50 protein-coding genes, 1 tRNA gene and 1 pseudogene (1 of these 52 running past the window's edge) are annotated in these 57,671 nt (G+C 40.2%); 24 read left to right on the top strand and 28 right to left on the bottom strand.

Annotation, left to right across the window (positions count from 1 at the left end; all coding sequences use genetic code 11):
* Positions 1 to 442: 442 nt before the first annotated feature.
* The 4 genes from V7L31_RS26115 (at position 443) to V7L31_RS26130 (ending at position 2,465) form a co-directional block, all read left to right on the top strand.
* A complete protein-coding gene (locus V7L31_RS26115; RefSeq protein ID WP_012410874.1) occupies positions 443 to 715 on the top strand; it encodes a hypothetical protein in 273 nt (90 codons plus the stop codon).
* A gap of 13 nt (positions 716 to 728) precedes the next feature.
* On the top strand, positions 729 to 1,406 hold the full coding sequence (locus V7L31_RS26120; RefSeq protein ID WP_334698960.1) for an energy-coupling factor ABC transporter ATP-binding protein: 678 nt from the start codon (positions 729 to 731) through the stop codon (positions 1,404 to 1,406).
* Positions 1,407 to 1,708: 302 nt separating this feature from the next.
* Positions 1,709 to 2,257: an NYN domain-containing protein gene (locus tag V7L31_RS26125; RefSeq protein ID WP_334698961.1), complete on the top strand. Its 549-nt coding sequence runs from the start codon at positions 1,709 to 1,711 to the stop codon at positions 2,255 to 2,257.
* A gap of 136 nt (positions 2,258 to 2,393) precedes the next feature.
* Positions 2,394 to 2,465 (top strand) — tRNA-Asn (locus V7L31_RS26130).
* A 675-nt stretch (positions 2,466 to 3,140) separates the two neighbouring features.
* Here the strand turns inward: V7L31_RS26130 and V7L31_RS26135 are convergent.
* Entirely contained in the window at positions 3,141 to 3,980 is an 840-nt protein-coding gene (locus V7L31_RS26135) for a M56 family metallopeptidase (protein WP_334699081.1), read from the bottom strand.
* Positions 3,980 to 4,399 carry a BlaI/MecI/CopY family transcriptional regulator gene (locus tag V7L31_RS26140; protein WP_099102645.1) on the bottom strand — a complete coding sequence of 140 codons (420 nt, stop codon included), beginning with the start codon at positions 4,397 to 4,399 and terminating at the stop codon, positions 3,980 to 3,982. Before V7L31_RS26140 ends, V7L31_RS26135 begins: the two co-directional genes overlap by 1 nt.
* Positions 4,400 to 4,882: 483 nt before the next feature.
* Here V7L31_RS26140 and V7L31_RS26145 point away from each other — a divergent pair, with 483 nt between their 5' ends.
* Complete coding sequence (locus tag V7L31_RS26145) at positions 4,883 to 5,617, top strand: 2-phosphosulfolactate phosphatase family protein (RefSeq protein WP_334698962.1); 735 nt, start codon at positions 4,883 to 4,885, stop codon at positions 5,615 to 5,617.
* Between the two features lie 63 nt (positions 5,618 to 5,680).
* On the opposite strand, the gene rfbD is transcribed toward V7L31_RS26145, so the two are convergent.
* The 14 genes from rfbD to V7L31_RS26215 form a co-directional block, all read right to left on the bottom strand.
* A complete protein-coding gene (rfbD, locus tag V7L31_RS26150) occupies positions 5,681 to 6,550 on the bottom strand; it encodes a dTDP-4-dehydrorhamnose reductase (protein WP_334698963.1) in 870 nt (289 codons plus the stop codon).
* Positions 6,551 to 6,706: 156 nt separating this feature from the next.
* Positions 6,707 to 7,252: a dTDP-4-dehydrorhamnose 3,5-epimerase gene (gene rfbC, locus V7L31_RS26155; protein WP_334698964.1), complete on the bottom strand. Its 546-nt coding sequence runs from the start codon at positions 7,250 to 7,252 to the stop codon at positions 6,707 to 6,709.
* A gap of 118 nt (positions 7,253 to 7,370) precedes the next feature.
* On the bottom strand, positions 7,371 to 8,447 hold the full coding sequence (locus tag V7L31_RS26160; protein ID WP_334698965.1) for a glucose-1-phosphate thymidylyltransferase: 1,077 nt from the start codon (positions 8,445 to 8,447) through the stop codon (positions 7,371 to 7,373).
* 92 nt (positions 8,448 to 8,539) lie between these two features.
* Complete coding sequence (locus V7L31_RS26165) at positions 8,540 to 9,634, bottom strand: glycosyltransferase family 4 protein (RefSeq protein ID WP_334698966.1); 1,095 nt, start codon at positions 9,632 to 9,634, stop codon at positions 8,540 to 8,542.
* Positions 9,634 to 10,794, bottom strand: coding sequence for a glycosyltransferase family 4 protein (locus V7L31_RS26170; protein ID WP_334698967.1), 1,161 nt, complete (start codon positions 10,792 to 10,794; stop codon positions 9,634 to 9,636). The genes V7L31_RS26165 and V7L31_RS26170 overlap by 1 nt, the downstream gene beginning before the upstream one ends.
* A complete protein-coding gene (locus tag V7L31_RS26175) occupies positions 10,794 to 11,774 on the bottom strand; it encodes a GDP-mannose 4,6-dehydratase (RefSeq protein ID WP_334698968.1) in 981 nt (326 codons plus the stop codon). The genes V7L31_RS26170 and V7L31_RS26175 overlap by 1 nt, the downstream gene beginning before the upstream one ends.
* 202 nt (positions 11,775 to 11,976) lie before the next feature.
* Complete coding sequence (locus V7L31_RS26180; RefSeq protein WP_334698969.1) at positions 11,977 to 13,440, bottom strand: glycosyltransferase family 4 protein; 1,464 nt, start codon at positions 13,438 to 13,440, stop codon at positions 11,977 to 11,979.
* 11 nt (positions 13,441 to 13,451) lie between these two features.
* Complete coding sequence (locus V7L31_RS26185) at positions 13,452 to 14,594, bottom strand: glycosyltransferase (RefSeq protein ID WP_334698970.1); 1,143 nt, start codon at positions 14,592 to 14,594, stop codon at positions 13,452 to 13,454.
* Positions 14,595 to 14,767: 173 nt separating this feature from the next.
* Complete coding sequence (locus V7L31_RS26190; RefSeq protein WP_334698971.1) at positions 14,768 to 16,243, bottom strand: class I SAM-dependent methyltransferase; 1,476 nt, start codon at positions 16,241 to 16,243, stop codon at positions 14,768 to 14,770.
* Positions 16,244 to 16,381: 138 nt separating this feature from the next.
* Positions 16,382 to 17,131, bottom strand: coding sequence for an ABC transporter ATP-binding protein (locus V7L31_RS26195; protein ID WP_334698972.1), 750 nt, complete (start codon positions 17,129 to 17,131; stop codon positions 16,382 to 16,384).
* Complete coding sequence (locus tag V7L31_RS26200; protein ID WP_334698973.1) at positions 17,132 to 17,938, bottom strand: ABC transporter permease; 807 nt, start codon at positions 17,936 to 17,938, stop codon at positions 17,132 to 17,134.
* Between the two features lie 218 nt (positions 17,939 to 18,156).
* The gene (locus V7L31_RS26205) at positions 18,157 to 18,852 is read right to left on the bottom strand and encodes a glycosyltransferase family 2 protein (protein ID WP_334698974.1); all 696 of its coding nucleotides are present in this window, start codon (positions 18,850 to 18,852) and stop codon (positions 18,157 to 18,159) included.
* 61 nt (positions 18,853 to 18,913) lie between these two features.
* Positions 18,914 to 20,620 carry a hypothetical protein gene (locus V7L31_RS26210; RefSeq protein ID WP_334698975.1) on the bottom strand — a complete coding sequence of 569 codons (1,707 nt, stop codon included), beginning with the start codon at positions 20,618 to 20,620 and terminating at the stop codon, positions 18,914 to 18,916.
* A gap of 162 nt (positions 20,621 to 20,782) precedes the next feature.
* Positions 20,783 to 21,559 carry a Uma2 family endonuclease gene (locus V7L31_RS26215; RefSeq protein WP_334698976.1) on the bottom strand — a complete coding sequence of 259 codons (777 nt, stop codon included), beginning with the start codon at positions 21,557 to 21,559 and terminating at the stop codon, positions 20,783 to 20,785.
* Positions 21,560 to 21,821: 262 nt separating this feature from the next.
* Here V7L31_RS26215 and petP point away from each other — a divergent pair, with 262 nt between their 5' ends.
* From petP to V7L31_RS26235, 4 genes are all read left to right on the top strand, one after another.
* A complete protein-coding gene (gene petP, locus V7L31_RS26220) occupies positions 21,822 to 22,013 on the top strand; it encodes a cytochrome b6f subunit PetP (protein WP_334698977.1) in 192 nt (63 codons plus the stop codon).
* A gap of 121 nt (positions 22,014 to 22,134) precedes the next feature.
* Positions 22,135 to 23,235 (top strand): Get3/ArsA fold putative tail anchor-mediating ATPase NosAFP, encoded by a 1,101-nt coding sequence (locus tag V7L31_RS26225; RefSeq protein ID WP_334698978.1) that lies wholly within the window; start codon positions 22,135 to 22,137, stop codon positions 23,233 to 23,235.
* A gap of 92 nt (positions 23,236 to 23,327) precedes the next feature.
* Positions 23,328 to 24,374: a chlorophyll synthase ChlG gene (chlG, locus tag V7L31_RS26230; RefSeq protein WP_334698979.1), complete on the top strand. Its 1,047-nt coding sequence runs from the start codon at positions 23,328 to 23,330 to the stop codon at positions 24,372 to 24,374.
* Positions 24,375 to 24,447: 73 nt separating this feature from the next.
* Positions 24,448 to 24,735, top strand: a complete 288-nt coding sequence (locus tag V7L31_RS26235; protein WP_334698980.1) for a hypothetical protein — start codon at positions 24,448 to 24,450, stop codon at positions 24,733 to 24,735.
* Positions 24,736 to 24,782: 47 nt separating this feature from the next.
* Here V7L31_RS26235 and V7L31_RS26240 read toward each other — a convergent pair whose 3' ends face one another.
* The 4 genes from V7L31_RS26240 to V7L31_RS26255 all read right to left on the bottom strand — a co-directional run bounded on the left by V7L31_RS26240 (position 24,783) and on the right by V7L31_RS26255 (position 28,868).
* A complete protein-coding gene (locus V7L31_RS26240) occupies positions 24,783 to 25,739 on the bottom strand; it encodes an MDR/zinc-dependent alcohol dehydrogenase-like family protein (RefSeq protein WP_334698981.1) in 957 nt (318 codons plus the stop codon).
* A 30-nt stretch (positions 25,740 to 25,769) separates the two neighbouring features.
* Positions 25,770 to 26,342, bottom strand: a complete 573-nt coding sequence (locus tag V7L31_RS26245) for a hypothetical protein (protein ID WP_334698982.1) — start codon at positions 26,340 to 26,342, stop codon at positions 25,770 to 25,772.
* Positions 26,343 to 26,571: 229 nt separating this feature from the next.
* Positions 26,572 to 27,378 carry an inositol monophosphatase family protein gene (locus V7L31_RS26250; protein ID WP_334698983.1) on the bottom strand — a complete coding sequence of 269 codons (807 nt, stop codon included), beginning with the start codon at positions 27,376 to 27,378 and terminating at the stop codon, positions 26,572 to 26,574.
* Between the two features lie 56 nt (positions 27,379 to 27,434).
* The gene (locus V7L31_RS26255) at positions 27,435 to 28,868 is read right to left on the bottom strand and encodes a BCD family MFS transporter (protein ID WP_334698984.1); all 1,434 of its coding nucleotides are present in this window, start codon (positions 28,866 to 28,868) and stop codon (positions 27,435 to 27,437) included.
* A 234-nt stretch (positions 28,869 to 29,102) separates the two neighbouring features.
* Between V7L31_RS26255 and V7L31_RS26260 the strand changes: the two genes are divergently transcribed.
* Both V7L31_RS26260 and V7L31_RS26265 read left to right on the top strand, forming a co-directional pair.
* Positions 29,103 to 29,960, top strand: coding sequence for an Rpn family recombination-promoting nuclease/putative transposase (locus V7L31_RS26260; RefSeq protein ID WP_334698985.1), 858 nt, complete (start codon positions 29,103 to 29,105; stop codon positions 29,958 to 29,960).
* A pseudogene (locus tag V7L31_RS26265) lies at positions 29,961 to 30,173 on the top strand (hypothetical protein); the annotation flags it as partial. It abuts the gene before it with no gap.
* Positions 30,174 to 30,389: 216 nt separating this feature from the next.
* On the opposite strand, the gene V7L31_RS26270 reads toward V7L31_RS26265, so the two are convergent.
* From V7L31_RS26270 to V7L31_RS26280, 3 genes are read right to left on the bottom strand one after another with little or no spacing between them, the layout of a single operon-like run.
* A complete protein-coding gene (locus V7L31_RS26270) occupies positions 30,390 to 31,007 on the bottom strand; it encodes a hypothetical protein (RefSeq protein ID WP_334698987.1) in 618 nt (205 codons plus the stop codon).
* A gap of 18 nt (positions 31,008 to 31,025) precedes the next feature.
* On the bottom strand, positions 31,026 to 31,880 hold the full coding sequence (locus V7L31_RS26275) for a hypothetical protein (RefSeq protein WP_334698988.1): 855 nt from the start codon (positions 31,878 to 31,880) through the stop codon (positions 31,026 to 31,028).
* Positions 31,828 to 32,571 (bottom strand): hypothetical protein, encoded by a 744-nt coding sequence (locus V7L31_RS26280; protein WP_334698989.1) that lies wholly within the window; start codon positions 32,569 to 32,571, stop codon positions 31,828 to 31,830. Before V7L31_RS26280 ends, V7L31_RS26275 begins: the two co-directional genes overlap by 53 nt.
* A gap of 352 nt (positions 32,572 to 32,923) precedes the next feature.
* Between V7L31_RS26280 and V7L31_RS26285 the strand changes: the two genes are divergently transcribed.
* Both V7L31_RS26285 and V7L31_RS26290 read left to right on the top strand, forming a co-directional pair.
* The gene (locus V7L31_RS26285; protein ID WP_292736759.1) at positions 32,924 to 33,148 is read left to right on the top strand and encodes a hypothetical protein; all 225 of its coding nucleotides are present in this window, start codon (positions 32,924 to 32,926) and stop codon (positions 33,146 to 33,148) included.
* 267 nt (positions 33,149 to 33,415) lie between these two features.
* Positions 33,416 to 34,363: an aldo/keto reductase gene (locus V7L31_RS26290; RefSeq protein ID WP_334698990.1), complete on the top strand. Its 948-nt coding sequence runs from the start codon at positions 33,416 to 33,418 to the stop codon at positions 34,361 to 34,363.
* 245 nt (positions 34,364 to 34,608) lie between these two features.
* Here the strand turns inward: V7L31_RS26290 and V7L31_RS26295 are convergent, their stop codons facing one another.
* Both V7L31_RS26295 and rimO read right to left on the bottom strand, forming a co-directional pair.
* Positions 34,609 to 36,141, bottom strand: a complete 1,533-nt coding sequence (locus V7L31_RS26295; protein WP_334698991.1) for a DEAD/DEAH box helicase — start codon at positions 36,139 to 36,141, stop codon at positions 34,609 to 34,611.
* A 281-nt stretch (positions 36,142 to 36,422) separates the two neighbouring features.
* Positions 36,423 to 37,742, bottom strand: a complete 1,320-nt coding sequence (gene rimO, locus V7L31_RS26300) for a 30S ribosomal protein S12 methylthiotransferase RimO (RefSeq protein WP_334698992.1) — start codon at positions 37,740 to 37,742, stop codon at positions 36,423 to 36,425.
* Between the two features lie 756 nt (positions 37,743 to 38,498).
* Between rimO and btpA the strand changes: the two genes are divergently transcribed.
* From btpA to V7L31_RS26320, 4 genes are all read left to right on the top strand, one after another.
* Positions 38,499 to 39,347, top strand: a complete 849-nt coding sequence (gene btpA / locus V7L31_RS26305; protein WP_334699082.1) for a photosystem I biogenesis protein BtpA — start codon at positions 38,499 to 38,501, stop codon at positions 39,345 to 39,347.
* Positions 39,348 to 39,439: 92 nt separating this feature from the next.
* Entirely contained in the window at positions 39,440 to 40,423 is a 984-nt protein-coding gene (locus V7L31_RS26310; protein ID WP_334698993.1) for a vitamin K epoxide reductase family protein, read from the top strand.
* Between the two features lie 599 nt (positions 40,424 to 41,022).
* A complete protein-coding gene (locus tag V7L31_RS26315) occupies positions 41,023 to 43,221 on the top strand; it encodes a CHASE2 domain-containing protein (protein ID WP_334698994.1) in 2,199 nt (732 codons plus the stop codon).
* A gap of 740 nt (positions 43,222 to 43,961) precedes the next feature.
* Positions 43,962 to 44,198 (top strand): hypothetical protein, encoded by a 237-nt coding sequence (locus V7L31_RS26320; RefSeq protein WP_334698995.1) that lies wholly within the window; start codon positions 43,962 to 43,964, stop codon positions 44,196 to 44,198.
* Between the two features lie 144 nt (positions 44,199 to 44,342).
* On the opposite strand, the gene nadB is transcribed toward V7L31_RS26320, so the two are convergent.
* The 3 genes from nadB to V7L31_RS26335 all read right to left on the bottom strand — a co-directional run bounded on the left by nadB (position 44,343) and on the right by V7L31_RS26335 (position 48,104).
* Positions 44,343 to 46,019: an L-aspartate oxidase gene (gene nadB, locus V7L31_RS26325; RefSeq protein ID WP_334698996.1), complete on the bottom strand. Its 1,677-nt coding sequence runs from the start codon at positions 46,017 to 46,019 to the stop codon at positions 44,343 to 44,345.
* Positions 46,020 to 46,165: 146 nt separating this feature from the next.
* A complete protein-coding gene (gene psbU, locus V7L31_RS26330; RefSeq protein WP_179066751.1) occupies positions 46,166 to 46,594 on the bottom strand; it encodes a photosystem II complex extrinsic protein PsbU in 429 nt (142 codons plus the stop codon).
* Between the two features lie 730 nt (positions 46,595 to 47,324).
* Positions 47,325 to 48,104, bottom strand: coding sequence for a DUF3120 domain-containing protein (locus tag V7L31_RS26335; RefSeq protein ID WP_334698997.1), 780 nt, complete (start codon positions 48,102 to 48,104; stop codon positions 47,325 to 47,327).
* 286 nt (positions 48,105 to 48,390) lie between these two features.
* Here V7L31_RS26335 and V7L31_RS26340 point away from each other — a divergent pair, with 286 nt between their 5' ends.
* The 7 genes from V7L31_RS26340 to V7L31_RS26370 form a co-directional block, all read left to right on the top strand.
* Positions 48,391 to 48,522, top strand: a complete 132-nt coding sequence (locus V7L31_RS26340; RefSeq protein ID WP_334698998.1) for a hypothetical protein — start codon at positions 48,391 to 48,393, stop codon at positions 48,520 to 48,522.
* A gap of 228 nt (positions 48,523 to 48,750) precedes the next feature.
* Positions 48,751 to 49,575 (top strand): undecaprenyl-diphosphate phosphatase, encoded by an 825-nt coding sequence (locus tag V7L31_RS26345; RefSeq protein WP_334698999.1) that lies wholly within the window; start codon positions 48,751 to 48,753, stop codon positions 49,573 to 49,575.
* 329 nt (positions 49,576 to 49,904) lie between these two features.
* A complete protein-coding gene (locus V7L31_RS26350; protein WP_442944499.1) occupies positions 49,905 to 51,260 on the top strand; it encodes a TIGR03279 family radical SAM protein in 1,356 nt (451 codons plus the stop codon).
* A gap of 97 nt (positions 51,261 to 51,357) precedes the next feature.
* The gene (locus V7L31_RS26355) at positions 51,358 to 54,183 is read left to right on the top strand and encodes a family 10 glycosylhydrolase (protein WP_334699000.1); all 2,826 of its coding nucleotides are present in this window, start codon (positions 51,358 to 51,360) and stop codon (positions 54,181 to 54,183) included.
* Between the two features lie 248 nt (positions 54,184 to 54,431).
* The gene (locus V7L31_RS26360; protein ID WP_334699001.1) at positions 54,432 to 55,487 is read left to right on the top strand and encodes a hypothetical protein; all 1,056 of its coding nucleotides are present in this window, start codon (positions 54,432 to 54,434) and stop codon (positions 55,485 to 55,487) included.
* Between the two features lie 84 nt (positions 55,488 to 55,571).
* The gene (locus tag V7L31_RS26365; RefSeq protein WP_334699002.1) at positions 55,572 to 56,783 is read left to right on the top strand and encodes an EAL domain-containing response regulator; all 1,212 of its coding nucleotides are present in this window, start codon (positions 55,572 to 55,574) and stop codon (positions 56,781 to 56,783) included.
* Between the two features lie 348 nt (positions 56,784 to 57,131).
* A protein-coding gene (locus V7L31_RS26370; RefSeq protein WP_334699003.1) for a PQQ-dependent sugar dehydrogenase crosses the window boundary here: on the top strand, positions 57,132 to 57,671 show its start. Its footprint extends 804 nt past the window's final position; 540 of the gene's 1,344 nt are visible here — the first part of the coding sequence; it begins with the start codon at positions 57,132 to 57,134; the stop codon falls past the right edge of the window.

Below are 57,671 nucleotides of genomic sequence, written 5' to 3' on the forward strand. Positions count from 1 at the left end.
GACCAACCTACGAATACGAAGCGATCGCGCTTGAGCCAGTCGTCGAGAACGTCAAACCACCCTCTACTGGGGGCACGTCCAACTGCGATGGTCATTAGAGCAAATCTCCAAATGTTTATAAGTACAGGTTGTATCTGTATTATAGATGGCTATACAAAAGCCCTCTATAAGCAGAAAGTTAACTGGGTTGTTAACCAAGTTTACAATTTTTTACACACCTTTAATCATATTAGGTGTAAATCGCTAATTTTTCTAGGGTATTTGTAATAAAAATTAATTTTTGATTCAGATGAGGTAGATAAAGCAGGGCAGCAAGAGGGGAAAAAGGTAATTTGAATTCTCCCCCTTGCACCCTGCCCCTCTGCCTCTTCCAACCCCCATTTCCCTAGAATCACTCAGCTGACGCTAAAATGAGTCCACAGTTAAATTTGATTATTGCTAAATGTTTACCATCGATTTAAGCATCAGAAACACTGCTTTCCCTATTTCGGTACAACGTAAGTCAGCAGAGGATGCTGAGGCTGTCTATCAGCTAATTTTGGCAGCAATCCGTTCTGGGAACCCTGACATTGTAGAACTCAAGTGCGAGGGCAAGACAGAGAAAAAAATTGCTGTCCGCGCTAGTGAAATTTCTGGGGTGCAGATTGTTCAGAAAGATGGTACAACCCCTGGTGGTGGCAGACCACCTGGCTTTTTTGCTGTAGCTGCTGAGTAACTAAGGTTGACAAATGTCTCAAGTTGGCATTGAAGTCAAGGATTTAAATTTCAGTTGGCCTAATGGAGAGAAAGTGATCAAATCTTGCTCTTTAGAAGTGCCCAAGGGTGAGTTTTGGATGCTCTTGGGTACAAATGGCAGCGGAAAATCAACGTTACTGAGACTACTGGCGGGGTTATTAGCTCCTGAATCTGGCGAAATTCGGGTTTTGCACCCCGTTGGTTTTGTCTTCCAAAATCCAGATCATCAACTGGTAATGCCAACGGTTGGTGCTGATGTGGCTTTTGGATTGGTGGAAGAAAAGTTGCCACCTGCTGCTACTAGAGCCAGGGTTGAGGAGGCGCTGGGGGCGGTTAATTTGCTTACCCTGCAACGACGCCCTATTTATGCACTCTCTGGGGGACAGAAACAGCGAGTCGCCATCGCTGGTGCAATCGCCCGTCGCTGTGAAGTTCTATTATTAGATGAACCCACTGCCTTACTAGATCCAGATAGCCAGTTAGATTTAGTTGCTGGTGTCCGCCGCCTTGTCAAAAGTCGAGGTATTACAGCCCTGTGGGTGACACATCGATTAGACGAGTTAAATTACTGTGACGGCGCTTTCTTGCTAGAAAAAGGCTCTCTGGTAGATAGGGGTGAACCCCAACGCCTCAAAGAACGTCTAATGGAGGTAGACAGCGAAGCCTCCTAATTGAGTGCTGAGTAATGAGTTAGGAGTAATGAGTAATGAGTGCTGAGTAAATAAGTAAAATTCATTGCACTGGCTCAACCCTCGCTATTCGTTAACTGCACTTCTGAATACTACTAAAAAAGAACTTTAACGCGCCTTTGTTTAAAAGGCGCGTTTTAAGTTGGTGCGTCTATCTTAGGCTTGAGTTTTGTGAGGCTGCCGTATTTTTTATTCTATGTAGCATAGTGTTACACACAATTGATCAATTATTATAAATCTTATGAATGAATTTTGTTAACTCTAGAAAATTGTGATTAAAAACCATGCCCCGTTCCTTACTCCAAGCCGTTTTGTTAGTGGACGGCTACAATATCATAGGTGCTTGGCCTTGCCTTAAAAAAACGCGTGATAGCGTTGGATTAGAGGCCGCACGGGGCGAACTTGTGGAAGCTATGACTGGTTATAGCGCGTTTCAAGGTTACACAACTCAGATAGTTTTTGATGCCCAATATCAGAATTGCTCTAGTAATAAAGAAATTATTACTGAGCTTTTGTCTGTTTATTACACTGATTTTGGGCAAACAGCAGATACTTATATTGAAAAATCCTGTGCTTCTTTTCGGCAGCAAATAGCTCAATCTTTGATTTCTCGTGTGATTGTTGCTACATCAGATCGGGCACAACAGCTGATGATTCAAGGGTATGGGGCTGAATGGTTGTCTGCACAACAACTTTGCGGGGAAGTGGAAACCACTGTTTGCCGGATGCGACAAAAGTATCACACGCGCAAGCAATCTAAGAGTAGGTTTTTAGCTAATGCCATTGATGCTAAGGCGCGGCAACGTCTGGCTGAATTACGAATGGGATTATAGTATCTAACACTCTCTGCTTAAGTTCCTGAATGGGTTTTGGCTGCAAAATTTCTATAAATTAAGCATATAAAAAAAATATTATCGAAAGTACTTGCTAAATTCTATTTTTAGCCCTAAGATTATAAATCGTGAGTGATCCTCAGTAGCTCAGTGGTAGAGCGATCGACTGTTAATCGATTGGTCGCTGGTTCGAATCCAGCCTGGGGAGTTTATGGATTTTGGATTTTAGATTATCAATCAGAGATTTATGGTCGCTTGACTCGGCTATGACGTTTCTGAATTAGGGGTCTTTTAGTGCTTGTCCTAAACAAGTGTTGGAATTTCAAGAAAGACTGCGATCGCATTAACGGTCTGTTTTGCACTTTTAACAGTATTGGCGTATTTGCCAAATAAATTCGCTTAAGGCAAGAGACGCGATAAATAGCCGTTTCTACAAACGTTTTTGCGAGCTACAAAGAGATAATGGGGCTAATGGTATTCCTTTAGGTGATTGCACTTAAAATGCTGAAACTAGGATAGGGCTTTACATGACTTCTGGAGCGCTGCCTGCCAATCCTTTTGTGGCTGCGGGGATGATTGAAGATCCCAGGCTGTTTGTCGGTCGTAAAGATGAATTACAGGCGATCACTCTCTTCTGCGCTGGATAATCTATGGGGAAACTCCCACACAGCAAGACAAAAGCGTTGTCCGCAAACTAACGCGAAAAGAAATTTTGACTCAAGAAGGCAATGCTTTTCAAGTGCCTTTGGTGCAAAAATATATAGAACAGTTGCTAGAAGAATAAGCCAGCACTGTACTAATGCATCGACTTACAAAAATTAAATAGAGACGTAGCACTGCTACGTCTCTACATTTTTTATTAAAATCGCTTTTTCAATTCAACTTAAGTGTGAAATATCACAGTCAGTAAAGGCAGGAATGCCAACAGAAAGCCATGCCAGGATTGCAATTGAGCTTCTGGGGTTGGTTCTGGTGGTGCTAATAAAGCTTCTACTCTTTGTTCTAAGCGATCTGCACCAGAGGAACCTAATGCAGCACAGCAAATTTCTGATAAGACTGGGCCGCTACTAACTACTAATAAAAGTGATTCCGCTAACACCAGAGGGTCTACCTGCAATGCTGCATAACCGTCAGCACGGAGTTCGCGCAAAGCTAACAATTCTTCCCACAAAGGCTCTGTATTCGGCAACCATGCAGTACAGGAACGCACCCAACCCAGCCAAAAAAACCAGAATGTATCCCTGTAATAGTGATGTCCTTGCTCATGGGCTAAGACGCTTTCTAAATGAGCAGGTGAGAGAGTTTGGACTAATCCTTGGCTAATTACTAGTTCTGGTTGCCAAAAACCGATTTGACCTGCAAACAACGCGCTCGTTTGCAGCAGTCTGGCTCGTCTATCGCCAACATTCACTAAGGGACAGTTACGGGCAGATTCTACAGACTGCCAACCCTGGAAGGCAAGTTTAATGCATGAAATAGCAAAAAATGCCAAATAAATTAATGCTAGTAAATAGCTAATTGAGCCTGTATACATTCCACCCATTTGCCCTTGAGGCCCCATGAACAGGACGGCGATCGCAGTCATGAAAATTAGCAAGGGCGGGAAGAGGAACAAAAATAGCGATCGCTGCCACCGCACACTCCAATTGCCTTGGGGTTGATTCCAAGCGGATCTTAACCACCAGGCAACTGCCAAAGCATTCAAAATCATTATCAGATGCATCATTGTTCCTCCCTGGCTTGGCGTGCAGATTGAATACGTTTGGCGATCGCTGCTATTTGCTCACTAGCTGCTTCATCTAAACTATCAGCAAAGGCAGCAACAACATCGGGGTTCCCCACCGCTAAAAATCGCTGTAACTGTTCGTGAGCTTTGATCACATCTGATTGCTGCTTACTCAGCATTGGCCGCCAATAGAATGCTCGCTCTTTCTTGTCGCAGGCTAGCCAACCTTTATCAGTAAGGCGACGTAAAACTGTGGTGACAGAAGTATACGCTAATTCGCGGTTGGGATCGGCGAGGATGCGATCGTGTACATCCTTGACTGTGGCTGAACCAAGTTCCCAAATGATATTTAAAATTTCCGCTTCCAACGGGCCTAAAGATAGTTGTTTAGGGCGGTAGTCGGGTAAAGGTGCCATAGCAATTTCAATGGAGAGTGGGGAGTGGGAGAGACGCGATTAATTGCGTCTGTACTGGGGAATGGGAAATGAATGGATATCTGTCTCTTTGGGTTGTAACCTTAAATCTGTAAATTTTCCCCTTTTAGAAGGTCTGTTCTTGTTTTAGATTACAAGATAGTGCAGCAGTCTGAAAGTCTAAAAGCATAAAAAGGGGCTTTTTGAATATTGATTAGGGATTGAAAAGAGGTAGGGGAGGCCGAGGAGGCAAGAGGTTATTAAGCAATTTCTCTTCCCCTGCTTCTCTTCTCCCCCTGCTCGCCTCAACAGATAACTTTGTTAACCGAACCGTATTGTCCCTGCTCCAATCTATGTATTGAATGAGATACATTTTGTATTTTGATGGTAAAAAATGTTTTGGGAACAGTTATGACTATAGTTAGTGACACCAACTAGGTAAAATGTTATTTGCGGCAGTAGTATTAAAACAGGTGTATCCAGCCCGTGAAGTTATTCGTATACCACACTCCTGAATTGACTCCAACGGATAAAGCGCCAGAATGTGCGATCGCAGTCGATGTCTTGCGAGCCACTAGCACAATAGCGACTGTCTTGGCATCTGGAGGCGAAGCTGTACAAGTATTCAGCGATTTAGATCGGTTAATTGAAGTTAGCGAAAAATGGCCCCCTGAAAAACGTCTGCGGGCTGGAGAACGCGGCGGCGCAAAAGTTGCTGGCTTTGAGTTGGGTAACTCTCCCCTCGACTGCACACCAGAATTGGTAGAAGGGCGGCGTTTGTTTATCAGTACCACAAATGGCACTCGTGCCTTACAACGGGTACAAGACTCCCCAAATGTTTTAGCAGCAGCCTTGATTAACCGGGCGGCGGTGGTGCAATTTCTCTTAGATAAGCAACCAGAAACAGTGTGGATTGTCGGTTCTGGTTGGGAAGGTAGTTTTTCTTTAGAGGATACAGTTTGTGCAGGTGCGATCGCTCATAGTATTTTGCAGCAAACCAAGTTGTCACCTGAAGAACTCGCTGGGAATGATGAAGTAATTAGTGCGATCGCTCTTTACTCTCAATGGCAAGATAACTTATTAGGATTACTTCACCAAGCTAGTCACGGTCAAAGATTGTTACGCCTTGACTGTCTAGATGATTTAAAATATTGTTCCCAAACTGATATTTTAGATGTTTTGCCCATACAACGAGAGACGGGAGTATTAAAAAGGGGATAGGGACTGGGGAGATGAGGGGGACAAGGGGGAGAAGGAAAATAACTATTCCCTATTCCCTATTCCCTATTCTGCAAGCATTTGTCGGAGTCTTTGCCGCCAATGAGGGGGATAAGTCCCTAGAAGTGCGGAAATTTTTCCACAAGCAAGGACGGAATAAGCAGGGCGACGGGCTGGTGTGGGATATTCGGCGGTTGTAATGGGGACAATGCTTTCAACTTTCAAAGGGAAGCCTAGCTGTTGGGCTTCTTCAAAAATGGCGACGGCAAAATCATACCAGCTAGCAACGCCGCTATTAGTGTAGTGATAAGTGCCGCTAATTTCTGGAGTTAACTGGGGAATTATCTGGGCGATAACTGCGGCTATATCTTGCGCCCAAGTCGGGCTACCAATTTGATCGGCCACAACACGGATTTCTTGACGTTCTGCACCTAGTCGCAGCATGGTTTTGACAAAGTTACTTTTGCCAAAGTTTCCATAAACCCAAGCAGTACGGAGGATAAGGTGATGGGTGCAAGTTTCCCGAATAGCTTCTTCTCCAGCGAGTTTGGTTTTACCGTAGATACTCAAAGGATTAGTCGCATCAGCTTCCTGATAAGGGCTACATCCATTACCATCAAAAACGTAATCAGTCGAAATATGAATTAGAAAAGCTCCTAATTTTTGGCTTTCTTCGGCAATAATTAGGGGTGCAATACCATTAATAGCGGTAGCAAGTTCGGTTTCACTTTCAGCTTTGTCTACAGCAGTATAAGCAGCGGCGTTAATGATGATTTGCGGCTGCTTTGATCTAATAACTTTGCGGAGAGTATCGGGTTGGGCAAGGTCTACTGTTGGGCGCGCTACTGAGATAACATTGCTGTGAGATGTGAGGATTTTTTGCAGTTCCTTACCCACTTGACCATTGCTACCAATCAACAGAATTGATTTACTCATAGTCATTAGTCCAAGAGAATCTACGACCACTCTTTAACGTGGTTTGAATTATTCCGATGAAAGACAAAGTTTTTCTGCTCACCATAAAAGTAAACTGAGGGCATTGCAAGAGGAGGAGTCTGTAACAAAATCCAATTACCAATGACCAATGACTACTTAATCAAATATTTCAGCAGTTCTTAAAGGTTTGCCGGCTTGGTCTTTAGCTGACAAAATCGGTGGCGCATTTAAGGGCCAATCTATCCCTAAATCTGGATCGTTCCATAGAATTGTGCGATCGCCTTGGGGCGCGTAATAATCTGTAGTTTTGTAGAGAACTTCAGCTACTTCTGAAAGCACAAGGAAGCCGTGAGCAAAACCTGGTGGTATCCACAATAGGCGCTTGTTCTCAGCACTGAGTTCAGAACCTACCCACTTACCAAAAGTACCCGAGCTTTTTCTAATGTCTACAGCTACGTCAAAAATAGTACCAGAAACAACCCGAATGAGTTTCCCTTGGGGTTGTTGGATTTGATAGTGCAATCCACGTAAGACGTTTTGTTTTGAGCAAGAGTGGTTATCTTGGACGAAGTTCGTAACAATCCCTATCTCTTGAGCAAATTTTTGGTGGTTGTAAGCTTCAAAAAATAAACCGCGATCGTCTGCAAATACTTGGGGTTCAATTTGCAGAACTTCAGGAATCTTGGTATGTACAATGCTCATTAATATTATTAATAGTATGTGCCGCAGTGTTCTGATTGTTAGATGAATTTTGCATTCATATTTTACAAGCACTGTGTTCCAATTTGGACGCTGGCTTGTCCTATTTGTAACAAGTAAATCAGGTTAGTTCAATTTGACAATCATCGCCAATCATAAATCGCAAGGCTTTGGGGCGACGGGGTGCAAGACTCAATTGTGCCCTTTGTCCAATGACACTATCAATAATACGCTGATGGATTCCGGCAATTTTAGCACCTTCTAAAATCACACTGTGTTCTAAATCGGTATCAATGAGGGTGACATTGTTAGCAATACTACTGTAAGGGCCAATAAAGCAGTTTTCTAAATGACAATTGCTGCCAACGACTACGGGCCCCCGAATTGTGCAATTAATTACTTTGGATTTTGCACCGATTTGCACTCGTCCAATAATCTGACTTTGGGTATCGACTTCGCCCGCAACTGATACTGTCAGATAAGTGTCGAGAATTAATCGGTTAGCTTCTAGTAAGTCATCTTTTTTACCAGTATCTAGCCACCAACCTTGCAGATTATAGGCTAAAACCTGCTTTTCCTGATTAATGAGGTATTGAATGGCATCAGTAATTTCTAGTTCGCCTCTGGTGGAAGGTTGGATATTGGCGATCGCATCAAAGATGAGATGAGAAAAGAAATAAACCCCTACCAATGCCAAATTTGAAGGAGGAACTTTGGGTTTTTCAATTAACTGTAGTACCCGTCCTGTTTCATCCACCTGAGCCACACCAAAGGCGCTAGGATTTTCAACCGAACGCAAGAGAATCAAAGCATCTGGCTGTTGTTGACTAAATTGTTGGAGAAAGTAACGTAACTCACCTAGTTGAATCAGGTTATCACCCAAGTACATGACAAAGGCAGAATTACCTAAAAAAGGACGGGCGACTTGGACGGCGTGAGCAAGTCCAAGTGGCTGGTCTTGTATAATGTAGGTGATGTTCGCTCCAAAGTTTTCTCCATTTCCGGTTTTCCCTTGGACTTCTGCCCCGGTTTCTGGACTGATGATGATGCCAATATCAGTAATACCAGCCGCGACCATTTCTTCAATGCCATACCATAAAACAGGTTTGTTAGCAACTGGTACAAGTTGTTTTGCCCCGCTGTAAGTGAGGGGACGTAAGCGTGTACCTTTACCGCCAGAAAGAATTAGTGCTTTCATCAGGATTTAGGATTAATTATCAAGTCATTAGTCAAGATAATCTAAAAACTTGACAGAATCCCAAATCCTTGCATTTAAATTCTGACGTTAGTTTATAGGTAACGGGATAAGACTTTGGCGGTTGCTTTTCCTGTTTTTTCCCAACTGAATTGTTGAGAGTGAGTGATACCTTGGTCAGAAAGGCGCGATCGCAGTACCGAATCAGTTGCAACAGCCTGCATCGCCTCTGTAATTTCTCCGGTGTTGTAGGGATCGATCAGAATCGCCGCATCGCCAGCCACTTCAGGTAATGAGGAGAGATTGGAGGTAATGACAGGAGTACCACAAGCCATTGCTTCGAGGACGGGTAAACCAAAACCCTCCCACAGACTGGGGAAAACCAAAGCGATCGCTTGATTGATGATTTTTGGTAATTCGCTGTAGGGAGCATAGTCAAGAAACTTTACCTGATTAGCTACACCCAATTCTGCAACTTGCGTTTCTAAAGTAGGAGTGTAGCGCAAATCAATTGGCCCTACTAACCATAGTTCGTAGTCTTTGCAGTTAGGTAATGCCGCAAAAGCACTAATGAGTCGCTGGATATTTTTGTATGGATCTTGGCGGCCAATGTAGAGAAAGTAATTGCTGGTGGGGAGGTTGAGAGGGCGGAAGTGAGTGCGATCGTAGGCAAGGGGAATGGGGGTAATTTTGTTAGCCGAAATTCCGTAAAAGTTGGTGATATCCTGAGCCGTAGTTTGCGAGATGCAAATGATGTGTTGTGCTTGCTTAAGGACTTGAGGAGTGTAATAGTAGTGGTAGGGTGTAAGTGGTGAAAAGCGTTTGGGAAAACGCAACGGAATCATATCAAAAGATGTGATAACAAAGCGACAGTCGCTATAAAGGGGTGCTTCTGGGATAGGGGAGAATAAAAGGCTAGATTTAAGATTTTTATAGATTTGTGGTAGTTGAAATTGTGTCCAGAGTAAACGGTTAAAATGACCTTTTGTACCGTGTTCTGGGGTTAAGCTTGAGGGAATTGGATAGCAGTCAAAATCGGGATATTTTCGCGCTACTAATAGAGTGGGTTGAAAAGATTGTAGATAAGGAATAAGATTTTGAATATAATTTCCTATACCAGTTGGTTGAGATAAGAGAATAGATAAATTAATGATTAATTGATTCGTGGAAGCATTATTTTCTATTTTCATTAAATAATAGTTTCATAAGCGTTTAATGTTTCTCGTGCCGTTCTTTCCCAGGAAAATAATTTGGCTTTTGCTTTCCCCTTATTAATTAATTCTTGGCGTAATTGGGAATCACTGATGACTTTCAGTATAGCCTCTGCGAGTTGGATAGGATTATTAGGGTCAACTAAAATAGCTGCATCTCCTGTAATCTCTGGAATAGAGGAAGTATTTGAACTGATCACAGCAGCACCTAGAGTCATTGCTTCCAATACAGGTAAGCCAAACCCTTCATAGTAAGATGGATATACAAATACATCAGCTTTTGAGTAAAATAATGCGACTAATTCATCAGATAGGTAATTAAGATGATGAATTTGATTTACCCAAGGGGAATTCTCAATAGCTGCAAATACTGGTTCGTAACTCCATCCTTTCTTCCCAATCAATATTAATTGGTGGGGAATTTTATATTGCTGTTTTAAAAAATTAAATGCCGAAATTATTGTATTAATATTTTTTCTTGGTTCTATTGTACTAACAAAAAGTAAATATGGTTGAGAAAAATCATAGTTAACTTGTTTTGCTAGCTCCTCAGTAGTTTGTGCAGACAAGTAATCAGGATAGTAGCGACTTGCTAGAGGAGTCACATAAACTCTTTTGGGGTCTACTTGTAAATATTCAATAATATCTGCTTTAGAACTTTGTGAAATTGTTATAATTAAATCTGTCCATTCTAAACATCGCTTAACTCTTTTAAAGTATGTTTTTGCAACCGAGTCTGCATATTTGGGATATTTAAAAAAAGTTAGATCGTATATATTCATAACCTTTAAAGTATTATTACAAGGATAAACAGAATAATTAGTCCCATGTAATATATCTGGAAACCCAAAATATTTATCAAAGTAAGATAAGCTAGGATTAAAAGAGATAGCTAACAATAAATCAGATATTCTCACTGGTAACGGCAGTAAATGTCTTTGAGAATAATGTTTAAGGCTATCAGGAAAATTGAAGTTACCAGCTAACCAGTTGTTAAGACGTGGTTGATAAACTATCCCTAAATCAAAGTTATTTTGTTTTTGTAAAGCCTCAAGTGAAGATATTAGATTTATAATATAAAATCCTACTCCACTTGGTTTTGGAGTTATTGGGGTTGCATCAATAACAATTTTTAGCATTAGGGCTTTGAGTTTACGCTGTTGCTCAATTTTTTCAGATCGTAATCAACCATTAGCTCTACTAGTTCCTTGAATGAATACTGAGGCTGCCAACCAATGCCAGTCTTAATTTTATCAATACAACCAATCAATTGTACTGGCTCATCGGGCCGATAAAATTCAGGATCAACTGAGACATAATCTTGCCAGTTAAGACCAACGCAATTGAAAGCACATTCAACTAGTTCTTTGACAGAATGAGTTTCACCACTGGCAATAATATAGTCGTTTGCTTCATCTTGCTGTAGCATTAGCCACATAGCATAAACAGCATCTTTGGCATAGCACCAATCACGCCGAGCGTCTAAGTTTCCTAATGTGAGTTCATTTGCTAGACCTAGTTTTATTTGGGCGGCTGCATGTGTAATTTTGCGAAAGACAAACTCTGTACCACGACGGGGTGATTCGTGGGTATAAGTGATACCACAGCACGTATAAATTTTGTATTTTTGCCGATAGTTTACCGTCATCCAGTGGGCATAAGCTTTAGCAATGCCGTAGGGATTACGCGGACGGAAGGCAGTACGTTCGTTTTGTGGAGATTCATCAGGTTGACCAAATACTTCACTACTGGATGCTTGGTAAAATCTGGCATCAGGTTTACAGCGACGGATAGATTCTAGAAGGCGCGAGACACCAAGAGCCGTATATTCAGCAGTAAGAGCTGGCTGTGTCCAAGATAGAGGAACATAACTTTGAGATGCAAGATTATATATTTCATCAGGTTGTGATTCTGCAATTACATCCATTAAGGAAGATTGATCTAAGAGGTCTCCTGATAGAATTTCAATGTTACCTGAAAGATGTGTAATCCGTTCTAAGTTGCTGCTACTGGAGCGACGGACTAGACCAAATACTTGGTAGCCTTGAGTTACTAGCAGTTCTGCGAGATAAGATCCGTCTTGTCCCGTTAATCCCGTGATTAGTGCTTTTTTAGTCATTCGCTATTAGAGTTTAGACTTTGAATAGTTTTTAAAACTTAAAATCTATCATAAATTATCCTCTTCAGGTTATTGAGGAGAGGAATATTATTATTAATAAACAGTAGTTCATTAGTTCATTATAATCAAACTAATTATTATGGAATGTTAGAAAACTTCAGTTTGTTTAATATCGCTATGGTCATAGTTTTGAGAGTATTTATTAACGATTTGTTCTATAGCTTTGCACAATATTATTTACGAATTCCTGTAAATACTTACCAATTAGAGGTAAGTTATATAAATAGCTGACTACTTTATCTATAAATTTGTATCTAGCACCTTTGAGATTAGGATTTATATTTAAATCAAAATAGGGATATCTCAAAATTTCACAATTTGACAACACATATTCAAATGAATAACCTAAGTTTATAGGAAGGATTTCTATAATTTCATTGAAGGCAAGTATTGTAACAGTGTCTAGGTCACAATTTTGTTTTATTGTTGTTATGGCATTTGCTCTGATTTCTTCTAACTTTGATGGATTTTCTAAACACCAAACAATTTTATGATAAATCTCTTTTATATCTTTTCTATCTTTTATGAAAATCGTGTCATATTGATCTTGAAAAAGTTCGCAACTTCCAGTTTTTTCGGTAGCCATAACTGTAACGCCTTTAAGCATTGCTTCAATCAAAGCATATCCAAACGGTTCATCATCACTAAGTAAAAATATGGCAAGATCGTAATAAGATATTTTTTCTAAAAGATATTCTTTATTCAAAAAGCCTTTTAGAATAAATATTTTAGACAAATCGTCTTTGATAATATTTTTTTCAAGTGCATCCATGAACTTGATCTCGCCTCTACCAAACAATTCAATAGTAATTTTATCTTTATAAGGTGATTTAGATATAAATTTAGCTAAATCATAAAGAAACAATATTCCTTTTTTCTCTGCTATTTGACCAAAATAAGTTATTCTGAAGATATTTTTATTTTTTGAGATTTCCTTCTCCTCATTATCTACAAATCTCTCATGTTCATAAGAATAAGTAGAATAGTCCTGGTTGAAAAACTTATTAAAATTAATCCAATTATAAACAACTTTATTAATATTATATTTTCCTAACAAACTATTTGATTCGTATATTTTTTTTGAGCATGAAATGGCTGTCATTTTTGTCTTTAAATACTGCCATTTCCCTGTTAAACTCACTAATCTAGTATATTCTTGTACAACACCATCAATGTGTTCCATTAAATGAATTACAGTCTTAGTCTTACAAGAAATAACTGTATCAAGTATACCTATAGGCCCTATTCCTAATGGATTAAATATCCATACTAGATCAGGATTTTCCAATTCAATTAATCTTTTCAAAGCTATACAATTAGACTCAATATATCCACCAAAAGCCATTACCTTGTCATAGAAGTATATGGAGTTATTTTGAAAATGATAATCATACAAGTCTTCATAATATCTAACTGGATTGAATATTCTTCTAACATCAATGTGCTTAGGTTCTGGATATTTACATATTTGGACAGTATTTTCTGAAGTTGCAACCAGAACAGAATGTCCTAAATCTTGATATTTTTCGGCTAAATCTAGACATCCCAGTTCGTATCCACCTCTAACATGAGGAGGAAATATGTTTGATATGAACAATATTTTCATAATTTTGCTACTTACCTTTTTACACTGCAATACTGGACTTGAGCAATTTCATCTTCTACACGTAACCAGTAATTATCCCATAAAAATTTATCTTCTACAATTTTTATTGCCTGCTCAATGAACTTAATATATTCTGCTTCAGATAAAGAAATCACAGACTTTAGTATCTTTCTTAAAGATTTGGAATCTCTTTCTGTATAAACAAAATCTTTTAGATTTATTACACCCATAACTTCTTTTAAAGCCGGTTGGCTAGAAGTAATAGGTAAAGTATTATTTAACAAAGCTTCAATTATGACTAAGCCCAAAAGTTCACTATTCTCAAATTTTTGACTTTGATATGTTATTGAAGTTGAATTAGCAATTAAAGCAATAGAACTGGCTATAATACTATCTCTCTCAGATGACAATATCTCACCAGTTAGGTAAACATTTTTGCCAGAAGATTTTGTATTCAAATATTTTTTATAGTAATCATTCTCACTATAAGGTCCTACCAACACTAAATTTTCATTTTTACCCACAGCATCAATTGCTACTTCAAAGGCTTTATGAGGTAAAATCCTACCTACTGATACAAATTTATTTTTATTTTTTTCAGTAAATCTTATTGTTGATATTTTTTCTAATTGCTTCTTCCAAGCACCAGCGTAGACATAGCTTATATTATTAGTATATTTTTTAAATCTATCAGCAGAATATTTAGAAATTTCTATAAAGAAATGATTTGGAAGATGATTATACCTAATCCAAAAATCAATCGCATTTTCCTCAAAGCCAAGATTTGTAAAAATAACGTACTGTTCACTATGAGTTAACAGTATCAGGTCATAAATTGAGATATTCCCTAAGTACTGATGAATACATACAGTATCATAGTAAGCTACTTTACTTAAAATTTCCCGGAAGCTTTCTTGTTTTTCATAAGATATATTGCCTCCGATTATTGTCGTTATATTAAATTGTCTGTAAAATCTTCCTAATGAACGATCATAAACAAACTCTCTCTCACATGGAGATACTAAATCGCATTCTATTCCTGAAGCAGATATAGAAATAGCACAGTTTAAAGTGTAATTTTCACCTCCTCCTGTTTTTTTAAGTGGTAATAAACTAAAAACTAAAGCTCTAGCATTCTCTTTATTTGTAGACATTTCTCTGAATTATTTAGACTATTAGTAACTATTCTATTTCATGATGTTATCAAGCTTTATACCGTTTCTTTGTGAAGCTGCATATATTTACCCCCCGGCTACGCCGTCCACCGATGTGTTGGGGGGACTTATTATGTGCATCTTCATAAAAAACTGGTATTACTAGAAATTAATCAAGATGAAAAAAATTCTTTAAAATAAAACCATTTTTCTCTAATTTTCCAGAATTTAGATGTTTTCATCGCTAATATTTCATCCTTTAACTCAGAATGTGTTTTATTTAATTGGCTTATTTCATCTTTAAATTTATAGTTTTCATATTGAAGTTCAAGCATTTTCTCTTCATTGGACACCATTGAGATTGTCCAATAAATATTTTCTAGATAACCCATTCCCTGAAAAGGAAATAACTGCAATTCGTGCATGATTTTAGGTATGTGATACCCATAATTATTATGCACTAATATAACAGCATATTTTGCTAGTTTAATCTTCCACATATTTAAAATTTGATCTAAAGCATTATAGTCAGGTAAGTCTAGATAAAGAAGCCTAATTGGTAGTGATTGCCAAGATTGAGCAGTCTCTTCAATTTGACTTATCCAATTCTGTTCATAGAGCCTGATTTCTTGAACTTTTCCACCATGAACAGATTTCGTAGCATCTCTGAAGATAGCTAGGCTTTCGCTAGTGTCCTGTGAAATTGTTAATGCTGTCACAGCAAGACTTCTATTATAAATATAAAAGTTACTAATTAATTCACGCTCTGAAGGGGATAAGAAGTTTGTTGGATTTACAGAATCAATAGGATTGCCATTGCTATGATTATTTGATAGTTCAGTTAGTGCAGATTTATTTACATAGAATCTCTCTAAGGCTATTTCAAGCTTATGACGCTCATTCCATAAAGCAGTATAATTTGAATCATCTTTTAAACACTCTTGAAGGTGATTCAAATGTCCTATGACTCCAATATCTTTTTTAATAGCTACAAGTATACCGTCAATGATAGTGATGTCAGAGAAACCCTCATGAGTAATAACTGTTTCAATGAAGCGGATGATACCTGGAAGGTGGATAGGGTCGTCAACATCGTCTATCAGTAACACACCTCCTACCACTAATTTTTCTATCCATTGCTCATAATCTGCTAATAATCCTTCATAAGAATGATCTCCATCTAAAAAAAGTACTCGTATTGATAATGCAGGCCAAATTCGTGCTGCTTGAAAACTATCAGTGACAAAAGTCATTACATTGGATTTAACATCAGCCACATTTAAGTTTTCTTCAAATTCCTTCAATGTGAATGCAGAGGGAATTGCAGGAAACCAAGGAGGAGCACCAGTATGTGGATCAATTGCTACAACACATTCTCGGTTTCCATCTTTTACACCTTTAGCAAAACATATAGTGGAACGTCCTTTAAAACTACCAATTTCGACTATTACCCCAGTCTGAGAGCCCCACCTACCAAGGGCATATTGAAGTAAACATTCTCTGTCAGTACCCCAACCAAATATATTTTCAGTTTTTATTAGTTGAAGTAATGCATTCCCTTCTGGAGAAGAGTAAGCCATCGTTATAAGCTCTATAAAATATTCACTGGTTGTCAACTGATCTTTTAGTTGTATTCTTGAAGGAGACATAGTACTTAATCTCATAGTATTGCAAGTATTATACATAGTTGTAACCACTGAAAAATAAAACTTTTAAATTTAAAAAAATTATCAATTAATAATATATAAAAAATTCAGTTTTTGTTAATTAATTGAATATTGGTTTTGTTAAGTCTCTCTTGGTATATTGACTGTTTGAAGATAGTATTCTACAACTTTATCTGCACTTCCAGTAAATTTAATTTGACCCTTATCTAACCATACTGCTTGATGACAAGTTTTTTGTACAAAATTTAAATCATGAGACACAACTAGAATTGTTGTATTTTCATTCCAAAATTTTTCTATCCGTTGCTGACTCTTATTCTTAAAACTCTCGTCACCTACTGATAGCACTTCGTCCAGAATTAGGATATCTGGTTGAGTATCCGTTGCGATCGCAAATCCCAAACGTGCTACCATGCCTGAAGATAAAGCTTTGACTGGAATGAATGAATAATCTTCCAACTCTGCGAACTGTAAAATTGAATGCACTCTTCCTTTCATTTCTGCTCTAGAAAACCCTAGTAACACACCATAGAGCAAAATATTGTCCATGACTGAAATTTCTAAATCAAACCCTGCACCTAGTTCAAGTAGGGGTGCAATTTTTCCGCGAACTCGCACCAAACCGCTAGTTGGTTGAAGGATACCACAAATAATTTTTAATAGTGTTGACTTCCCAGAACCATTTGCTCCAATAATTCCTATTTTCTCACCAGAATTGATATTTAAATCAATTTGATCTAGTACTAATTTTTTTACAGGCTTACGATATTTTCCTTCCAAAATTGATAAGAAAGTTTTTTTAAGATCGTAAGAAAACTCTTCTTGTGTACGTCGCAAAAGAGAAACTTTATCTAGACGAATTACTTCCATTTAGAGCAAATCCATAAATTGATGTCGCCACAATTGAAAACAAACCCATCCCAGCGAGAATATGATAATGCCACTGAGTAATGCACCCCAAATTAGACTCAAATCGGGTAAAGTGCCGGATAAAGAAATCTGACGTAGGCTTTCAATTATCGGCGATAACGGATTCAATTTTAAAATAGGTTTGACTTGTGTTGGAACAATAGCTGCTGGGTAAAATACAGGACTGGTAATCCACAACACAAATACAACTAACTCATAGAAGTAAGGTAAATCTCTAAAAAACACATATAAAGCGCTTACTAAAAAACCTACCCCAGTGGAAACTAAAACCAGCGCCAGACATGGAAAAAATAGTGCTAATATATTCAATAGGCTTTTAGAATTAACCAAAGTCATTACCGTCAGTAACGGAAACACACCAACAGCAAACTGAAATAAGTTTGCCGCAACCATTGACACTGGAAAAATACTTATAGGTAGTTGAATCTTATTCAACAATGACCCATTTGCTACAACGCTACTTAAAGCTTGGGATGTGGATGCTGAGAAAAAATTGATAACTACTAAGGCTGTAAACGCAGCCAAAATATAGTTGAGGATTGAGTTTCCATAATATGAAGCAAACGTTGTGCCAAAAATTGCAGAGTATAACCCTGTCATAATCAATGGGTTCAATAGTGACCAATAGACTCCTAAAAAAGACCCCCGATAGCGTACTTTGAGATTACGCGATACCAAGACGTGTAACAATTCCCAGTAGCGTCGTGCTTCCAACCTAGTTGAATTATGTTTAAACCAAAGTATCATTACAAACATCAGCAAACGCCACAGGCAAGTTATTCGCGAATTATATACTATTAGAGTGCTTTTTTGGGAATCAGCTTACCCAAAAAAATTTGTTTTCACTCATTTCAGTTTTTTATCATAATTTTTCATTAGTAATTAATAAACTGATTTCAAGTGAAAGTATTAATACTCCTTAATATTTATTTATATTTAAATAGCGATTGAGCAAGTATGAGAAATCATTTTGAGCGGAATAAATTGTATTTTATAATACAATAAATAGCTCTAACTCCATCTTTCCAATTTATCTTTTTACCTTCTTTATATGTCCGACCATAATAAGATATACCTACCTCATAAATGCGACATCCCATTTTTGCGACTTTAGCTGTAATTTCTGGTTCAAATCCAAAGCGATTTTCTTCTATTTTGATAGATTGAATCACTTCTCTAGAAAATGCCTTATAGCATGTTTCCATATCTGTAAGATTAATGTTAGTAAACATATTAGATAACATCGTTAAGAATCCGTTGCCAACTCGATGCCAATAGTAGACGACTCTATGGGGTTTACCACCTTGAAAGCGAGAACCAAAAACTACATCTGCCTTGCATGCCAAAATGGGTTCAATCATTAAAGGATATTCTTGTGGATCGTATTCTAAATCAGCGTCTTGAACAATTACGATATCACCAGTTGCTACTGTAAAGCCACTACGCAAAGCAGCACCTTTACCTTGATTTTTTCGATGATAAATTACTCTGTCAACTTCTAACTCTAATTTAGATTGGAGTATTTCTCTTGTACCATCTATTGAGCAGTCATCAACAATAATTATTTCTAGATTTTTGATAGGAGATCCCTTAACTGTTTGGACGACTTGAAAAATTGTTTCACGTTCGTTATAGCATGGAATAATTACAGAAACTTTCATTTTTAAATTCGCCTTTATACCCTTTATAAAATATTTGAATAATGTTATTTTTGATTTATATCTAGTCTAGTTGAATATTAAAAGAATTAAATTTTCTTGATGAACTAACAGTTTTTGTCAACAAATCTTTTGAACTAAGACTAAATGGATTTTCTATTTCTTTGCGAGATATTAAACAAACACGGCCATTGGATTTACCATTGTCACTTAACCATTTCAAGACTTCACTAGCAGTTTTACTTTTAGCAGTATCACCATAAAGACGGGGAGCATTTCCTGAATAGCCATTAATTACGGGTATGTTAGTTTCTATTGCAGCCCACATAGCGGATAAGTTAGTGACATTTGAGGATACTTTCGGATCTAATGAAGGATCTAAAAAGACATACGCAACTTTACAGTCTTTGTTCATTAGTTCTTTTATTTCACTAATTTCTTGGGCATATAAAGATTTATCGTAACCACTTAGCCCAAGGAGAGGCTGTTCGATGATAGATAAAAGAAACAATGCACTTAAAATAATTGAGTGTATTGTTTTTTTTATCATCCTAGATTTTAATAGGCAATCAAGAGATACTGCACCTGCAAGTAGAATATAAAAGTAAGCTGTTGTAGATATTCTGGTAACGGCTCTAATTATGGAAGCACCGGGTATAACATGATAAATAATTTTCCAAAGTGAAAATTCTGAAGATAATCGGGTTGATAGAAGAAAAATTGTTAAAAATACAAGTAAGCAAATCTTTACTAACACTAATTTTTCAGGTTCTAGTAAATTTTGCTTGAAAGTTAAAGTATATAAGCATATAGACATTAACAAAAAAACTACAAACCCCGGAAACATATTTGGTTCTGTTACTGTTACTGAGTCTTTAGAAGCCCAAGTAAGTAAAGGAGACCAAAAATTTTCTTGCGGAACAGATAACCAAGAAGAAAATTTAGGTGTTCCTACATACACTTCTTGCCATGTACGACCACCAAATTCTTTGTTGGCATTTATGTAAGGCATGAAAGTTACATACGTTAAAATTAGCCAAAAAATAATAATAGTAGTAATCTTACTATAATTGTAACTACAATAGGTCATAAATCCTGTAAATGCATTATGATTTAGCAGGTATCCAATAATAAAGAATATTATTAAACTAAATACTAAAAACCAACCAAGATATATACCTGCTAGTAATTGCAAGTAGCTGAATAAAAATAACAAGTTTAATCGCTGGTTATTTGGTCTATCAAAAAAAATCCATGCATTTAAAAATGCTAGTGGAGTAAAAAACTGCGGTAGAAGCTGCTGGTGAAAAATCTGATAACTCCTAAGTAAACCAAAGGCGAATAGAAAAGCCACTAGCAAAGTAATAATATGACTTACATTGTAATAGCGTAGTAAAAGTGCAAAGCTGAAAAAGCAAAAAACACATACACTAATCATCCATAATTGAAATGATATATCTGATGAAAATAAATATCTGAATAGAAAATAAATAGGTGCAGATCCAAATAAATTATCAGAAAAAGCAAGAACATTTTTCTCAGGATAGAAAAATGGTGGAGACCATAACTCTCCAATGTATTTCTTGTCATTTATTACTTTAAAAGTATGCTCTAAAAAGTAATTATTTAGCCTAGTATCTCCAGGATCAGTTTGCATCAGAGCAAAGTTACTTAGTAAAGTAGGGTAAAATAAAACAAAAACTCCTATAAGACAAACAAATGTATACAATAAAGCTATATATATTTTTTTATATTTATTATATATATTCATAATTAAAATTGCACTTTTGAGGTTGCCGCTATAATGTAATCTGTTTTTGTAAACAGCACTTTTTTATCAAAGGCATTAAGTATGATTTCTGTTTCTCAAAGGAGAATACTATCATACTTTTCCCCTATAATAAAATCGAAATATTGAGTAATGTTTTATTACTTAACTCAAGTTATCTGGATCAATTCCCTGCGATCGCAAATACTCTGCTAGTCTATCAGCCCGTTGGCGTTCCTGTTCAGCCCGTTGATGTTCCTGTTCGGCCCGTTGGCGTTCTTGTTCAGCTTCTTCTCTTCGAGTCGGCACCCAACCCGCAGAATTATACCAACGCAACCACAAACCTGTTGTCTCCTGATAACTACCTTGCCAAAGACCCAATCCTAACTCTAACTCTGCCAAAAAAAAGCGGTTCTCTGGTAAAGATATTGCTTCGTAGCGAGTGCCATTGAGTTGAAAGGCACGTAAATGATTTTCATAGCGATCGTAGATAACGTAGTAGGGAACCCGTAAAATCTGTTCATATACTTCCCACTTTGTTGGGGGTCGGTTTACTTCGCGCAGTGTTTTTCCTAAGTCTTCTTGTTCTGTACCAGGTGAAAGTAATTCAACTACTAAAAATGGATCAATTCCTTCCTGCCAAATAACGTAACTTAAGCGTAGGTCTTGCTGTTGGCTAGCACTAGGTAATCCTAAAACCATATACCAATCAGGACGCTTGTACCACAAAGGATGGCGGGGATCGTAGTAAAGATTTAAGTCGCTAGCAAGCAAAATTTCCTCAGATGGATAAGCAAGAGGCTGACAAGTCTCACTGAGAAAATCTGCCTGAATTCGGTGAAATTCATCTGGCAAACCTGATTCCCCCACTAATTCACTGGGTAAATCATACATCGTAGGCATTGTTTCTTGTGGCGGACGGGGTGGATCTGTTTGATACATGACTAATACCTGTGTTGCTGAAATCAAGCTATCTGAAACAACTCTCTCCGATTTTTGACGACAATCAACTTTGCGTCTAGACGAATTTTCCGCTAGCGATCGCTGTCGTTCTTGTTATAACCATCATTGAACCTCAGAAGTCATTAGTCATTTACTATTCTCCTTCATCTTCCCCAGTTCCCTCATCTCCCACTGAATTTATGAGAGCAGAGTCACGGATTCCGCTACACTGAGACTTGGTTTATCTGAATTGTAATCAGGCATGGAAATCGGACAAAAGGTTAAAGTCTATCGTTTGCGCGATCGCGTTTCTCCCCCAGTTGTAAAAAAACTCGGACAAGTGGGTATCATCCAAGGCTACAAAGTCACTGATGGTGGTGGAATCGGTGTAGTGGTTCTGTTTGAAGATAATTATTCCACTTGGTTTTTTGAAGATGAAATCAAACCTGTGTAGTAGCTAAGGAACTCAGATCCGAGTTTTTCTTGGTATCTAAAATTTCCAGCACAAGTTGAGAGTCTTTGTTAAGTGCTAAGTTGAAGTTGAAAAGATCGGCGGTGAAAATAGGAATCAACTAATGGCTCTAATATTGACATTTTTGGGCAAAGGCGGCACCGCTCGTACCAAAATTGCGATCGCCGCCGCCAAATTATTGGCAAGTCAAGGCAAGCGCGTACTCCTAGCAGGACAAGCAGAACCAACATTGCAAATCCTTCTGGGCACTACCATTGCTGCCGATCCCCAGGAAATAGCTCCCAATTTGCAAGTAGTCCAGTTTCAAACATCTGTACTACTAGAACGCAACTGGGACGAAGTGAAGAAACTTGAGGCGCAATATCTCCGCACGCCCATATTCAAAGACGTTTTTGGTCAAGAACTGGTAGTATTGCCGGGGATGGACAACGCCTTGGCACTGAATTCTATCCGCGAATATGATGCCAGTGGGAAATATGATGCGATCGTCTACGATGGCACGGGCGACTCTTTAACGCTGCGAATGTTGGGTTTGCCAGAGTCCCTGAGTTGGTATGTCCGGCGATTTCGGCAATTATTTGTCAACTCCGATTTGGGGAAGACAATTACTGAATCACCTTTGATTCAACCGCTGATTAGCAGTTTTTTCAATATCAACTGGACAGCAGATAACTTTGCCGCTCCCACTAACCAAGTCAATAATTTCTTAGAAAAGGGGAGAGCTGCTCTAGCCGATCCCAAACGTCTCACTGCTTTCTTGGTGACTACAGAAGATCCGATTGAGGTCGCAAATGCTCGTTATTTATGGGGTAGCGCTCAACAAATCGGTTTAACTGTTGGTGGTGTTCTGCTTGTGTCTAACGAGACAAATGTCAACCTGTCAGAGGAATTTATACCCCTACCTGTGAGCGTCGTTCCCAACTCGTCCACGGGTGATTGGCAACCACTGATAGACGCTCTACCAAACTTTGAAGCACAAGCTTTACAGGCTCCCAAACCGATTGAAATAGACGTTCACAATCGTCAAGTACGCTTATTCTTGCCAGGATTTGACAAAAAGCAGGTCAAACTTACCCAATATGGGCCAGAAGTCACGGTAGAAGCAGGAGATCAGCGGCGCAATATTCCCTTACCCCCGGCTCTGAGTGGCAGACTCGTTGCTGGAGCAAAGTTTCAGAATAATTATTTGATAATTTCGTTTTAATTTAGTTAAGAGTTAGGAGTGACGAGTTAGGAATAAAACAATAATTCATAACTTTTAACTCCTAACTCCTCACTCTAAAAAAAATACGCTTTATGTCAGAATCAACTCCCATTACCCCAGACCCTAAACCGTCTGAGGCATTAGACTCAGTAGTAAATAATCCCAATGAGCAAGCGATCGCATCTGCCGATCGCAGTGCGAAAACTAGGCAACTGTTGGGGATGAAAGGTGCATCTGCTGGGGAAACTTCAATCTGGAAAATTCGTTTACAGCTAATGAAGCCGATTACCTGGATTCCCCTAATTTGGGGTGTAGTCTGTGGTGCGGCTTCTTCTGGTAACTATACTTGGACGCTGGAAAATGTGCTGAAGGTAGCAGCCTGTATGTTACTGGCTGGGCCGTTGATGACAGGTTACACCCAAATCCTCAATGATTACTACGATCGCGAAATTGATGCCATCAATGAACCCTATCGCCCGATTCCATCTGGCGCAATTCCCCTACCGCAGGTAATTATTCAGATTTGGGTATTACTGATTGCTGGTATTGGTTTGGCATTTGTGCTGGATGTGTGGTCTGGTCATGAATTCCCCACAATTACAGCGATCGCGATTATCGGTTCTTTCATCGCTTATATTTATTCTGCGCCTCCACTGAAACTCAAGCAAAATGGCTGGCTAGGTAGCTATGCCTTGGGTGCAAGCTACATTACCCTACCTTGGTCTACAGGACACGCTTTATTTGGCGAACTGAATTCTACAATTGTGATTTTGACAATGTTCTACAGCTTGGCTGGACTGGGCATTGCTATTGTCAATGATTTTAAGAGTGTAGAAGGCGATCGCCAGTTAGGATTAAATTCACTACCCGTAATGTTTGGGATCACCACTGCGGCATGGATTTGTGTAGTGACAATTGATGTATTTCAAGGATTTATCGCAGCTTATCTTGTCAGCATTCATGAGAATTTGTATGCAACGATACTAGTACTCTTAATCATTCCGCAAATTACCTTGCAAGATATGTATTTCTTGCGCGATCCTGTGAAGAATGATGTTAAGTACCAAGCCAGCGCCCAACCTTTCCTGGTTCTAGGAATGCTAGTAACAGGTTTAGCTCTTGGTCATGCTGGTATTTAAATACTTCTATAGCCGGAAGTTAGGAATTAGGAGTTAATATACTTCTAATTCCTAATTTGTATCAGGACATACTGTGTTAGAAGTGATATTTTTCCTCATTCATGGGATTCAACCTTTTTTAGTCCCAATATGCTTTATCACTGCTTGGACTGTAACTATTCTCGTTGTTTGGAGTCTCTGGACGGCGGCGCGAGATAGTGTGACTACAGCCAAACTTATGCATCAAATCCCCTGTGCTGGTTGCCAATTTTTTACTGACAATTACCGTCTTAAATGTACTGTACGCCCATCTATTGCCAATACAGAAGAAGCGATCAATTGTCTTGACTATCAACCCAAGACGAATCCTTATCTGTATTAAGGATTGGAGATTGGGGATTGGAGGAGATGAGAGATAATGACCAATGACTAATGACTAATCTCTAACAATATTTTCAAAACACCGCGACTCTGGGCGTGTTCAAAAGCTGCAAGCCCTTCAATGAGGGGGTAAATAGCATGAATTAGAGGCTGTACATCAATTTTTCCTGTAGCTAGTAGCTGGAGGGCTAGGGCAAATGGGCCACAACGGGAGCCAATGAGGGTGATTTCATCCACTACTAAAGAAGAAACATCTAGGCTGAGATTGCCAGCATAAGTACTTTTAAGTACAAGCGTACCACGGGGACGTAGGGCGCGACGAGCGATCGCAAATCCTTCTGGGTTGCCTGTACATTCTACTGAGATATCAAAATATCCATCTGTAACGGCGTCGGCTAGATTCGTTTTTATCCCTCGTGCTTCTAAGTTAGCCAGTTTGTCTCGATGACGCCCCACAGCTAAAAGTTCACAGCCAGTTAAAGCTAATGTTTGGGCTACCAACTGCCCTAGTTTGCCATCTCCAACCACTAGTACCCGATCGTTTGGACGCAATGGCACTTGCTGCTGAATTTCTAAAGCTGCTGCTATAGGTTCTGTAAATGTTGCTACTTCTGTTGGCACATTATCAGGTACGGGATGCAGATTCTCTATCGGCAAACAGAGATATTCACCAAAAGCACCATTGCGGTTGACAATACCCAGAACTGTACGATTTTCGCAGTGTGTTGGTTGTCCGCTACGACAAAACCGACAATGCCCACACACAGCATTGATTTCTCCAACTACGCGTTGATTAACTAAGTGTTCTGGCCCTTGTTCGACAACGCCGACAAATTCATGTCCCAAAATACCAGTGTAGGGATAGTAGCCTCTGAGTAGTTCCAGGTCAGTATTACAGATACCTGCACGCAAGACGCGTACCAAGGCTTCTCCCGGTGGCGGTTCAGGAATGGAAATATCCGTGCGTAGCTGCAACTGGTTATTTTCAAGCCAAAGTCCTTTCATTTTTCTTCACGTCCTTTGCTTTATATTTTGTCATGTCTCTGTAGTAGGTATTTCTTTAATTTTGGTTACATCAACTTTGCTTAACCAAGTAACCAAGTCTTCTGAGTCAAGTGCGATTTCGCTTCCTAAGGTTTTGATATAAAGAAGTCCGTCGCTAATAATTAAATCTCGGATTGGATACCACGAATCTCGTGTTCTAATCAGCAGTTCTAACGGAATTCCTAGTCTGGAAGTATACTTACGATATTTCCACCAAGCTCGCCATAGAATGACACATTTAGTACAGTTCATCTGATAGCCTTTGGGAACTTCGCAGTATTGATACTGATAGAAACCCCGACTATCTACTTCTCCTTTGAGGATATAACTATATTCTGCTAATACCTGATTTATCAATTGCCACTGGGTTGATTTCGGAGAAATCGAGAATTCAGATAAGGTATTAGATAGTTGAACAGTGGCAATTACGCCTTCAGATTTCGCTGTCAGTTGGTTGGTTTTATAAACTGTTTGCGCTGTCAAAGCAGGATTTGACAACAAAACGTCTTTTTTCTGAATAGAGTTTCGCACAAACTCTCGAATTAAATCTAGATTAGACAACATAAAAATTTTTTATACTAAATTAACCAGTGTAATGAAAGACACAACACTACTTAAATTAATAACTACACTGGTTTTGCATTTAAATCAGGACTATTACCAGCTTTATTTATACTAAATTCTTTGTTTGATTAGGGTCTTGTTAACTTTAATATCGAGATGCCACAGTCCACTAGGCTGGTTGACAAAATTACTACTATTTACAGGTTTCTAAGCAACAAATTAAATTGCATTAAATTTTTACGCCTTCGAGAAAAGGTTGAAATACTGGAACTAATTCGGGACGACTAACAACAAGGGTGGGAAAAGAGCGATCGCTATAATCTTCTCCGGGTGATAATGGAAACGGTTCTGACTTGAGTGATGACCATACCCCACCAGCAGCTTGGACAATTACCCAAGCCCCGGCTATATCCCAAACCTTTGGTGTCGCCTCAATCCCACCCAGAGTAGCCCCAGTGGCAACTGTTAAAAAATTATAGCTAGCTACACCTAACATCCGAATTTTGCAGGGAAAGCCGTTTTTGATAGCTGCGGTGCTACGGGAACAGAGGTTAAAAAAGTGATTGTTGCTGGGACTATCTATACTAGTGTGGATAGGATGGTGGTTGAGAAATGCTCCTGTAGGTGTTGCTAAACCAGATGAACCTGCCCAGAAACCATGAAAAGCTTGATTCAAAGTTGGTGCGTAAACATACCCAAAAATGGGTGTACCTCGATACAGTAAACCCAGAGATATTGTCCAGATGGGAATGCCGCGTGTAAAGTTGGTTGTACCATCTAGAGGGTCAATTACCCAGCACCACTCAGTACCGGGAAATGACTGATCACTCTCTTCGCTTAAAATGCCGTAACCAGAGAAATTAGAAGCGATCGCATCCCGAATTTCCCGATCTGCCCATTTATCTGCTTGCGTCACCAAACTACCATCAGCTTTTTGGTCAGCCTGTACTTTCCCAAAATCTTGTATTAGCTGCTTGCCCACTCTGGTAGTGGTAGTTTGAGCAAAATCAAGAATTGTTGTCCAAAAATCATTCATTAGTTATTTGTGACTGGTCATTTGTCATTTGTCCCATGCCCAATGCCCTATACAGTTTAATCTAAATCGCTTTCTAAGACTGAAGCGATCGCCAGCTTTGTATTTGTTTTAAATTCTGTAACATTTACCCGATTGAGAAACCAAATCGACACCAACATTCCCACAGCTTCTAGAGCAAATACCAGTCCATAAGCTAAAACTAAATTGGGTAATAGCTTTCGACCTATATCCAATAAAGTACCACCTAAAACCACTGCCACACCTCTAGAGACAGATTGCGCTAGTCCCCATGCCCCAATAAATGTACCTGCGCTTTCGGCAACTGTGAGATCCAACATTAAGCTAACTGCTGCTGTAGTTAAGACACCAGTGGCTAAACCGAACAAAATTAAACTTAGCTTCAGGAAAGCTGGATTAGCTGTGAAGCCTGAGATGCCAAGGAATACTGTACAAAATGCCACTAACATGCATCCTAGTTTTGCAGTTCTCTGCTTACCTAAACGTGGCACAATCAAAAAACCACTCACACCGTAAGCAATTAGTACACCTGTTCCATAAAAAACGTTCAGTTTAGTACTTTCAGCCAAAGGCATTTTAAATACCTGACCTGCATAAGGTTCCAAAACTGGGTCTTGCATAAACAAGCAGAGAGTCATCACCAGTAAAAAGGTGAAGAATATACCTGTTTGTGGGCTGGCTGTTAAGATTTCCCAAGCTTTGCCCAGAGTTATGCTGTCTTCTCGGTCTAGCAGTGTGGTACGGCTTAAGTATTGGGAGTATTTTTTTTCCACGCCCAATGTTGCTGCGATCGCTAAACCAAATACAATTGCTGGGACGATAGTAAACAACCTATTGATTGCTGGCTGCAAGGTTTCTACGGTTGCTTCTGGGGTTAACTGTTTCAGCAAGCTGGCACTAATAATCGCCCCAACAATAATCCCCACCATTAGCATCGACCAAACCACACCGACTACTTTAGAACGGTTATCTTCTTCAGATATATCCACCAACAAAGCAGCAAAGGCAGTACCGCTAGCACAAATTCCTAGACCGTAGACAGCGAAAACTAAAGCCAAAAGTGCTGTCCAGCCGATTGTTTGGGTTGTCCATACCCAAGCACCTGAACTATTTCCAGCAAGATTCATCTGCCACATTACTTGTACAGCTAAAAAGGCTGCGATCGCAAATATTGCCGCGCCCACCCAAACATAAGCTGTACGATGATATCCCCATAACGGCTTGGCATCGGAAATCTGGCCGAACCAGACACGCGAAGGAGCAACAAATAAAGGTAGTGCTAGAACTACTGATACCAGCGTCGCCGGAATTGCTATTTCTTGAATCATGACTCTGTTAAGTACCCCCAGAGTCAAAATAGACATCATGCTCAACCCCATCTGAAATAAACCCAGCCGGAACATGGTCAGCAGGTTTACCCTTGGCACAGATATGGATTTTGTTTTGGTATCAAATACTTCACCGCTTGCCATAGCTACTTTTTCGTATGCTTTATAGGATTTAATCTCTCTCTTTAAATAAAGATAAACCCTACTCGCTTAAAATCAGCGAACGAAAAGTTGAAGTTGCGATTTGGTAAGCAATTATACACCTCAATTAGGGTATGCTTCAGCCAAGTTAGGATTAATTTTTAGGGCTTGGTTGTAATCTGCGATGTCTACGACGGGCTACGCCTACGCATAACGAGAGAATTTTAGGATGAAATAGTGAAACGAGACTCCATTTACTATCAAATTTTTAAGCGCTTTCCTGGGTTACTCTTTGAACTGATTGATGTCCCTCCTCCTCAAGCACAAAACTATCGATTTGAATCACTTGAAGTCAAAGAAACGGCTTTTCGCATCGATGGCGTGTTTTTACCTCCAGAGGGTGCAACATCCAGAGTTATCTTTTTTGCTGAAGTTCAATTCCAAAGAGATGAAGCCCTCTACCATAGGTTCTTTACCGAGTCGCTGATGTACCTGAACCGGAATCGTTCTCAGTACGATGACTGGTTTTGTGTGGTAATTTTTTCATCACGCTCTTTGGAACCAAGCGATCAAAGAACTCATCGAATATTTCTCAACAGCGACCAAGTGCAGCGAATCTATTTAGATGAGTTAGGCGCGACTAATCAGCAGCCAATAGGCATCAACTTGATGCAGTTAACTCTAGCATCGGATGAAGTGATGGCACAGCAAGCAAAGCAATTGATTGAGCGGGTAAAATTAGAGTCAACGGACATGCTGCCGAAAAACGAAATACTAGACATCATCACCACAATCGTCGTTTATAAGTTTTCTTCATTGAGTAGAGAGGAAGTTGAAGCTATGTTGGGATTGACTTTGGAGCAAACAAGGGTTTATCAGGAAGCGAAAGCCGAGGGTCGAGAAGAAGGTCGAGAAGAAGGTCGAGAAGAAGGTCGAGAAGAAGGTCGAGAAGAGGGTCGAGAAGAACGGGAAGCTGAAATGTTGAAACTTACCGTCCCTCTGTTACTAAAAACAGGGATGAGTGTGGAGCAGATTGCTCAACACCTCAATGTTGATATAGAAGCTGTCCAGATCGCTGCACAGTCAACCACATAGAAAGAGGAAGTCGAAGCTATGCTGGGATTGACTTTGGAGCAAACGAGAGTTTATCAAGAAGCGAAAGCTGAGGGTCGAGAAGAACGGAAAACTGAAATGTTGAAACTTACCGTCCCTCTGTTACTAAAAACAGGGATGAGTATGGAGCAGATTGCTCAACATCTCAATGTTGATATAGAAGCTGTCCAGCTTGCCACACAACAAAATACATAGAATGGGCATTTTATGTCTGTTGTCATATTTTGGCAAAATGAGGAGAGCTTGATTAAAATCCTCAATTGCCCTTTTATGGTATCTAGAGCGATCGCGCCAAAATGTGACTGATTTAAAATAGCTACAGAGGTAGGAGAGCAATGCTTGATTCTGTAAGAGGTAGGAGAGCGATCGCCTCAAAGAAGCAAATGGTAAAAAGCAATAAATAGGAATTGTTTATGTTCCAGATAGCCATTTTTCTTGTACATTAGCTTTCTGAATGGGTGCGGAAGAACTCTCGCGCCAGAGAGTTAACAGCCTTTGAAGATATTGCCTACCTTCATAATCTGTTCTGGCAGCGTCAAGTAAATTACTAGCAATCCATTTTGCGGCTGTATCCTCTTCTTTAGTAAGTAGACATAGACAAGATGTAATAGCTTTTATATACCAAGTTCCAACCTCAGAATTGTAGAATTCTACTATTTGCTGTTTTAAACTTGTAAAATCCCTAGTTCCATCAGGATGTAGAAGAAGTGCTATCATTGCTGCTGCTCTAATACTTGGAGCTAAAGTCAAGTTTTTAGAAATTTGACTTAAAAAAGAGGCTTCCTTTACCATTTCAGAAATTATTTTACTAGTATCTTCAAGCTGTTTGTCAACCCCTTTACTACGAAAAGCATTTTTATGCCTTATGAGTAAATCCAGTAAAGAGTTTATTATATGGGGTAGTAAAGAAGCCTCTAATGGCAGATTTAACTCAAAAGTTGAAAAATCAAATAATAATGTATCTTCACATATAACTTCTAAAGATGCTATTAACAAAGCACTACGTAATTCATGTTCGCGCTCAGGCATTTCTTTTATAAACTGTCCTCATATCGCTGGATAGGCACATATAATTCTGGGGTTTTCTATAACTTTGTCAATAATTGTATTTACAATTTCAATATCATTAACAACTTCTTGATTTTGCCACAAATAAATAGCAACAGATGGATAGTCATCTACTAAACTTTTCCATAAATCTAGGCTTAATCTTTTTCGTGTTTGTTTTATCATTAGATGTGGACGTTGCACGAAAGACAATTCAATCTGTTGATTCTCAGATAATTTTTCAAAATTTTGATAACTTATATTGTTTAAGTATTGATTTTCTTTTATCATGGAGTTGGAGTTATTTATTAATATACATAGTCCTAACCTGGAAAGCAAAATATTAAACAAATTTTCTCCTTTATCTGAAAAGCAACTTTTAATTTCCGACAAAATCGAACGCTGTTTTTCTTTACTATAACGAGCAATCAAATAGATTAACTGCAATAATTGGGGAGTATTATCAAAGTCAAGCAAAAGATTAAAATCAGAAAATTTTTCTGTCAAATTTAGCTGATTACAAACAACTTTAACAACCAAATAATCCTTAGAACTTTTATTTTGATTATTAGGTAATAGAGATTCTTTTAATTCTAAAATAACTTTGAAAATATTTATTTGACTAGACGAAAGATTCAATTCTTTAGCAATATTAAAAGAATCTTCAATATTCCAGCTAAGAATTTCTATACATGATTTAAATGCTTCCTTTGTAAGAGAAGCCCATTTAGGACTTAGGAGAATTTTAACAATAGTTTTAACGAACCAACGTTTAAGAGTAATTGATTGTCTCCTCATCCCGTTATTTCGACTTAATAAAGTTGAAGTTAACACACATGAAATAGTTATATTCATGACAACGAAATGGGAGGTCAACAAAAAGTTGGTGAATACCTGGACTTTCTCCAGTAGAACCAGCTTGCTCTAGTTTGGTGTATTGTTGGTCATCAAGTTGAGATAATATTAAGAAACGAAGGATTGTTTTGGCCTCAGCTTGTGCATCCTTAAGTTGATTAAAAATTTCGGTCAAGATGTTTCCTGGTGTCAGAAAATGCCTGTAATGATCGCTGATTTCTGGATTAAGTATTAATAAATCAAGGATCTTACGTCCACCCCATATATGAAAGTTATCTTTCAGTTCAGGGAATTCCTTAGCCACCAATTCTCTTGCTTGATCAAATGCACCAGTTTCTGGAGTTCCTGAAGGATCAATATTAGTTGCAACAATCCAGTTATCTGGTAATTTCCGTCCCGATTCAGGATTTTTAAACTCTTTTAACTCTGCTCGAATCTGACTTAATAACCATTTCTGACTATCTTTAGAAAGATTAGGCTTATGAAACTTAGACTGTAAGTACCAACATCCAGACCAACGATCTATTTCACTGGGATACGGTGCTTCTCCTTCAAAATATCCATCACGTCCACCATCAGAGCCTGGACTAAATCCTGTTAGTCCAAGCCCAAGGGCACGTAGAGCAAGATGATTTACCAAATGCTCAAAAGTATTTGGATCTAGCTGGGTTAAATCGTAGCTATCAGGCATGGAATTTAAGAATTATGGGATGTTTGAACAATTTACAGTTAGGTGAGTGAACATTATCCACCACAACTTTTGAGACGTATGGATCGAGTAAGAGTTATGGCTCAAGTTTAACTCATTTGTAATAATTTATACTTCAAATAAGCTTTTCATCTAAAAAATGACGCGCTAAATCCTTAATATCCAATGTCCTATATTGCGCTGTAACTTTATCGGACGAAATCAAGCCACATAAAAATATCAATGTAAAAATGTGGTTTTAACTACGCTATTCTATTGAATTAGTAAGATAAACTTGCCGTATGTATGTCATCAAACTACTTACCTTCATCTAGTAACCAAAAAGGCATAAGTAATGAGTAAAGAACCAGTCAAAGTAATATTATGGGAAGAAAATCAAAAAGATTTTCTCAAAAAATTCTACGATCTCCAATTTACTCCCAGAGTAGGAGAGGAAGTTTACTTAAAAAAGGAAAGATGGAAAGTAACCAGAGTTGAGCATGATGTAGAAATTAGTGAGATTAATGTCTACATGGAATTAATCAAAAAAGCCAAGCAGGATAAATCATCTAATTCATAAATACAAGTAAATACACTCAACTATAGCAATCTTATTTGATTTGTGAGAATTGCGACCCGCAGATCCCCGACTTTTTCGACAAGTCGGGGATCTTGTTTATGCGCGTTTGATTCAGGTTTTAAATCTTTATGCAAGGTGCGATGTCTACGACGGGCGTAGCTGCGACACCACAAGAGTTGCAGCCAAGTGGTGGCGATCGCACCCAATCTTGTCTATAACGATACACTATAAAAGTAAAGAAATGTAAATAAACTAAATTTTGCAACCGTGGAAAACATCACATTGGGGCAAAATGGCCCATCTGTTACGCCCTTGTGCATCGGCACTTGGGCTTGGGGTGATAAACTATTTTGGAATTATGGCGATCGCTACGGTCCAGAACAGTTACAAGAAGCCTTTACCGCAGCTTTAGATGCTGGTATTACCTTCTTTGATACTGCCGAAGTCTACGGAATGGGACTATCAGAGAAATTTTTGGGACAATTTCTGCAACAGACACAACAACCTGTACAAATCGCTACAAAATTTGGCCCCCTACCGTGGCGATTTACAGCCCAATCCGTCTCTGATGCTTTAACAGCCAGCCTCAAACGCTTGCAATTAGAGCGAATCGCCCTGTATCAAGTGCATTGGCCTTTTGCCTTCCTTCTAAGTCAAGAAACTTTGATGAATGCCCTAGCGGATGAAGTGAAGCGAGGGAGAATTGCCGCAGTTGGTGTAAGTAATTACTCAGCAGAGCAAATGCGAGACGCGCATCAAATATTGGCAGCCCGTGGAGTACCTTTGGCTGTGAACCAAGTACGCTATTCTTTACTCAGTCGCCAAGTTGAAAGCAAAGGTATTATCACAACTGCGCGTGAGTTGGGTGTGACTATCTTGGCATATAGTCCTTTAGCACAAGGATTACTCACAGGCAAGTACAGTATTGATAGTACTGAAATCCCCACTGGTGCGAGGAAAATAGACCCGCGATTTAAGAAAGAAGGACTGCAAAAAATTGCCCCAGTCATATCTTTACTACGCAACTTCGGGGAGAAATACGATCGCACTCCTGCCCAAGTTGCTCTCAACTGGTTAATTGCTCAGGGGAATGTTATTCCCATTGCTGGGGTGAAGACAGCCGAACAGGTACGGCAAAATGCTGGCGCTTTGGGCTGGAAATTGAACGACGATGAAATTGGAGAGCTAGAACTAGTTAGTCGTCCTTGGCTGTAGAGACGTTGCAATGCAACGTCTCTACTCAAACACAGGAGGGTAGAATATTCTGAATTCTGTATTCTGACTCCTGTTTTATCTTCCTACAAACTGGTAGAAAAAATTACCCAAAAAGCCAAAAAGTCAAGAGCCAAAGTCAAAATCTTGACTCCTAACTCTCAACTCTCCAATTTCAGGTTTGGATTTTGGATTGAAGAAAAAACCTCAAATCTAAAATCCAAAATTGATTAACTTCTAACTGTTGACTAAGAAGCTGATTCTCTAGCTGTCGGTGAACCTATCTTTTTACTAGGGGATGCAGAAGACTCGTGCCCACTTGTCCGCAGTTTTGGCTTGGGAGAAGAATGTCTTTCGTCTCCATTGTTGCTATCCGATTTCCATGCAGCACGGGGACGATCGCTAGAAGAAGATTCACGACGCTTACCGAGTCTTGGTTTGGGAGCAGAAGATTCTTCTTGGGGAATTTCCACGTCTGAACTCAACCAAGCGGGACGAGTTTGGTCGTAAGCGATTTGTAGTGCAGCTGCGGCGATCGCTTGAGCATCGTATTCTTCAATCAGTTCGCTGACAATTGGCAAGAATGAAGCCAAACGCTCGCCTGTCAAAGCTTCCCGCACCAGTTCTTGCAATTTCAGAATGTGTTTTGCTTCAATCTGGGCGCGTGTGGGAATCGTCAGCACTTGCCAATTTTGGCGGTTATGACGTTCAAATGTTTGCTGTTTGCGCCGCTCAAATGGCTGTACTAGAGAAATTGCTGTTCCTTCTTTACCAGCACGACCAGTACGACCAATACGGTGGACGTAGGTTTCTACGCTATCGGGTAAGTCGAAGTTGATTACATGGGAGAGTTGATCGACATCTAACCCTCTTGCTGCAATATCAGTTGCTACCACCCAGCGAACTTGACGGTTACGGAATCTGATTAATAACCGTTCCCGCGCTTGTTGGGACAAGTCACCGTGGTATTCATCGACACTGTGACCAGCACCTTGTAACTGACTGGTAAGTTCGGCGGCGGTGCGTCTGGTGCGGACGAAGATTAAAGCTGTTTCTGGATCTTCCATTTCCAGAATTGGCTGTAAAGCTTTGGCTTTTGTCCAGTGGCGGGGGATCAGATAAGCTACTTGATTAATCTTGTTAGGAGCGGCTTTTGGCTGCTCGACGGTGACAGTTGCAGGCGATCGCAAGAACTTGTTCACCAACATCCGAATTGATGGTGGCATTGTTGCCGAGAATAAAGCTGTTTGGCGATCTACGGGCGCTTGCGAGAGGATTTTGATTACATCGTCGATAAAGCCCATGCTCAACATTTCATCGGCTTCATCTAACACAAACCACTTCACTTGATCGAGCTTTAAACAGCCGCGATCGAGCAAATCGATCACTCGTCCGGGAGTGCCCACAACCATGTGAACGCCACGTTTGAGTTGTAACATTTGACGGTCAATTGATTGACCACCGTAGATTGCTAACACCCGCAATCCTTCATTACCGATGAATTGGGCGATCGCATCGTGAACTTGCATCGCTAATTCACGAGTTGGTGTTAAAACTATGGCTTGTACGGCTCTTTGATTAATATCTAGCCGCTCTAAAATTGGCAGTGAAAATGCTGCCGTTTTGCCTGTTCCAGTTTGAGATTGACCGACTACATCACGACCGGCTAGCAATTGGGGAATTGCTTGCACTTGAATGTTAGTTGGTTCGGTAAAACCGATTTTCTCTAGTTCTTCGACACGTTCTTGAGAAATACCTAATTCTTGAAATGAAAGAGTCATTAATTCGTCCTAAATTTTATGTAAGGATTTTGGATTAGTCATTTAGTCATTAGTTATTAGTCATTAGTCATTAGTCATTAGTCATTAGTTATTGGCTAGTTAGTAAGCCTTGGGCGATAGCAAAGCCTCAAACTCTTGGAGAAGCTATGCCCACGAGTGAGTCCCCGAACTTCAGGTAAACCCTCATGAAAACTGCCATTAATGCAGCGTCGATATTGGAATAAGGGTAAATCTGTAAGGGTCATTTAACAAAAGACAAAAGACAAAAGACAAAGGACAATTTAGTTATTGACTACCTGACCATAGAGGTCGTATGTATCAGCGTGGTGAATCGCTATTGGCACGATGGTTCCTAATTTTGCCTGGCCTTTGACATATACCAGACCATCAACCTCTGGGGAAAATCTACCTGAACGACCTATTAATTCACCACTTTCAGGATTTTCTTGCTCAATCAGGACATCAACGATTTTGCCTACTTCCTGTTGATTTTTCTTTTGGGAAATCGGTTGCTGGATTTCCATAAGTTGGTATCGGCGCTCGTCCATCACCAATTGGGGCAACTGATTTGGCAACTTGTAAGCTGGGGTTCCTTCCTCAGAGGAAAAGGTGAAGACACCAACATGATCGAATTCATGCCTTTGAACAAACTCTAATAAATGCTCAAAATGCTTGTTTGTTTCTCCTGGGAAACCAACAATAAATGTTGTCCGCAATACGGCTGTTGGTAGCGCCGTTTTGATGCGATCTATAATCCCATCATTTACGCGTCCTTGCCAAGGACGATTCATGGAGCGGAGAACATCTGGATGAGAATGCTGCAAGGGCAAATCCAGATAAGGCAAGACGTTGGGTGTTTCTTGAATCGCCGCGATCACATCTGGGGTCAGTCCCGTGGGATAAGCGTAGTGCATTCTGATCCACGGTATATCTACTTTCCCCAAAGCGCGAAGTAATTCGGCTAATTTTGGCTGACCGTAAATATCTAGACCGTAGTTAGTGGTGATTTGGGAAATTAAAATAATTTCCTTTACCCCTTGACTAACTAACTGCTCCGCTTCGGCGACGATAGATTCTATAGTACGCGATCGCTGGTTCCCTCGAAGATGAGGAATTATACAAAATGCACAACGATAATCACAACCTTCGGCAACTCGGAGGTAAGCAACGCCCTCTGTTGTAGTCCGATAGCGCGGTGTAGTCTCATCGGCGATGTAGGTTGGCTCAATACTAACCTGTTTAACCCGCTCGCCAAGTTCAACACGCTCAATTACATTAACAATTTTGTGATAATCGCCTGTACCCACCACCGCTACTGCTTCAGGTAACTCTTCCAAAAGTTGCTCTTGGAAGTGTTGCGCCATACAGCCAGTGATTACGATCTTTTTATTTGCCTCTGCCAGTTCTACTAAAGTTCTGACAGATTCTTGCCGGGCCGCTTCAATAAAACTACAAGTATTAACAATAACGTAATCTGCTAACTCTTCATTTGTATCTACACCGTAGCCTGCTTCTACAAGCAGTCCTAGCATGTGTTCTGTATCAATTCGATTTTTCTCGCAGCCTAGATGAGAAATGGCAATCGTTGGCTTGTCACCCATATTTTGAAAATATCTTCATTTTTTTTCTTGTAGTCAACATTCCGGCGCTAATTTCAATTTTTTTCGACCGCTATCCTTCTAATAACAGTACGATGGCAGATTTTCACTGTCAGTAACCGTCCGTAGAATTATGACCCTATCAATAATTAAAATAGAGGTCATGTTATGATATTTTTATCAATCTGTTCCCCAGGGTAAATTGAAGTGTCTTTGGGTACATTTGACACTTGTAATGTTTTTTAACAATTCGCCTATTGATATTTTACATTACCACGGCGTGTGCGTTGTTAACCTACCCATCGGGAAGCCGCCCAAAGGGCTTGTTGTGAGAAGTCGCTACCCTCAGGGAAATCGACGAAAGCGACTACGCCTATAAAGCAGTAATGCTACCCTGGCGATTGGCAAGTCCGACGACAATGCGCGGACAAGACGCCTAAACCACGGAAAGCTGCCTTGCGTCTAGTGAGTGGCAAACTCCTCTTGTAGCCAAGTTTTATCTTAACATATCTTATGGGAGGTTTCACGCCAATTTCCATCTGAGGAAAGAGGCAATAAACCGACTATCATAAAACACATTTGACTATTTAATGGAAAGTCAAGAGTCAAGGGTCAAAAGGAGCCAGTCACGTGCGGGGTTTTCCCCGTTGAAGAGCCACCCCTGTAAAAAGGTTCCCGACCTTAAGAGGAGTGGCGTTGAACTGGCGTTCAATAGTCAAAAAATTCTGGACTCTGGACTCCGCGAGGCGGATTAAAGACGTGGACTTATATCAGATATTTAAAACTCGCTCACCAATTATTGGCGTGGTTCACCTGCTACCACTGCCTACCTCACCCCGTTGGGGAGGTAGTTTAAAAGCGGTGATCGATCGTGCCGAACAAGAAGCCGCAGCCTTGGCAAGTGGAGGGGTTGACGGTCTGATTGTCGAGAATTTTTTCGACGCGCCGTTTACCAAAAACCAAGTAGATCCAGTGGTTGTGAGTGCCATGACCATTGTGGTGCAGCGGATACAGAATTTGGTGACTTTGCCGATAGGTTTAAATGTATTGCGAAACGATGCCAAAAGTGCAATTGCGATCGCTAGCTGTGTACAGGCGCAATTTATCCGCGTCAACGTCCTCACAGGCGTGATGGCAACCGATCAAGGATTAATTGAGGGAGAAGCCCATCAATTACTCCGCTATCGACGGGAGTTGGGCTGTGATGTTAAAATCCTGGCCGATGTGTTGGTGAAACACGCCCGTCCTTTGAGTTCTCCAAATCTCACAGTCGCCGTGAAAGACACCATTGAAAGGGGTTTAGCAGACGGAGTGATTTTATCTGGTTGGGCTACTGGTAGTCCTCCTAACTTAGAAGATTTGGAACTAGCTTGTGGTGCAGCAAACGGCACACCAGTATTTATCGGTAGTGGGGCCAACTGGGAAAATATTGATACATTGATGCAGGCAGCAGATGGTGTCATAGTTTCCAGTTCCTTGAAACGCCACGGACGCATTGAGCAACCAATCGACCCAATTCGCGTCAGTCAATTCGTGGAAGCTGCTCGTCGCGATTGGAACTCTAAAAGTGAAAGCAAATCAGCAGAACAAGTGAAGTTACATTCTTAGGGAGTGGGGAGTAGGGGAGCAAGCGAATAATTTCTTATTACCCATTACCCATTCCCCATTTCCCATTTCCCATTCTCCATTCCCCAATATTTATGATTCGCCGTCGTTCTACTCCTTGGATTCATAAATGGTCACGTCCATTGATTGCCGCGATCGCTGGATGTGGTGCTTTGATCACAGGTTATCTGACTATAGAAAAGTTAACAGGAGGCAGTGCCGCTTGTGTGGCACAGGCTGGTGTAAAGGGCTGTAATGATGTGCTTTCTAGCCCTTGGGCAACGGTTTTTGGTCAGCCATTAGCTTTGTTTGGGTTTTTGGCATACATCAGTATGGTGATATTTGCTTTAGCTCCCTTGGTATTCAACTCAGGGGAAAATAATAGCCGCAAACAATTGGAAAATTGGACGTGGTGGTTGCTGCTGGCGGGTGCGATCGCTATGTCTGTCTTTAGCGGCTACTTAATGTACGTCCTGGCATCTCAAATCAAAGCTGTTTGTCCTTACTGTATCGGTTCAGCTTTGTTCTCTGTGAGTCTTTTGGTACTGACGATTATCGGTCGGACTTGGGAAGATATTGGACAAATTTTCTTTACCGTCATTATTGTCGGGATGGTAACGCTGATTGGTACTTTAGGTGTCTATGCCGGTGTAAATAAATCAGAAGTTACGCCTGAAACTCCTGGACAACCCGTTAAAATTATCTTTAATTCCAAAGGAGATCCTAACCCGGCATTCGGTTGGGAAGTTACAACTACTTCTGGTGAGGCAGAAATAGCCTTAGCACGACATCTGGCAAAGGTAGGCGCGAAGGAATACAGTGCTTATTGGTGTCCTCACTGCCATGAACAAAAGCTGCTTTTTGGTAAAGAAGCCCAAGAAATAATCAATAGTGATGTTAAGGTAGAGTGCGCGCCCGATGGACTCAAGGCTCAAACAGAACTGTGTAAAGCCGCGAAAATTGAAGGCTTCCCTACTTGGATTATCAATAGTAAAAGTTATAGCGGAGTCCAAAACTTGGAGGAACTAGCAAAAGTTTCTGGTTACACAGGGCCTCGTAACTTCAAGTATTTCAAGTAATTACGTTGAAGAAGCCTCAGCCGCAGTTCTCAATTTGGGAGCCTGCACCGACCTACTGGTATGGAGTAGTTCACAGACCATAGTCAACTGGATAAATACAGACAAATCTGTCTCCGGTTGGCTTTTTTGTTTTTGGTGATAGATAATAAGTGTTGTTCAATACCCTATTACCAATTTTCCTACGAGTACCGAAATCAACTAAATGGGCAGGATGCCGCCATTGGTGTCAACTTAAGCTGAAACTCCTTTAAAACCTTGTTTCTAGCCAGAGTCGAGAAATGCAACTCAAAAGCGGCAGAGCCGCCAGCAAGGGAGGCGGAGCCTTTAGGACGGCATTTCCAGTCGAAGATTGGGAGCGAGACAATATCTAAGCGTCCTGCTTGAATTTTGAATTCCGCCTTGCGATACTAGTTGCCATTTAGTCAGAACATTAGCCTTAATATATGGTAATAACATCAGAAATACTACGATGTTTTAAAGGACCTTACTGAGTTAAAAAAACTTTTAGAAACTCTATTTAGCTCCCACTTGAGCTATGTTAGTCCGATAGTTAATAGCTATAGGAAATAGAGAATATTTCTCCTTACTAGGTAATGGGAATGAATCAGCAGCTAGGCAAGCGTTTTGTGAAGTTCATCTTTGAACTAAAACAATCGCTTAGTCGAGGACACAGAGAATTGATTACTGCCGCCAGCGTTGCAGTCTGCGTCCTGCTTTTGCACTCTATTGGATTATTTCAATCTTTAGAGTTACCAGCTTTGGATCAATTTTTTCGCTTACGTCCAAACGAACCCCCAGAAAATCGTATTACGATTGTAGTGATTGATGAAAGCTATTTAAACGAAGTAGGTTCATGGCCGATTCCCGATGCGAAGATTGCCCTGTTGTTGCAAAAATTAAATGTCCACAAACCCCGTGCTATTGGCTTAGATATCTACAGAAATTTGCCAGTAGAGCCTGGTAATGAAGAACTGCGTAATGCTTATCAGTTAATACCCAACTTGATTGGTATTGAACTCTTAGCAAATGACAAAAACTTTAGTGTTTTGCCTCCACTGGGGCTGAATCAGGATCGAGTGGGCTTTAATAACGTGCTGTACGATCTTGATGGCAAAGTACGTCGTAGTTTGTTGTATTGGCACGTTAAAAGTCAGGTACATGAAAGCTTTGCCCTGAAGTTGGCTTTATTGTATTTAAAGTCAAAGGGAATTAATCCCGCCAAAGCAAAAAGCAACCCTGAGTATTTGCAATTGGGTAAGGCAGTATTTAATCGTTTTGAGGCTAATGATGGTGCTTATGTGGGAGCTGATGAGAGAGGCTACCAAATTTTGGCTAATTTTCCTAAACCTAAATGTCAAAGTTCATCTGGAGAATTTTGTAGTTTTCGTCAGGTATCGATGAGAGATGTACTGGCAGATAATGTCAAAGAAAACTTAATCAAAGATCGGATTGTACTTATTGGTTCCACTGCACCCAGTCTTCAGGATTTTGTATTCATTCCCTACTCCAGCAGTCTTATGGGTACGGCAAAGCCTTTACCTGGTATTCAACTGCAAGCTTATTTTATTAGTGAGTTAATCTCTGCTGCTCTTGATGGACGATCATTAATCAAAGTCTGGCCTGACTTGGTAGAATACTTATGGATTTTTATCTGGTCTTACCTGGGAGCCGTAACGACATGGCGAATACAAAACGCAACTAAGAGCTTGCTTTGTATTCTAGTTTCTTGCTTGATATTGATCCTGACTGCATACCTTGTTTTCTTGTACGGTTGGTGGATACCAGTCATCCCCTCACTATTTAGCTTTGGCTGTTCAGCTATTTGGACGATCAGTCATATTGCCCATATCCAGGAAGAGTGGAAACGTTCTAAGGAATTTTTGCATCACGTCATTAACACGATTCCCGATCCCATTTTTGTAAAAAATGAACAACACCAGTGGATTGTTTTAAATGAGGCGTATTGTCGATTTATCGGTTATCCGAATAAGTTGTTAATTGAAAAGTCTGACTATGACTTTTTCCCTAAACATGAAGCTGATGTGTTTCGCCAACAGGACGATCTGGTTTTTCGGACTCAGCAGCCCCAGGAACATGAAGAAGAATTTACCAATGCCGATGGACAGACTCATCAAATTGCCACTAAGCGATCGCTCCATAAAGACTCAGCTGGCAATTTCTTTTTAGTTGGGGTAATCCGAGATATTACTGAGCGTAAGCTGATGGAAGAACAGCTGAAGCGTACTGCTGCTGAACTATTCCGTTCTAACAATGAATTAAAACTCAAAGAAGACCACTTACGTTATTTAGCGTATCACGACCCCCTCACTGGTTTATCTAATCGCAAATTTTTTGCTGAACAACTTTACGAGTCGTTACATTGGGCGCAACATAACAACTTGTTGCTGGGAGTGCTGTTTATCGACCTAGATGGCTTTAAGCAAGTCAATGATAATTTGGGACACGAAACGGGCGATCGCTTACTAATGACTGTCGCTGGAAGACTCAGCAACTCTTTACGCGCTAGTGATACAGTTTCTCGTTTAGGTGGCGATGAATTTACTATAATTTTACGGGCAATTCCTAATGTCCAAATAGCTGCTAAAGTCGCCGAAAAAATTTTAAGCAGTATTACTAAGCCAATTGTTTTGGACGGCTATACAATCCGAATCTCTGCCAGTATTGGCATTAGTGTTTACCCATACAACAGTCAAGACAGTGAAACTTTGATGAAACAAGCAGATGCAGCAATGTATCGTGCCAAGCGGCTGGGTAAAAATCGCTACGAGTTTGCTTAATGAGTCAAGTTCAAGCCTCCAGATTTTTTTCACTTTAGTTAAAATTTTTACCTTCAAATTTATAAATTTTGACTGGAGATATCTCTAAGGCACTGTTTTTAAAAGTATAGCGATATTCTTTGTCGGTAAAATGTAGACCTGGCAAGGTTTTTTGCCTGAATACTAAAGCTGATAATTCATGCAAGAAAGGAATTAGTCATCAGAGTTAATTATAAAAATAAATATTTAAATGTAAGTATTTATACTTGTAAAAGTATACTTATACTGTCTCGCTTTATTGCGTGTTTTACAATCCTATATTTTTTTAATCCTTATAGAATAACGATTATATTGTTTTATCTTCATATATCTTTAATCTAATTAAATATTAACTATACAATCAGATAAGTATTATTTAATATTTTCCTGAACTCATTATTTATTGAACATAGTGTTTATACTTATAAATATGAAGCTATCATTAATAAATGGTTAATTAGGCAGTATGATCGCAGCCATCCATCAACATATCTAACTTTAGACTGATGTAGAAACGGCTAATTAAGAATATTAATTAAGTATAAATACTATTTAATACCAGCAGATTAAGGTTAATATCTAAGCTAATACTAGAAGCACTTATACATTACCAACAGTAATTTAATAAAGTTAAAATATTTTTTTCAAAAAGTTCAGTAAATATACTGTGGGAAATAAAAAATACATTTCGAGATGAAAAATTAGTAAATTTACTGAAAGCTATGAGAACTAACTTCCGAATTACAAAGTTGATGATATTCTGTATAGGTGCTTACATACTAATACCAAAAATTGCCGCTTGTACAGGTATATTCAGTGCTGCAAATACTAGTGCTTTTGGTGCTACTAGTAGTGATACCTTAATAGCCCGCAAAGCCAATTCTGAGAATATAAAAGACATATATATTCCACCAAACTATGGCGGCCCAGACAGTCATAATGGTAGTGGTACTCGCTGATGAAATTTTGGATTTTAGATTGTGGTAAGGCAGAAGGATAAGTCAGCTATGGTCTTGGATACAACATCCTTTACTTAGCGGCTCATTGCAGAATATTGTGCTTTATATCTGCTGTAAACTATCAGGCTTTTTACAGCATTTTATTCAAGACAGTAGTGGAGATTTCCACCAACGATATGTTTGTACAAGTGTGTGGACTTGCCAATTTGGATCTGGTTGAGGATAATCTAAACGGTAGTGTCCACCTCGGCTTTCGGTTCTAAAAGCAGCACTTTTGAGAATTAAATCAGCTACATCTAATAAATTGCGGGTTTCTGCCCAAAGTCCCAATTGCCGTTCAACGTCTGGTAGGTCAAAACTAGCTGGTTCTGCTGGACGCAAAGTCAGCAAAAATTGACTTAAAGGCAAAGCAGCGAAATCTTCTTGCCAAGATTGAATAGTAGCGATCGCAGTTTCTAACCTTGATTGTTCTCGACAAATACCAGCATTTTCCCACACTAGACGCGGTAATTTCTCTCTGAGTGCTTCTAGTTGTGCTTGCTGAATGTGCCACTCACTAGCATCAGGACTAAATTTTCGTAATGGTAGCGCTGGTGTTTCTGATGGCAGCCCAATATTTTCTAACTCAATTTCGCCCATCTGGGCCCCAAACACAATACATTCCAACAGGGAATTACTAGCAAGGCGATTTGCCCCATGCACCCCGGTACTAGCGGTTTCACCCACTGCGTACAAACCGGGGATATTGGTGCGATTCATCAGATCCGCAACAATTCCACCCATCCAGTAATGGGCGGCTGGCGCTACAGGAATTGGTTCGTGGAAGACATCAATGCCCCAATGTTGACAAATTTTGATGATGTTGGGAAAACGGTGACGAATCTTGTCGGCGGGGATGGGACGCATATCCAACCACACATGGGCTGTAGCCAAATCAACGGCAGTACGTTGTAAATGGCTGAAAATTGCTCTACTGACCACATCTCTGGGTGCGAGTTCACCATCAGGGTGGTAGTCAAAGGCAAAACGTCGCCCTTCATTATCAACGAGGTGTGCCCCTTCGCCGCGTACAGCTTCGCTGATCAAGAAGCGATCGGCACCAGGTTTAGTGAGGGCTGTGGGGTGAAATTGGACAAATTCTAAATCGCGGAGGATCGCCCCAGCACGAGATGCGATCGCTACTCCATCACCTGTACTCACCGCCGGGTTAGTTGTTTGGGCAAATACCTGACCGCCGCCACCAGTTGCCAGTACCACAGCACCAGCTTTTATCCAGGTGATTTTACCTTGATAAAACAGGCTAATTCCTTGACAGTGACTAGTTTCAGGTTCAATCCACAAACTTAAAGCCAAAGCTTGTTGAATAACTTGAATATTCTGGCGGCGTAATACTTGGGCGGTAAGGGTGGTAGTAACTTCCCTTCCTGTGGTGTCCGCAGCGTGGAGAACACGGCGGCGAGAATGGGCGGCTTCTAAAGTTAAAGCTAGGGCTTGACCCTGACGGTCAAAAGCTACCCCCAAGTTAACTAGGGATTGAATGCAGTTAGGGGCATGTTGGGCGAGAAATTCGACGGCGGTGCGATCGCACAAACCGGCACCCGCCTGGATCGTATCTTCAATATGTAGCTTGGGAGAATCTTCTGGGTCTACCGCTGCGGCAATGCCACCTTGCGCCCAATCACTGGCAGACAACGTAACAGTTTCTTTAGTAATCAGGCCGACTCGTAAAGATTCTGGCAGACACAGTGCTGTGTATAGTCCAGCAGCACCAGCGCCGACTACTAAAACATCAAATTGGCTAGGAATATCTATCTGAGACAAGGTAATGGGTATGGGGAAGTGAGGAGTTAGAAGTTAGGAGTTAGGAGTTTTGAATTTTTAACTCATAACTCATAACTCATATCATGCCCCACTCCCTAGAATCAGGAGTGGGCTGCTATTTGCTACATTAACAACTGCACGTGCAGTTATCTGTAGATACCGTTGTTAAAGCGATCGTCTCCTTCGTTGAAGGCAGGCTCTAGTTCTGTGACGGTGAATTTATCCAGGTTGGCTTGCAGGGTTTGTTTTTGGCGATCGCTCAATCCTGGAAGATCCAATACTTCCTCTACCGTTTTGTAGGGGGCATTGGTGATGATTTTCTTAGCCAGTGTGGGATAAAGTCCTGGAAACTGTTGAAAAGCCCGGACGTTGGTATTATTCAAATCAATTTTTTTACCAAATTCCGTTCCTAGTTTAGCGTCTGCCCGATTCTGCCGCTCAATTGCCAAAACTGGGACTTGTGGAAAAGCAAAACTATTGAAACTAGCAGCTTGGGCTATCTGAGTTGTTCCCAACAATCCCCAGCAACTAAGTAACAAACTAAACACTGTTAATAAACGCGCCAATCTTTTCACGATTTTCTACCTCTTTCCATCAAACAGAAATAAAAGTTTAAAGATAACAGCAGTCATTAGTCATTAGTCATTAGTCATTAGTCATTAGTCATACCCTACGGGAAGCCGCTAATGCGTCTACGTGAGAACGCCAAGGAGAAAGGACAAACAACAAAGGACAAAAGCTGATACCTTAATCAACACACAGCAGTCATCAGAAACTAATATACAGCGTATTAATATCCACAATATTTGCCGTTACTGGGTTTGAATGTACTTTTGCCAAAAATTATCATTGTGGGAAGAGTACTGCATCGCTGCAATAGTGTTGTATCCACGATCCTGTCAGCATTTCCAGCTAGGCGAAATCTTTTCAGGGTGGCTGATTCTACCTCCCAAGTAGATACGAAACTGTGCGATGTCTAATACCAAAAATCCACCAAAAAAGACTTGATGGTGAGGGATTGTTATGTAATATTTCTTAACTAATTAATCATCTACAGCATCATTTTTGATGTGCCGTAGATTGGGCTGGGAAAAGTCAACTTAACCTGGATTTCTCACAAGTGAGAAATCTAAGGGGTGTGGGAGGTGTGGGAGGATGGGGAAAAAGTCCATTGGTGTCAACTTAAGCTGGAAATAGCTTAACTGTTGGCTTCCATGCCCGCCCGGAAATAAATTTTCGGGCTAATAGGCTTAAGTCTAAATTTCGGGCTAATAGCTCAAGTCCGTCTCCTGCCTCCTGCGCCCTTCACACTGCGATCGCTGCTAACAAGAATAGGCTATCTACCAAAATTGTACTCAAAACTGCGCCACCAAAGGCATACCAGTGTCTCTGCTTTCGACCTAAAGGTAAAATACCGACTGTTAACAGCACTAGAGCAAGAATGATTGCCCAACTTTGTCCCCAAGGTGTTTGTACTTGTATGAGGGCATTTTGTAAGATTTGTGGTGCTAACTCTGCATCTACTCTCATGATTTGCCGCCAATAGGGCATCAAGTCTACTATATAAAAATATACATCTGTTAAAACTGTACCGAGTAAAGAACCTAAATAAAACCAGTTACCCACCTTGCCCCAATTCTTGAAGAGACACCAGCAAGCAAAGGGTAAACCTATAGATTCTACTGGTAGATGCCATGCAGGTTCCCAACGTAACCAACCCCAGTAAATCGCTCCTGCTAACCAACTCCAGCTAAATCCTAAAAGCAAATCCCCCCAGACGTAAGTTGCAGGACGTGACATTAAGGTAAAACTGAGCCACACCCAAAATGCTGTTAGCGCTAAACTCAGACTTGGTAGCGATCGCACTATTGGCGCTTCTATAAATACTGGTACTGATACCAAAAATACTGCTGCCGCAAACACTAACCAAGTTTGTCTCCCAGAAATAGATAAGGGGAGAGAGGGAGAAAAGGAAAGTGTAGATTCCAATTGCCTGACACTCTTCTGCCCAGTATCAGCTAAATCCAACTCGGTATCAATAGAAGGGGTAGAAGCGGCGTAAGACGACAGTGTATTATTAATCAAAGTTTTTAATATTTGTTACTAAACTTTATCTTATTTAAGATATCACACTTTAAAATCCCCCCCTGGGGCATTGTAATTATACTGAAATTTCTGCGATCGCTGGTGTCAAGCAAAGAGAACATTCTTGTATTATGTACAAAACTCCTCTGTAGTACCTTTTCAGGAGTGATAGGGGCACGGCAATGCCCATTGGTGTCAAAAATAGCTTATCTGTTGGCTTCCATACCCGCCCAGAAATAAATTTTCGGGCTAATAGCTAAAGTCTACTTCAGTAGACTGTAGATTTTTGTCATCTTCAGATGACTTTAGCTATGAGACGGGAATTTCAATTCCCGGCGGACAAGCGGTTTCACGTTACGTTGACACCAATGGGCAATGCGGTGCCCCTACTCGTGATGTAATGTTGTACCGCATCTGAATGGGAACCGTTATAGTGCGCTAAATATTAAAGTTTGATGAATTTCCAAAATTGCGTTGACTTATTGAGGTGGGTGTAAGAACATAGTCAGCGTCTTCGATGATGTTATTGATGGGTAAAATTGAATTTTCTAGAAGATTAGGTGCAATAAAGAGTATAGAAAGCAACATCATCAGCTAAACAATGTTCACAATGATCTCTAGAACGGGAAAAAGGTATTAATTGTATATGGAGTTTATCCAAGCTTTTATTTTGGGTATTGTTCAAGGGATTACAGAGTTTTTGCCAATCAGCAGCACAGCACATCTTCTGATTGTGACAAAGGTATTGGGTTGGAAAGAACTAGGATCTAAAGATTTTGTTGATGCGATTCAATTTGGCAGTGTTGTAGCAATTGTGTTTTATTTTTGGTCCCTGATTTCTAGTATTGTCAAAGGTGGAATTGAAGCACTAAAAGAGAAAGATTGGCAACGAGAAGAATGGAAAATTCTTGTCGGTATTGTAGTAGGAACAATGCCCGCCTTAATTTTCGGCTTTCTTTTGAAAGATGTTCTACCTGAGAGTGCATTAATTATTGCCATCATGTCAATCATCATGGCACTGGTACTAGCCTTGGCAGAAAAAATTGGCACTCGTAAGCGAGGTTTCGATTCATTGCAGATTCGCGATGGTATTTTAGTTGGATTAGGCCAAACACTTGCTTTGATTCCGGGTGTTTCTCGTTCTGGTTCGACGTTGACGACTGCCTTATTTTTAGGATTAGAACGCGATACAGCAGCAAAATTCTCATTTCTGTTAGGGTTTCCAACTCTTACCATTGCTACCCTCTATAAAAGCCTGAAAATATTTAAGTTGTTTCAAGCCCATCAGTTGCCAGATAATATTGTCGGGCTATTAATTGTAGGGATTATTTCAACCTTTATTTTTTCCTACCTATCAATCGCATTTTTGATTAAATACTTGCAAACCAAAAATACTTTAATTTTTGTTTGGTATAGATTAGCATTCGGTAGTTCTATCTTACTAGCGATCGCAACAGGTTGGAAAGGTTGACATCCTCACCGCCGTAAACGCACGGTGATTCTGGAGTAATGAGTAATGAGTAATAAGTAATGAGTAAATACCTATTTTTCATCCACTCATTATTCCTTACTCATTACTTTAAAGCCGTGCTGGAAACACGGGGTTTTAAACCCATTTTTCTGATAATCAATTGGTCATTGGTCAATGCTCGTTTGTGTACAGTACAATCTCACCTTTCTTCTTGTTAGGAGAGAGGCTTTAAATTTTAACCCCCTTCCCTTATAGAGAAGGGGTTATTCTTGTTAGGTCTGTATTGGACTCAACACAGAAGCGCTATAATGCCCAATGCCCCATTCCCAATGCCCCATCCATACCCAATGACTATACATCCTGCCCGAATTACCAAAGTTCTTCCAGACTCAATAGCCGCAGAGATTGGCTTTGAAGCCGGGGATGCGATCGTTGCAATCAATGGCACACATCCCCGTGATTTAATTGATTATCAGTTCTTGTGTGCTGATGAAGTCTTGGAATTAGAAGTTTTAGACACTGCTGGTAAAACTCATAACCTAGAAATTGAAAAAGATTACGACCAAGACTTGGGGTTAGAATTTGAAACTGCCCTATTTGATGGCTTAATTCAGTGCAATAACCGCTGTCCATTTTGCTTTATTGACCAACAGCCACCAGGTAAACGTACCAGCTTGTATTTAAAAGACGACGATTACCGTCTGAGCTTTTTGTACGGCTCTTATCTTACCCTGACCAACTTACCAGAAAAAGAATGGCAGCGGATTGAACAAATGCGCTTGTCTCCGTTGTATGTTTCTGTTCATGCTACTGAGCCGGAAGTGAGAATTAGACTGCTGAAAAATTCCCGTGCGGGACAAATCTTGCCACAACTCAAATGGTTTCAACAAAGGCGACTACAAATTCATGCTCAAGTAGTTGTTTGTCCTGGTATAAATGATGGCAAACACCTGGAACAAACTCTCAAAGATTTAGCGTCCTTTCATACTGGTGAAGTGCCTGCGGTGGCATCGGTAGCAGTTGTGCCAGTTGGGTTGACAAGGTTTCGACCTCCAGAAGATGAACTCATACCCGTAACTAGAGAAAAAGCTCAAGAAGTGATTTCTCAAGTGCAAATGCTCTCACGGCAATTTCGGCAGAAGTTCGGTTCCAGCGTTGTTTGGTTAGCCGATGAGTGGTTTTTGATTGCAGGTGAGGAATTACCCAGCGAATCTGAATATGAAGAATATCCCCAAATTGATAATGGAGTTGGTTCAATTCAATTATTTATCAAGCAATTTGCCACCGTTGCAGCAGAATTATTGCCGCCAAAAGTTTATCCTCAGAGAAAATTCACTTGGGTCGTGGGCAACGCTGTAGAAAAAGCATTTCAACCAATTTTGAAACGCTTAAATTTTGTTGAAGGTTTGGAAGTTAATATGCGTGCTTTATGTAGTGATTACTGGGGACAAACTATCAGCGTAACTGGGTTACTCACTGGTCATGATTTGCTTTTAAACTTAGAAGGTCAAGATTTAGGTGATGGTATTCTGCTACCGAATGTCATGTTAAAAAATGGGGAATTAGTATTTTTAGATGATATGAGTATTCAGGAATTAGCTAGTAGACTAAATACAAATATTTTTCCAGTAGCAGGAGTTGAAGATTTAATTAAAACATGTATTTTCAATTCCGCTCAGATTTAGTTATCAAAGATCCGTTGTTCTTCGGAGGTAATTTATTGTTATGCTGGATGATAAATAAGAAGTAATGCCTAAAAAATAATCCACTGAGGAGTCAGTAGTGAAGAATCAGGAAAAGTATCACGAAAAGGCAAATTTAAAAATAAAAAAAGCCGGATTCTTCATTTTAAGTTTTAATTTTTTAATTTTAAATAGTTTTAATATTTTGCCAGTAATGGCAGCGACCGAAGAACCTGTATTGAGCGTAGTCTATGGTCAAGAAAATGCGAATCAATGGAAAGGAATAAGCGATCGCTTACAGGCAATCGGGGTGAAATATTGTGTAATTTCCCTAAATGATGTCAAGAGTGGGGCAGATTGGGGCGATCGCCGGGTATTATTTTTGCCAAACGTTGAGACATTGACACCAACCCAAGCGATCGCCCTAGAAGAATGGATGAGTAAGGGAGGGCGTTTGATTGCCAGTGGCCCTATAGGTAGTCTGTCATCGCCAGGAGTACGACAGTTATTGCGATCGCTCTTGGGAGGTTATTGGGGATTCAGTCTCAGTGATACAGAACAGATTAAACCCGCAAAAACCAATATTCCAGAATGGGCAAATCAAACTGGACTCTTTGGCAAAGTTCGCGGCGGCGTTGTAATTCCTAACGATATGGGTACTCAATCTGCTGCTGTTTGGAATTCCAAAGATAATCCTGCCGCAGTTGTGACAACTGAGCGTTCCACCTTTTTGGGCTGGCGCTGGGGAACAGATACAGCCTCAGCCGCCGATTTAGATAATGCCTGGTTAAAAGCTACTCTCAATCACTATTTGACAGCACCAGCACCATCAAATCGCATGAAAAAAATAGCCGGAGGTTCCCAAAACTGCTCTACGACAGTGGCGGCTGTACCCTCCCAGCAGGAGAGCAGGGGGGCAGAGGGGCAGAGGGGCAGGGGGGCAGGGGGGCAGGGGGGCAGTTTATCTTCCCCATCTCCCTTATCCCCTCCTTTGAAAACTTCCACCGCTCCTATACCTAGACCGGTGCCTATAGTCAAACCTCCAAGTTCTCAGGAGGCTATCGATCAGTTGGAACAAGCAGTGCGTCTAGATGTTGCACCCAACTCCAATGAGCCGATTGACAACAACCAAGCGATCGCCCTCCAGCAAGAGCTAGAAAATCTGATTGGTCGCGTGGAAAGCGCTCATTTAGCCGTGTTGGCCGATGCGGCTAATGTTGGTGAAGTGATATCTGAGGAAAAGCAGACTTCTAGGCATCTACACAATTATACCCCCCAGTCTGTCAAGGAGCCGCCGCCGCAATTGGCCTCAAGTAAATTGGGGCGGCTAGTCATAAATAAAGACCAAGCCTTGGCACAGGTAAGGGTAATTGCCAAAAATTTACCCCAATTGATTGCCCAAAAAAACTACGCTTTGGCTCGTCAGCAATGGCTAATTGCTAAAACGACTTTGTGGCAGCAGTTTCCTGTTGATCGGAGATTGGCTCAACCAGAAATTCGGGCAGTTTGGTTAGATCGGGGGACCATTGTTCGTGCTGGTAGCAAAGCGGGACTGGCCCAGGTTTTTGATCGCCTCGCCCAAGCCGGGATTAATACCGTCTTCTTTGAAACCGTTAATGCAGGCTATACAATTTATCCGAGCCAAGTGGCAAAAGAGCAAAACCCATTAATTCGTGGGTGGAACCCACTAGAAGAAGCAGTGAAATTAGCCCATGAGCGAGACATGGAATTACACGCTTGGGTTTGGACTTTTGCTGCTGGCAATCAACGTCATAACGAAATTCTCAACCTCAATCCTAATTATCCAGGGCCAGTACTGGCGGCTCATCCCGATTGGGCAAACTACGATAACCTTGGCAACATGATTCCCGTTGGGCAAACTAAGCCATTCTTCGATCCAGCTAACCCGGAAGTGCGCCAGTACTTGCTCAAACTGTTTGAAGAAATTGTCACTAAATATAAGGTTGATGGTCTTCAGCTAGACTACATTCGCTATCCTTTTCAAGACCCATCAGCAGGTCGAACCTACGGCTATGGCAAAGCTGCAAGAGCGCAATTTCAGCAACTTACTGGTGTAGATCCAGTGAATATTTCTCCTAGTCAAGCAGACTTGTGGCAAAAGTGGACGAAATTTCGCACCGAGCAAGTTGATAGCTTTGTCGCCCAAGTATCAGAACAGTTGCGAAAAAAGCAACCGAATTTAATTTTGTCGGTTGCTGTATTTCCTTTGCCAGAACAAGAGCGGATTCAGAAAATTCAACAAAACTGGGAAACTTGGGCAAGGCGGGGGGATGTAGATTTAATCGTTCCCATGACTTATGCTCTGGATACTTCCCGCTTTCAACGACTAGCTCAACCCTGGATTGCCTCAAAACAACTGGGAGCTACCTTGTTGGTGCCGGGAATTCGCTTACTTTCTTTGCCAACAATCGGGGCATTCGATCAACTCCAGTTGGTAAGAGACTTGCCAGTTAGTGGTTATGCACTCTTTGCCGCGGATAATTTTAACAACGATCTCCAAAAACTTTTTAATAGCACTCAAGGTAGGATTCAATCTACAACAACTGAACCGATTCCTCACCGCCAGCCTTTTCAAACTGCCGCCATCCGTTACACCGCGCTGCAACGTGAATGGAAATTTGTTTTTCAAAATGACCCACTACAAAAGCCTGCTCAGACAATATCAGATTTTAACAACCAGGCAGAAGTTTTACGCACTGCTTTAAATCAGCTGGCTGCTTCCCCTTCTGCTAGTAAGCTGCTAGTGGCAAAAGCCTCTCTAAGTCGCTTCCAGTCTCAATTTCGGGTATTGATGAGCCAAGAAATTAAGTCGAATTCTTATCAAGTCAAAGCTTGGGAAAATCGGCTCGTAACTATAGAAAGGCTATTGCGTTACGGTGAACGGCGGGTGCAGTTGCATCCTTAGTGAACAAGCAGAGGCGCAGGGAGCAGGGAGAAGAATTTTCCCCTCCGCCCCCAGCACCCTGCCCCTCTGCCTCTTTTCAATGCCCAATATCTAACTAGCTGGATATAAGCTAGTTTGTAATTCTTAACACACTTTTTGTAGTGTTTATCTCCTAAATATTACTACTTGTTTAGTGTCAAAATATTGGAAAATACTTATATAAGAAGCTTTAGATAACTATTGTTTAATAATAGCTATTGTAAAAATCTATGCAAGCCTTACCTCAGCTTATCGGGCTACAAAGCTTAGACTCAGCAATTGACTATTTGCCGCTGATGGTTGTGCCAGAAAAATCACTATTAGATGCTATGTCTACAAAGTGCTACGCCTACGTACTGATGTTAGGACAGGGCGAGAGTGTCTTGTTTTCTTCATCTTCGCAGGTAGTAGAATGCTTCACTAAGCATGATATGGTAATGCTTGTAGCTTCTGGAACTAGCTTGAAAACAGCCAATATTTTTGAAGTTATACATAACTTGGTTATGACATTGAATATGTCAGAATTTTCGGAGACAGTCTCAGTGTTATTACTGCTATACCAGCAGCAGTTGGATCTACTAGCAGTTATAGATAACCAAGGTTGCATTATCAGTAATATTACCCCCAAAAGTATCTGTGAAGCACTGGCACAAAAAATAGAGAAAACTAGAGGTGAGATTAGTATTAGTTCCTTTGAGGTAGAACATCAGATTTTCTTTGAGAGACAATTACTCAAGTACCAGTGGTTACAAGCACGCGTTATAGTACGTAAAGATACGAGAGGCAAACCTACTCGCCTCATTGGAGTTTCTGTGAAGGATTTGGATTTATACCGTAAGTATGATAGCAGTGTCATACAGACGAATACGCCCGTATATCACATAATCGTGACTCAAATATTGAATGATGTGTTGATTATCGATAAGTCAGAAGCGGGAAAATTAGAGTATAGACTAACATCCTTATACCGTTTCTTTGTGAAGCTGCATATAATTCACCCCCCGGTTATCGCCGTCCCCCGATGCCTTGTGGGGGCTACATGGGGGTATTATTATGTGCATCTTCATACAGAATTAGTATTAGATAATAACATTGTTAATTTTAATCTTCTTTGTCTGCATGGGCAGGCAGTATTTAAAATTCAAGATTGGATAATAGGCATTTTAGAAGAAGATATACCATATCTATTTGAATCCTTTAATCACGCTATTAATATCGCTAATATTAGACACTGGATTAGGAATATAAATTGCCGTAAAAAATTGTGTGAATATCTATCAAGGTAAAAACTTAGTCCCAAATATGCAGGAATTATTGACAAAAATTACCGTCATTTTTCATTAAATAATAAAACATAAATCGAGGTAATTATGCCCAAAATTTTAATAATAGAAGATGAGGAAGCAGTCCGTGAAAACATTTTAGATTTACTAGAAGCCGAGGATTTTGAAACTATTGCTGCGGCGAATGGCAGAATTGGGGTACATTTGGCTATCTGTGAAGTTCCCGATTTAATTCTCTGTGATATGATGATGCCAGAAATAGATGGTTATGGTGTTCTAACAGCGTTGCGCCAAGAGCCATCAACGGCAACAATTCCCTTCATTTTTCTAACTGCCAAATCTGCTAAATCTGACTTCCGTCAAGGTATGGATATGGGTGCTGATGACTATATAACTAAGCCGTTCACTCGTTCTGAGTTATTAAGTGCCATCATCAATAGGTTAGAAAAGCACGCTACTTTAAAAAAGTATTTGTCTCCTCAGACTGTCATTAACAACTTGTCTCCAAAAATGCAGTTGTTAGAAATTAGCTTACATCGGGCTATCAAACAACATAACTTTCAAGAATTTGAAATTTATTATCAACCAATAGTCGATATTGCTTCTGGTAAAATAGTCGCTGCTGAAAGTTTATTGCGCTGGCAAAGTCCAGAATTGGGAATGATTTACCCAACAGAATTTGTCCCGTTAGCAGAGTCTACAGGTTTAATTGTTCCTATTGGGAAATGGGTATTAAAAAGTGTATGTAAACAAATAAAAAGCTGGCGTGATGCTGGAATTAATTCATTGCTGGTTGCTGTAAATCTCTCAGTCATTGAATTTAATCAACCAGATTTTATTCATAAAGTAGTCAATTTTATAGCTGCCAATGATTTGGAACCACATTACTTAGAGTTAGAACTGACTGAAAGTATGATCATGCAAGATGTAAATAGTGCGATCGCAACTATGAGCAAACTGCAATCCTTGGGTGTAAAAATTGCGATCGATGACTTTGGTACGGGCTACTCTTCTTTAATTTATCTGAAAAACTTACCCATTAACACATTGAAAATAGACCGTTATTTTATCCATAATGTTGCTAACGATTCCCAGAAGTCAGCCATTACCAAAGCATTAATTCAAATGGCTCATAATCTCAATTTAGATGTAGTTGCTGAAGGTGTAGAAACGGAATCAGAACTGGCTTTTCTGCGCCAACACAACTGTAATTCTATGCAAGGTTTTCTATTCAGTCGTCCCTTACCAGCAGTGGAATTTGAAAACTTTTTGTTAACTAACAAATGCTTATATGTTTAAATATTGGGAACTGGGGATTAAGGATTGGGATTGGGATTGATTATTTCTCATCCTCCCTTGCTCCCTGCTCCCTTATCGTAAATTAAAGGGTTTAAATCCCCGTCTGAAATGTCTATGATTTTGGATTTTGTTAGCGAGTCTGCGTACTCTTATAGAGAAGCAATCTACGCGCAGCGTCTCGTAGAGAGCGTCATTTTGAATTTTGAATTTTAACCCTGCACCCCTGCTTATTTCCCAGTTCCTAATCCCCAATCCCCAATCCCCAGTAATCAAAATCAAACTTTAGACTGGCGACAGTTATTAAGCCTCAAGTCTAGAGTGGGAAAGTTGTGCATAGTGTCTACCACCATGAAAGTCCCTGCGCGTTTTTTGCTGCCAGTTTTTTTACTGACTTTGGCAGCAGCCTGTAACCAGACTCGGGCTTTCTCAGATAATCCTACGCCGCAAACATCTGTCGCTTCTACCCAACTGACACAAAATCCTACACAGCCAAAAAATATTGTCCGTACTGAAGCACTTTCACCTACACCTATCCGAATCAATCTGAAGAATTTACCGGCACCTTTCGCAACAGAAAGTGCCTCCAAGCGGCCTGAGGTTGTGCCTATTCCGCAAAATCCGGTGCTACGCGTACCGCCAGGTTTCACAGTAAATGTTTTTGCCGAAGGTTTAGATGCCCCACGCTGGCTAGCTTTAACTCCCAGTGGTGATGTCTTAGTAACTGAAACCGGGCAAAATCGGATTCGTTTGTTGCGTGACAGCAATGGTGATGGTATTGCCGATGTTCGAGAAACCTTTGCTAGTAGAGACAACGGACTAAATAGACCTTTTGGGATGGCTTTTACAGGTAATTCTTTTTTTCTGGGAAACACGGATGCTGTGGTGCGT

The organism is Nostoc sp. (assembly GCF_036916655.1).
Lineage (GTDB): Bacteria > Cyanobacteriota > Cyanobacteriia > Cyanobacteriales > Nostocaceae > Nostoc.

Coding starts and splice junctions, on each gene's coding strand:
- V7L31_RS26115 (WP_012410874.1), top strand. CDS start 443: ATGTTTACCATCGATTTAAGCATCAGAAACACTGCTTTCCCTATTTCG.
- V7L31_RS26120 (WP_334698960.1), top strand. CDS start 729: ATGTCTCAAGTTGGCATTGAAGTCAAGGATTTAAATTTCAGTTGGCCT.
- V7L31_RS26125 (WP_334698961.1), top strand. CDS start 1,709: ATGCCCCGTTCCTTACTCCAAGCCGTTTTGTTAGTGGACGGCTACAAT.
- V7L31_RS26135 (WP_334699081.1), bottom strand. CDS start 3,980: ATGCATCTGATAATGATTTTGAATGCTTTGGCAGTTGCCTGGTGGTTA.
- V7L31_RS26140 (WP_099102645.1), bottom strand. CDS start 4,399: ATGGCACCTTTACCCGACTACCGCCCTAAACAACTATCTTTAGGCCCG.
- rfbD (WP_334698963.1), bottom strand. CDS start 6,550: ATGAGTAAATCAATTCTGTTGATTGGTAGCAATGGTCAAGTGGGTAAG.
- rfbC (WP_334698964.1), bottom strand. CDS start 7,252: ATGAGCATTGTACATACCAAGATTCCTGAAGTTCTGCAAATTGAACCC.
- V7L31_RS26160 (WP_334698965.1), bottom strand. CDS start 8,447: ATGAAAGCACTAATTCTTTCTGGCGGTAAAGGTACACGCTTACGTCCC.
- V7L31_RS26165 (WP_334698966.1), bottom strand. CDS start 9,634: ATGAAAATAGAAAATAATGCTTCCACGAATCAATTAATCATTAATTTA.
- V7L31_RS26170 (WP_334698967.1), bottom strand. CDS start 10,794: ATGCTAAAAATTGTTATTGATGCAACCCCAATAACTCCAAAACCAAGT.
- V7L31_RS26175 (WP_334698968.1), bottom strand. CDS start 11,774: ATGACTAAAAAAGCACTAATCACGGGATTAACGGGACAAGACGGATCT.
- V7L31_RS26180 (WP_334698969.1), bottom strand. CDS start 13,440: ATGAAAATATTGTTCATATCAAACATATTTCCTCCTCATGTTAGAGGT.
- V7L31_RS26185 (WP_334698970.1), bottom strand. CDS start 14,594: ATGTCTACAAATAAAGAGAATGCTAGAGCTTTAGTTTTTAGTTTATTA.
- V7L31_RS26190 (WP_334698971.1), bottom strand. CDS start 16,243: ATGTCTCCTTCAAGAATACAACTAAAAGATCAGTTGACAACCAGTGAA.
- V7L31_RS26195 (WP_334698972.1), bottom strand. CDS start 17,131: ATGGAAGTAATTCGTCTAGATAAAGTTTCTCTTTTGCGACGTACACAA.
- V7L31_RS26200 (WP_334698973.1), bottom strand. CDS start 17,938: ATGATACTTTGGTTTAAACATAATTCAACTAGGTTGGAAGCACGACGC.
- V7L31_RS26205 (WP_334698974.1), bottom strand. CDS start 18,852: ATGAAAGTTTCTGTAATTATTCCATGCTATAACGAACGTGAAACAATT.
- V7L31_RS26210 (WP_334698975.1), bottom strand. CDS start 20,620: ATGAATATATATAATAAATATAAAAAAATATATATAGCTTTATTGTAT.
- V7L31_RS26215 (WP_334698976.1), bottom strand. CDS start 21,559: ATGTATCAAACAGATCCACCCCGTCCGCCACAAGAAACAATGCCTACG.
- petP (WP_334698977.1), top strand. CDS start 21,822: ATGGAAATCGGACAAAAGGTTAAAGTCTATCGTTTGCGCGATCGCGTT.
- V7L31_RS26225 (WP_334698978.1), top strand. CDS start 22,135: ATGGCTCTAATATTGACATTTTTGGGCAAAGGCGGCACCGCTCGTACC.
- chlG (WP_334698979.1), top strand. CDS start 23,328: ATGTCAGAATCAACTCCCATTACCCCAGACCCTAAACCGTCTGAGGCA.
- V7L31_RS26240 (WP_334698981.1), bottom strand. CDS start 25,739: ATGAAAGGACTTTGGCTTGAAAATAACCAGTTGCAGCTACGCACGGAT.
- V7L31_RS26245 (WP_334698982.1), bottom strand. CDS start 26,342: ATGTTGTCTAATCTAGATTTAATTCGAGAGTTTGTGCGAAACTCTATT.
- V7L31_RS26250 (WP_334698983.1), bottom strand. CDS start 27,378: ATGAATGATTTTTGGACAACAATTCTTGATTTTGCTCAAACTACCACT.
- V7L31_RS26255 (WP_334698984.1), bottom strand. CDS start 28,868: ATGGCAAGCGGTGAAGTATTTGATACCAAAACAAAATCCATATCTGTG.
- V7L31_RS26270 (WP_334698987.1), bottom strand. CDS start 31,007: ATGCCTGAGCGCGAACATGAATTACGTAGTGCTTTGTTAATAGCATCT.
- V7L31_RS26275 (WP_334698988.1), bottom strand. CDS start 31,880: ATGAATATAACTATTTCATGTGTGTTAACTTCAACTTTATTAAGTCGA.
- V7L31_RS26280 (WP_334698989.1), bottom strand. CDS start 32,571: ATGCCTGATAGCTACGATTTAACCCAGCTAGATCCAAATACTTTTGAG.
- V7L31_RS26285 (WP_292736759.1), top strand. CDS start 32,924: ATGAGTAAAGAACCAGTCAAAGTAATATTATGGGAAGAAAATCAAAAA.
- V7L31_RS26295 (WP_334698991.1), bottom strand. CDS start 36,141: ATGACTCTTTCATTTCAAGAATTAGGTATTTCTCAAGAACGTGTCGAA.
- rimO (WP_334698992.1), bottom strand. CDS start 37,742: ATGGGTGACAAGCCAACGATTGCCATTTCTCATCTAGGCTGCGAGAAA.
- V7L31_RS26310 (WP_334698993.1), top strand. CDS start 39,440: ATGATTCGCCGTCGTTCTACTCCTTGGATTCATAAATGGTCACGTCCA.
- V7L31_RS26315 (WP_334698994.1), top strand. CDS start 41,023: ATGAATCAGCAGCTAGGCAAGCGTTTTGTGAAGTTCATCTTTGAACTA.
- V7L31_RS26320 (WP_334698995.1), top strand. CDS start 43,962: ATGAGAACTAACTTCCGAATTACAAAGTTGATGATATTCTGTATAGGT.
- V7L31_RS26345 (WP_334698999.1), top strand. CDS start 48,751: ATGGAGTTTATCCAAGCTTTTATTTTGGGTATTGTTCAAGGGATTACA.
- V7L31_RS26350 (WP_442944499.1), top strand. CDS start 49,905: ATGCCCCATCCATACCCAATGACTATACATCCTGCCCGAATTACCAAA.
- V7L31_RS26360 (WP_334699001.1), top strand. CDS start 54,432: ATGCAAGCCTTACCTCAGCTTATCGGGCTACAAAGCTTAGACTCAGCA.
- V7L31_RS26365 (WP_334699002.1), top strand. CDS start 55,572: ATGCCCAAAATTTTAATAATAGAAGATGAGGAAGCAGTCCGTGAAAAC.